Genomic DNA, 57,671 nt, shown 5'->3' on the forward strand with positions numbered 1-57,671 from the left:
TCATACCTTCGCTTACGCTAAGCACTCCTCTTAACCTTCCAGCACCGGGCAGGCGTCACCCCCTATACATCATCTTACGATTTAGCAGAGAGCTGTGTTTTTGATAAACAGTTGCTTGGGCCTATTCACTGCGGCTGTCATCGCTGACAGCACCCCTTCTCCCGAAGTTACGGGGTCATTTTGCCGAGTTCCTTAACGAGAGTTCTCTCGATCACCTGAGGCTACTCGCCTCGACTACCTGTGTCGGTTTGCGGTACGGGTAGTGTATACTTAAACGCTAGAAGCTTTTCTTGGCAGTGTGACATCACTAACTTCGCTACTTAATTCGCTCCCCATCACAGCTCAACGTTATAGATATAAGCATTTGACTCATATCACGCCTCACTGATTGGCCAGACTCTTCCAGTCGTCTGGTTTAGTTAGCCTTCTGCGTCCCTCCATCACTATATACACTAGTACAGGAATATCAACCTGTTGGCCATCGAATACACCTTTCGGTCTCTCCTTAGGTCCCGACTAACCCAGGGCGGACGAGCCTTCCCCTGGAAACCTTAGTCTTACGGTGGACAGGATTCTCACCTGTCTTTCGCTACTCATACCGGCATTCTCACTTCTATACGTTCCAGCACTCCTCACGGTATACCTTCTTCACATATAGAACGCTCTCCTACCATTACCTCTTAAGGTAATCCACAGCTTCGGTAAATTGTTTTAGCCCCGGTACATTTTCGGCGCAGGGTCACTCGACTAGTGAGCTATTACGCACTCTTTGAATGAATAGCTGCTTCTAAGCTAACATCCTAGTTGTCTGTGCAACCCCACATCCTTTTCCACTTAACAATTATTTTGGGACCTTAGCTGGTGGTCTGGGCTGTTTCCCTTTCGACTACGGATCTTAGCACTCGCAGTCTGACTGCCGATTATATCGTCTTGGCATTCGGAGTTTATCTGAGATTGGTAATCCGGGATGGACCCCTCACCCAAACAGTGCTCTACCTCCAAGAGACTTAACATCGACGCTAGCCCTAAAGCTATTTCGGAGAGAACCAGCTATCTCCAAGTTCGTTTGGAATTTCTCCGCTACCCACAAGTCATCCAAGCACTTTTCAACGTGCCCTGGTTCGGTCCTCCAGTGCGTTTTACCGCACCTTCAACCTGCTCATGGGTAGGTCACATGGTTTCGGGTCTACAACATGATACTATGTCGCCCTATTAAGACTCGGTTTCCCTACGGCTCCGTCTCTTCAACTTAACCTCGCATCATATCGTAACTCGCCGGTTCATTCTACAAAAGGCACGCTCTCACCCATTAACGGGCTCGAACTTGTTGTAGGCACACGGTTTCAGGTTCTATTTCACTCCCCTCCCGGGGTGCTTTTCACCTTTCCCTCACGGTACTGGTTCACTATCGGTCACTAGAGAGTATTTAGGGTTGGGAGATGGTCCTCCCAGATTCCGACGAGATTTCGCGTGTCTCGCCGTACTCAGGATACTGCTAGGGCTAATTTCAATTTTAAATACGAGGCTTTTACTCTCTTTGGCTTACCTTCCCAGGTAATTCTTCTATTAATTTTAGTCCCACGTCGCAGTCCTACAACCCCGAGGAGTAAACTCCTCGGTTTGCCCTCCTGCCGTTTCGCTCGCCGCTACTAAGGCAATCGCTTTTGCTTTCTCTTCCTGCAGCTACTTAGATGTTTCAGTTCACTGCGTCTTCCTTCTCATGACCTTAACAGTCATGGATGACATGCATTACATGCCGGGTTCCCCCATTCGGACATCTCTGGATCAGCGCTTACTTACAGCTCCCCAAAGCATTTCGTCGTTAGTCACGTCCTTCTTCGGCTTCTAGTGCCAAGGCATCCACCGTGCGCCCTTATTAACTTAACCTTATTTCCAGTCTTTCGACCTTCTTTATTTTTTTTAATATGTTCGCGTTTATCTTTTTTTCGGTTTATTTCTTGTTACTTTTTCTACAATCATTTTCATGATCGTGGAATTTGATATAGATATTCAATTTTCAATGGACTTCACGTATTTTAGAGACTTCCTTGTCTATGGAGCCTAGCGGGATCGAACCGCTGACCTCCTGCGTGCAAAGCAGGCGCTCTCCCAGCTGAGCTAAGGCCCCACAGTTAATATGTTAACGTTTCTTATCTTGTTACTCATACTATATTATGGATCTAAATTGTATTCGAACTAAAATCTTAGTGAAAATGATAAACTTCCTTGTGTCTTTTGACACTGCGTCTCTTTCCTATTTTCATACAGATTTCTTAACGTTCTCTTTACTTTTTTAAGACCTCTCAAAACTAAATAAGACTTCCAAACGTACTTCCTTATCCTTAGAAAGGAGGTGATCCAGCCGCACCTTCCGATACGGCTACCTTGTTACGACTTCACCCCAATCATCTATCCCACCTTAGGCGGCTGGCTCCTAAAAGGTTACCTCACCGACTTCGGGTGTTACAAACTCTCGTGGTGTGACGGGCGGTGTGTACAAGGCCCGGGAACGTATTCACCGCGGCGTGCTGATCCGCGATTACTAGCGATTCCGACTTCATGTAGGCGAGTTGCAGCCTACAATCCGAACTGAGATTGGCTTTAAGAGATTAGCTTGCCGTCACCGGCTTGCGACTCGTTGTACCAACCATTGTAGCACGTGTGTAGCCCAGGTCATAAGGGGCATGATGATTTGACGTCATCCCCACCTTCCTCCGGTTTATTACCGGCAGTCTCGCTAGAGTGCCCAACTTAATGATGGCAACTAACAATAGGGGTTGCGCTCGTTGCGGGACTTAACCCAACATCTCACGACACGAGCTGACGACAACCATGCACCACCTGTCTCCTCTGTCCCGAAGGAAAATCCTATCTCTAGGACGGTCAGAGGGATGTCAAGACCTGGTAAGGTTCTTCGCGTTGCTTCGAATTAAACCACATGCTCCACCGCTTGTGCGGGCCCCCGTCAATTCCTTTGAGTTTCAACCTTGCGGTCGTACTCCCCAGGCGGAGTGCTTAATGCGTTAGCTGCGGCACTAAGCCCCGGAAAGGGCCTAACACCTAGCACTCATCGTTTACGGCGTGGACTACCAGGGTATCTAATCCTGTTTGCTCCCCACGCTTTCGAGCCTCAGCGTCAGTTACAGACCAGAGAGCCGCTTTCGCCACCGGTGTTCCTCCATATATCTACGCATTTCACCGCTACACATGGAATTCCACTCTCCCCTTCTGCACTCAAGTTCTACAGTTTCCAAAGCATACAATGGTTGAGCCACTGCCTTTTACTTCAGACTTATAGAACCGCCTGCGCTCGCTTTACGCCCAATAAATCCGGACAACGCTCGAGACCTACGTATTACCGCGGCTGCTGGCACGTAGTTAGCCGTCCCTTTCTGGTTAGTTACCGTCACGTAATGGATTTTCCACTCCCATTACCGTTCTTCTCTAACAACAGAGCTTTACGATCCGAAAACCTTCTTCACTCACGCGGCGTTGCTCGGTCAGACTTCCGTCCATTGCCGAAGATTCCCTACTGCTGCCTCCCGTAGGAGTCTGGGCCGTGTCTCAGTCCCAGTGTGGCCGATCACCCTCTCAGGTCGGCTATGTATCGTCGCCTTGGTGAGCCGTTACCTCACCAACTAGCTAATACAACGCAGGTCCATCTCATAGTGAAGCTTTTGCTCCTTTTAAATTGAGTACATGTGTACTCTAGTGTCATGCGGTATTAGCTATCGTTTCCAATAGTTATCCCCCGCTATGAGGTAGGTTACCTACGCGTTACTCACCCGTTCGCAACTCTTTGGATTAGTGCAAGCACCAATCCTCAGCGTTCTACTTGCATGTATTAGGCACGCCGCCAGCGTTCGTCCTGAGCCAGGATCAAACTCTCATTAAAAGTTTGAGTTCTTTACTCATTGTTTCTGTCGCTGACAGATTTATTTCGTTGTTTCTTTATTGACAGGTAATATGCGTTAACATATCACCCTGCACGTTTGGTTTTTTGTCTTATTCAGTTCTCAAAGGTCTTTGTATCTCTTACGAGACAACTATTATATTCTATCAGCTATGACTTTTTGTGTCAACACTTTTTGTAAACTTTTTTTAAATTATTTTTTTCAAGTAATTTCTCAAAGTAAGTTCCGTCTGCCCTCCAAAACCGGAAGTTAGTGTGAAAAGGATTTTTATGGTGGAATTAAGTCTGAGACGTTTGGATTAGAAATGAGTTTATCCATCATGACAAAACACAAACACCTAACTCTCTCAGACCGTAATGACATCCAATCTGGTTTGGATAGAGGAGAAACCTTTAAAGCCATCGGGCTTAATCTACTGAAACACCCTACTACTATCGCAAAAGAAGTCAAACGAAATAAGCAACTAAGAGAATCAACCAAAGACTGCCTAGACTGTCCGCTACTAAGAAAAGCTCCCTATGTTTGTAATGGGTGTCCAAAGAGGAGGATCAACTGTGGTTACAAGAAGACCTTCTATCTTGCTAAGCAAGCTCAAAGGAACTACGAAAAACTTTTAGTTGAATCTAGAGAAGGAATCCCTTTGAACAAAGAGACCTTCTGGAAAATAGATAGAGTCCTTTCTAATGGGGGTCAAGAAGGGCCAACGTATCTATCATATCCTCAAAACCAACGATCTAGAAGTGAGTTCTTCAACCGTTTATCGACACATCAAGAAAGGCTACCTATCCATCACACCAATCGACCTACCTAGAGCTGTGAAGTTCAAAAAAAGGCGAAAGAGCACACTCCCTCCTATTCCAAAAGCGATTAAAGAAGGGCGACGGTACGAGGATTTTATAGAACACATGAACCAATCAGAGCTGAACTCCTGGCTTGAAATGGACACGGTTATTGGACGGATTGGTGGAAAGGTCCTTCTCACCTTCAATGTCGCCTTCTGTAACTTCATCTTTGCCAAACTGATGGATTCTAAGACAGCTATCGAAACTGCTAAACACATACAGGTCATTAAGAGGACACTCTATGATAACAAGAGAGACTTCTTCAAACTCTTTCCTGTTATCCTAACGGATAATGGTGGGGAATTCGCTAGAGTGGATGATATTGAGATAGATGTTTGTGGACAGTCTCAACTCTTCTTTTGTGACCCTAATCGGTCTGACCAGAAAGCAAGAATCGAGAAGAATCATACCCTCGTGAGAGACATACTGCCTAAGGGGACTTCCTTCGACAACTTGACTCAAGAGGACATTAATCTGGCACTATCTCATATCAACAGCGTTAAGAGACAGGCTCTAAATGGTAAAACGGCTTATGAGCTATTCTCTTTTACTTACGGAAAAGACATCGCAAGTATACTCGGTATTGAGGAAATTACTGCGGAAGACGTCTGCCAATCTCCCAAACTATTAAAAGACAAAATCTAATAAAAGACAAAATCTAACCTAATCAACTAACTGATACAACCTAAACGTCTCACACTAACTTCAACCATAGCGGAACTTAATCTGAAACGCTTTCAGATGAGGAGGTTTTCTTGTACCCTTTTTTTGCGATTTTTAACTCTGAAAACCTATGAAATCAAGTATTATAAAAACCAACGGAACTTAGTCTGAGACGGATTTTCGTTGGTTTTTATCAGACTAAATTCCATTTCTACTAGAGGTGGAACTTACTTTGAGAATTTAGCATTATTTTTTTCATAGCTATCAAAAATGAGATGCAACAATAACATATAGTCATCTGAACAAGACAAAATGGCTAAACTAAAGTAAGTATAGAATAGGAAGAACATGTTCAATAATCCTTCTAGCGCTAAATACTTCTATTCCTACACTCCTAGGTAGAAAATGAGCAAAAAAAGAAGGAAAATCCCTTCTTTTATAAGTCTCTTTTGTATTCTTCTACTTCAGTTTTATTTGCCCAAACAAAGTGCCCTGGTTTGATTTCAACCATTTCAGGTTCATCGACGGAATAATCGTGTTGATCAACACTGTAAACCACTAATTTCTTTTGTCTTTCCAAAATTGGATCTGGAATTGGGACCGCAGATAGGAGTGATTTGGTGTATGGATGGATTGGATTAATGAAAAGTTCTTCTGTTTCAGCAACCTCAACAATAACCCCTTTATGGATAACAGCAATCCGATCCGAGATGAAACGAACAACTGATAAATCATGAGCAATAAAAAGATAGGTCAAGTTCTTCTCTTTTTGCATTTTTTTAAGCAAATTTAAAACTTGAGCTCGTACAGAAACATCCAATGCAGAAATTGGCTCATCAGCAATAATAAATTCTGGATCCATGACCAAAGCCCGTGCAATTCCAATACGTTGACGTTGACCTCCAGAAAATTCATGGGGATAACGTGTCAAATGTTCTGCCAGTAATCCCACTTCTGTCATCATATTTTTAATCTTTTCTTGACGCTCTGCTTCATTTTTGAAGAGATTAAAGTTATAAAGACCTTCAGAAATAATATAGTCAACCGTAGCACGTTCATTCAAACTTGCTGCTGGATCTTGGAAAATCATTTGAATTTTTCGAATTAATTCATTAGCTTCTGATTTGCTTTTTTTACCATTAATAACCTTGCCATCATAGACAATTTCACCAGAACTAGTATCATTTAAGCCAATGATAGCACGTCCAATGGTGGTTTTTCCACTTCCTGATTCTCCAACAAGAGAGAACGTTTCTCCTTTATTAATAAAGAAGTTTGCATTTTTAACAGCAACAAATTTTTTCTTTCCTTCACCGAAGGAAATTTCTAAGTCTTTGACTTCAACTAATTTCTCAGACATTTCCTTCCTCCCGATAGATTTGTTTACTTGAAATTTTGTCATGAAGATTTCGAATGACTTCTGGCTTTTGCACTTTTGGTGCATCTGGATGAAGCAACCATGTCTTTGCCCAATGTGTCCCATTAATTTCAAACCTTGGAACATTCTCTTCAAAATCAATTGTCATTGCATACTGAGATCTTGGAGCAAATGCATCGCCAACAATCGGTTTATACAATGATGGTGGTGTTCCTGGAATGGAGAATAAGACACCTTTTTCATCGGCTAATTGTGGCAAACTTGAAAGCAAACTCCAAGTATATGGATGTCTTGGATCATAAAAGATATCTTCAACAGTTCCATACTCAACAATTTCACCAGCATACATAACTGCAACATTGGTTGCAATACTTGCTACTACGCCTAAATCATGGGTAATAAAAATAATGGTGAATTGATATTCTTTTTGGAGCGTTTTTAGCAGATCAATAATTTGCGCCTGAATAGTTACATCTAGAGCAGTTGTTGGCTCATCACAAATAAGGATGTCTGGGCGACAAGCTAGAGCAATTGCAATAACAATACGTTGGCGCATACCACCCGAATACTGAAATGGGTATTCATCAAAACGTTTTTCTGCTTCTGGAATCCCAACTTTATTCATGTAATCAATGGCCAATTTTTTAGCTTCTGATTTTGTTTTCTTTTGATGTTTGACAATAACTTCTGTAATTTGTCTTCCGATAGTTTGGATTGGATCCAAACTTGTCATTGGATCTTGGAATATGGTTGCAATTTTAGCACCACGGATTCCTTCCCAATCTTTGTGATTTTTTAATTCAGTTAATTCTTTACCGCGGTAATTAATTGAACCCTTGGCAACACGACCGTTAGATTCTAACATCCCCGTAAATGTTTTGGTCAACACTGATTTTCCACTACCAGATTCTCCAACAACCGCAAGGACTTCACCTTCATATAAATCAACGGAAATATCACGAATCGCTGTCAAAATACGGTCACGAACGTCAAATTCAACGACAACATTTTTAGCACTTAAAATAATTTCTTTGTTTTCCATGATTACTCCTATCTATGTGTTCTTGGGTCACTAGCATCTGCCAAATTTTGGCCCACAATATAGAGTGGAAGAGATACTAAGATAAGAGTGGTTAATGGAATCCAGAAAAGATAGGCATTTGTTGTTAAATTAGAGGAATAGTTTGAAATTAAACGACCTAAACTTGGCTCTGATAGCGGTAAGCCTAATCCAAAGAAGGATAGAAACGCTTCTGAAGAAATATAGGCTGGAAGTAACAAGGAAACCATTGACACAATAACTGAAACCAATTGTGGTAAAAGGTTTTTTGTTACAATTTTATGTGTTGGCGTTCCCAGTGTTTGACTAGCTAAATTATATTCCAAATCACGGTAACGTAACACTTGGACACGAACCGCGTAAGCAATACCAATCCATCCTGTAATACAAAAAGCAAAAATCAAGTTCCAGAAACCTGCACCAATGGAGTAAGTCAAAACAATGATAATCAGCATTTGTGGCAGATTGGAAATGACATTGTAAACTTCAATCATTACTTTATCAACAGCTTTAGAAACACCCCAAAGTCCTCCAATGATTACACCCAAAATCATGTTAATCATTGTTGCAATGACAGAAATTAAGATTGAGTTTCTAGCACCATACCAAACCCCATCAAAAAGCGACTGCCCGTTTTTATCTGTACCAAACCAATATTCCCCATTTGGAGAAATGTAGCGCTTGGTAAAATCATTGATATTGCTAACATCACCAAAATCATAGTTGGCAAACATTGGGTAAATAAAGCTCATTAAAATAATAGTAATCAAAATAAGCAACATTACTATAGTAGATTTCCGCGCAAAAAATTGTCTAAAAACAGATTTCCAGTAGGAGTAAGCAGGGGCATCAATAACTTCTGATGCATAAGAATCCAGTTCAACAAATTCGAACTTACTTTTGTCTATTGTCGCCATTACTTCCCTCCTTTACTTGATAATTTAATACGTGGGTCCAAAATAGTCATAAGCAAATCGCCAACCAACAATGCAATAATTGAAAGCACGGCAAAAATGAAGACTAATCCAACGACCATTGAGTTATTGGCTACTTTAATCGCATCAATAAGCATTTTCCCCATACCTGGGAAAGCAAATACTGTTTCTGTTAAGGTTGCACCAGCAATAGTTGAGACAATTGCTTGTGGGATACCATTAACAATTGGCACCATTGCTTGTTTGAACAAGTGGTGTTTTGAAATTTCAGCCTCTGTAAGTCCTTTAGCACGCGCAAAACGAACAAAATCACTACCTTGCAAGTCAACCAAATAACGACGGAACCACACAACCGTTCCAGGTGTCCCTAAAATACCTAGAATCAATGCCGGTAATACATAAGACCTTGGATCTCCTGCACCTAGCAATGGGAAGGTATCAGGCAATCCTACACTAGAACCTATAAAACGAACAATATAGACAAGTGCAATACTTGGTAAAGCTAACATAAACGTTGTTGTTGCTGTAGAAAAACGATCAAATAAACCATCTTTATAATAAGACATCAACATTCCAATTGGTAATCCAAATAAATATGACAGTAATACACCTGCTATACCAATCTTAAAGGAATTAGAAATCATTGATGGCTCCGCATGGTTATTGCGTGTTGCTGAGTAAGCATCGTCTTTACCAAAGTTTGCGCGGTCACGAGCATCCATTAATCTTGGAGATTTATAAGTTCTTGAGTAAATGTCAATTGGTGAGGATTTTGTTACACCTGTTGGGAATTTAACCTCTTTAGACAGGCTACGCCCTTGCCCTTGCGTGATGACCTGAATAACAGGAATATTAGCATAAGTTGGGTATGATGTTCCTAAATCAAATTTAACTATATTTTGATGAACAAATGGGAACTGGCCATTGAAATAAATCAGATATTTGTGCTTTGTTCCCGAACCTACTAAAGCAGGTCCTACAGCTGGATCCATTTCTGGACGTACGTAACGTTCTAAGTTTGGATTTTTAGAATCCTTAATCTTCCAAGGATGATCGATAACAACTAAGCGAGTAAAGAAATTCCAAACACGTTCATAAATTGGAATTTGACGCGTTGCGTAGAAACGCTTGCTTTCTTTAAACTGCTTCAACTGCCAACCACGTCCTAAGGATGCAATGTATTTTTTATAAATAGTTTCATTCTTTTTAGTTGGCTCAACAGTTACACTGCTATCTATTTTTTCAGCTTTGATTTCAAGTTCTTTACTATTATAGTAAGAAATATAACCCATACGCTCAAAAACTGAATTGCGATAATTATCTTTTTTATCTGGTGTGGTCACCATTTTGTTATAGTTCGGGTCTTGCCTGAAAATCAGATTAGATGGTACTAAGGTAAAAACAATAACATAAGTCAATGTCGTTACCAATAAAATTGATATCAAAGACCTAAACAGGCGTTCAACAATGTACTTTTTCATTCCATTCCTCATAAGTTCAAAAGAACTTTCTCACTTTACGAGAAAGTCCTTAATGAACTAGCTTTTATTTTTCAATATGCTTTTCAAGGGAATCCGCATATTTTTTATTTGATTTTTCTTTTTCTTTTTTCCATTTGTCTAAAGCTTTAGCATATTGTTTGGCAGTAACAGGTTTATCCTGTAATTTAATATATTTGTAATAAAGATTATTAGATTTATTTCCTGCCCAACCAAAGGCTCCACTAAATGGAACAAGTTTTGAAACCGTTGGAGTTCCACCTAGACTGATTGTTGGAATATAAACTGCTGAATCTGTAAGTGCTGCTTGCGCTTTTGCATAAGCTTCGTAACGTTTTGTTTGATCATCAGTGATTTTACCTGCATCAGTAACTAACTGTGTAAACTCATCTAAACCTGCCGCTGTAACAACATCTGAATTTTTCAATGGTTCAATACCAATAAACTTGGTTTGCGCATTTTCAAGATTTGGATTAAAGATGTCAAGATATGATGAGGGATCAGTAAAGTCCGGACTCCAACCAGATGCTGTTGACATGTCCCAATCCTGTTGAGCTGGTGTTTCAGCTAAATATGAAATGTTATTGTAAGTATCTGTTGGAACTTCAAGAATATCAATAACAACATTTTCTTTACCTAATGTTGCTTCAATAGATTGTTTCATTGATTGGGCTTGTTGCATCAAGACTGTTGCTGTTTGGTCTTGTGGGAAGTCGATGTGAATTGGGAATTGAACACCTTGAGCTTCCAATTCAGTTTTTGCTTTTGCTATTTGCGCTTTTGCTTTTTCTGGGTTATAAAGGCCATCTTGGGCATCTGCTAAATTAATGCCTTTCCATTGCTCCCCATAAGCCGATAAATCCTTTTCAACGGTCTTCCCAAAATCTTCACCATTAATTTGAACAAAAGTAGGCGGTATCAAAACATTTCTCAATGATTTGTTAGCAGCATCTTGCCCAGCAGATTGTGCTTGGTAAGACATTCTATCAAAACCAAAGGTTAAAGCTTGACGGAAATCTTTGTTTAGGATGGCTTTTTTAGTATCATCTTTTTGTTTATCGTCAGTTTTCTTTGTATGTTTGTAGGCTGTACGGTTTAAATTAAACGTTGCATAATAGGTCGTTGAATTTTGTTGACCATAAGTAATGCTTTCACCATATTTTTTCTTAGCAGTCTTGTAAGATGGCGTTGTTGGGAACAACCGTGCGACTGAATAAGCACCATCGTCAAAGTTTCTAAAGAGTGATTCTTGGTCTTGACCATCGTAGTAAGTTAATTGAACAGCGTCAACGTTAACATTTTTCTTGTCCCAATAATGATCATTTTTAACAAATTCAATTGATGATTTACTTGTTAGAGCAGTGATGATAAATGGTCCATTGTAAAGGATTGAACCTGCATCTGATGCTTTACCAAAGTTTTTACCTTGTGATTTCAAGAACTCTGCATTTACAGGTGCCAAAACGCCGTAGGTCAACTTAGAATTCCAATAAGATTCGGGTTGGTTTAAAGTGTATTGAATGGTATGCTTATCAACAGCCTTAACACCTACTTGTGAGAAGTCTTTGTTCTTACCACTGACATAGTCGGATAAGCCTTTGATTGAATCTTGGATGAGGTAAAGGGCGTCTGAGTTTTTATCTGCCGCATGTTTGATTCCAGCCACAAAGTCCTTTGCAGTAACATTTGCATATTCTTCGCCATCAGCTGTATACCATTTGACATCATCACGCAGTTTATAAGTATAAGTCAGACCATCTTTTGAAACTGTCCAATCTTTAGCAAGTGAAGGAATAACATTTCCAAAACGATCATACTCCATCAAGCCATCAATCCCTTGTTGGGTGATTTCAGTTGTTGATGAACGACCAGATACTAAGTAATCCAACGTATCTGGGTCACTTGTATAAACATAACTATAAGTAGATCCTTTGCTCGCTTTACTTGAGTTGTTTCCGCAAGCCGCTAAGGCAGAGACCGATAAAATAGTGACACCTGCCACCGCAAGCCATTTCCCTTTTTTCATAAGATTCCGCTCCTCAAATTTATTTAATAAACACCATACAAGAAGTGCTAATTAAAAGTATTATATCATAATTTTATTTTAAAAAGAATATGTAATCAGCAATTATCTGAATATTTTATATCTATTTTGAGTTTTTCTGACCCCATCTAAAAGAAAGCGTTTTATCAATTGATTTAATAACATTTTATGTCAATTTAATAAAATAACCTTCATCTAATGATAGCGTTTTACAAATCTTTTATTCATAGATTTAAACTGCTCTATCAACCCATAGTATGGTATAATTAGAAATAGAATTCTCAGAAAGTTAGGACTTATGAAAAAACTAATCATCTCACTTCTATTATGCTTCATTTGCCTCCCCCTAAAAACAGTTAGTGCTGAAGCATTAAAAATTAAGGCTGACAGTACTCTTGTTTACGACGTTACAAGTGGCAAAATTTTGTATGAATCACATGCCAAAGAAAAAGTCCCAGTCGCTTCACTCAGCAAAGCATTAACAGCATATTTAGTATACAAAGCTGTTGACAACAAAAAAATAAAATGGAACACCCCTGTCAAAATTTCCAACTATCCTTATGAATTGACAGCTAATTATGACATTAGCAATGTTCCCTTAGACGCTCGTGAATATACTGTTGAGGAATTACTAGAAGCCATGCTTGTGACTAACGCCAACAGCGCAGCTATTGCCCTAGCAGAAAAAATTTCCGGAACAGAACCCTTATTTGTTGATTTGATGAAAAAACAACTCAAAGAATGGGGCATTAATCAGAATACAGTGGTTAATGCAACTGGTTTACCAAATAGTATTCTAGGATCAAACCGCTACCCAAAATCTAAAGAAGATGCCGAAAATCTATTCAGTGCTTTAGATTTAGCCATTGTAAGCCGACATTTGTTGCAAGAATATCCTCAAGTCCTGAAACTGACCAATAAAGCCACTACTACTTTTTCTGGCACTTCTATTTATTCATATAATTACATGCTTAAAGGGATGCCTTTTGAAAGACCTGATATCAACGGACTTTTTGTTGGCTATTCAGAAAAAAACGGCGCTTCATTTATGGCTAGTAGCAAACAAAACAAGATGCATCTTGTTACAATTGTTTTAAATGCCAAATCAACTGATACTGATGAGTTCCCCCATTTTAAGGCAACCAATCAATTATTAAACCATATTTACAGTCACTTTGAGAAAAAAGCACTGATTAGCAAGGGCAGTAAGCTTTCTGGAAAAACACTTACCGTTGCTGATAGTCCACAAAAAGAAGTCTCCTTAACAGCTAAAGAAACACTCTATATTGTCCAGAAAAAAGGAGAAGACACTTCTGATTCTATCGAAGTAAGACCACTTCACAAGCAGGTCACAGCACCTGTTAAAGCAAAACAAACACTAGCTAAAGCAAGTTTTAAAGATAAGGCTATTATCGGAACAGGTTATTTAGGAGAAACACCATCTGTCGAATTGGTTTCAAAAGATGATATCAAAAAGAGTTTCTTCCTAAAAGTTTGGTGGAACCATTTCGTTAACTATGTTAATGAAGAATTATAAGACCCCTAGAAGGCTTCATAAGCCTTCTTTTTTTGACCATTTCTGCTATCCTTGTTACAATAATAATTATGAAAAAATGTCTTATTTCTTTCCTATTAGTATTAGTATTACTATTCATTCCACTACCTGTAACGGCAGATAATACTTTACATATTTCAAGTAATGCTGCCCTAGTTGTTGAATTTGATACTGGCAAAATCCTTTATGCACAAGATGCTGAAAAACGACTCCCTATCGCCTCATTAACAAAAATTCTTACGGTTTATTTAACACTTAAAGAAATCAAAGCAGGAAGATTACATTGGCAAGATCAAGTTCCTATTTCAGAGTATGCCAAAAAATTATCAGAAAATCCTGAGATTAGCAATCCTACCTTCACCAAAGACTCCTACTCTGTTCAGGAACTTATTGATTCCAGTTTAATCTTCAGTGCTAATAGCTCAGCCATTGCACTGGCTGAAAAAGTCGCTGGAAGTGAACCAAAATTTGTTGATAAAATGAAACAACAACTCATGGACTGGAATATTTCTGATTTTCACATTGTCAACGCCTCTGGTTTAAACAACACCATGCTTGGAGAATGTATCTATCCTGGATCTGCTAAAACTGATGAAAACGAAATGACCGCAAAGGACCTCGCCATTATTAGTCATCATCTCATCTCAGAATTCCCAGAAATTCTAAAGACAACTTCTCAAACCAAGATGACATTTGAAGAAGAGGATTTTACCAATTCAAACCTTTTACTTTCTAGACAAGAAATGGCATATCCTGGGGTAGACGGACTCAAAACCGGAACCACCGAAAATTCAGGTTATTCCTTTATTGCCACAGCTCTACAAGATAAGATGAGAGTTATTACTGTTATTTTAAATGCTAAGGGAGAAGATTCCAGCCGCTTTTCACAAACCAAAACGCTTTTAGATTACACTTATCAAACTTTTGAAAAAAAAAGAATTCCTAAAGGACATGTTTTTAAAGAAATGGTAACCATTAAAAGAGGAAAAAAGGAAAAAATAGCTGTCAAAACAGGGGAAGAAATGATCATTGTTAAAAAGAAAAACACAGCCAAACTAAGCTTCCAACAAGACATTAAAAATTCTGCAAGTCTTGCCCCAATTGACAAAAATCACTACATTGGAAAGATTCATTTTAAAGATTCCGATATAAAACAAACTGCTTACCCCGGGAAAAAAGAGGAGACAACTATTTATACAAACGCTTTTGTTAAAAAATCCAATCTTATCGATAAGCTTTTGAGATTTTTTAAACGTTAATCATATTTTTTAATAAACTTATTAAAAAAACACTTCATGAGGTTAAGTCAAGTTTTTAGAGTAACAAACGTAGAATTTTAATCTATTTATTTTAAGCACTTACCTTTTCAAATTGATTAGGTGTAAGATACCCTAAACTTTGATGGATTCGTTTTGAATTATAAAAGGCTTCGATGTACCAGAAAATACTCTGATAGGCTTCTTCAAAGTTCTTATATTTAAATTGATACACCCACTCTCTTTTTAAATGTCCATGCCAAGATTCAAGACTGGCATTATGATAAGGGTATCCCCTTCGACTGAAAGAGTGAGTCATCCCATAATACTTAAGCAACTCTTCATACTCTAGACTCGTATACTGGCTTCCTTGGTCAGAATGAAGAATAACAGCTTCTGGATAGTCTTGTGATTTAATGGCCTTATTTAAAGTTCTTTGCACTAATTCTACAGTCATTCGCTTGCCCAAATCCCAAGCAATGACTTTTTTAGTATAACGATCCATAATGGTTGAGAGATAAGCCCATCCTTGTTGAGTAGGAATATAAGTAATGTCGGTTGACCAAACCTTATTTTTCTTTGTAGGTTCAGTCTGTATGAGATTTTTTCGATTGATGTGATCACTTAGTGAGTATCCAGGCTTAAATTTCTTAATGACTACAGACTTGAGTTGAAGTTGCTTCATTAGCTTCTGTACCAGTTTTAACCCGACTTTTTCCCCTTGTTTAAATAGAAGATGATGAATTTTAGGAGCACCATAGATTCCTCGGTTAGCATTGAAGAGTTGAGAAATTTTGAGTGACAGGTATTGTCTCCTTAATTGAGTTTTAGATGGATGTCGGTTAATCCGTTCATAATAACTTGATTCAGGAACATCAAGGAGTTGACAGCTTAGTCTGACATTGAGTGCTAAAGTTTGTATGGTTTGAGCCATATCCGCAGCACTCACTTCTTTTTCTCGGCGAATATGGTCAATACTTTTTTTAAGATGTCTCGTTCTTCCTTAACTTTAGCCAGTTGTCTTTTTAATTCTAGAAAATCAGCTTTAGAGACGGAGCTTTCATTAGATTTAGAGTAGAGGTCTATCCATTTATAAATTGTTGCAGGGGCCACGTCGTATTCTTTAGACAGCTGGGTGACGGATTGACCAGAATGATAGAAGGCGATAAGGGTTTCTTTAAATTCTTTTGAGTAGCGTTTTTTCATGTTTTTGTCCTTTGTCTAAATTATACAATAGTGACTCTAAGATTTAAGGATAACATCATATAATATCTCAGAACACTTTGAAGAAGCAATTTAGTCTCATACATCTCATGAACATCCGTTATCATTTCTGGATATTTATCTTTTGAATCACCATGAGTATAATAATTACGTGTTTGAGTCAATCTTGTTATCAGTACTTCTCTATCACAGTTCGAAAAAATTTTAGTCCGATTAAGTTCATCTATTGAATCAAATAAATTTTTTAAACGTTCGGAAAGTCTTGGCTCTTTCTTCTTGAATTTCAATCTGTTTCTAAATTTTTCTCTAATATCTTCTAAAATATGTGTATTTATAAACTCAATCAAAGATTGTTTAGCATTTTTTTCAATATCAGATAGATATTGTGGAATTTTAAAATTCTTAAAATTTCTAGAATAAACTTCTAAATTCCTAATAGCATCAATTAATTGGTCTTCTAAATATAAATCACCATGAAGATTTTTTGAAAATTGTCTCACTATAAACTCAAGTGCCTCAGATTTATCAAACCAATGATTTAAAATAAGTTCAAAGTTATCTTCAAGTTTCCTCAAAGAAATATCTTGTCGAGAATGTCCCCATTTTTTAGACTTTCTAGCATGCTGAACAAAGTACTTCCCCTTTATAATCGGCAAACGCTTATCTTCTAACATTTTATAATCAACTAGAAATTCAATATTAGTAAACGATAACGGGATATTTGATAAAATCTCAATAAATTCTTTAAATTTACGTGAAGCTTGATAGAACTCATCGAAACATCTTATACTTGAATCAGTCGAACTAAGTTTGATAAGATAATCACTTGAAAATGAAGTAGTTGTAAACGAAGAATGTAGTGTTGCCATATCTTCAAAGTTCATCCCAAGTGATTTTATTAATACTTTTGTTGACTGATATTTATCTACAGCACTCTCAAAAATAGTTTGATTATCGCCATGCTTAATGGTTACTAATGATTTTTCGATCCATTCTTCAATATGTTCAAAACTAAATTTATAGTCTTTAATTTCTTGAGAGTCTAGTTTGTTAATTAAAGATTTAAAAGATTCTGGACTGCCATCAAAATCATCAATTGCATTATAAAATACATTATATATCTTAAAATTTTTTACGCGATATTTGGTAATAGGGAATCCAGGGTAAGTAGAGGTCTGATGTTATCCTTAAATCTTAGAGTCACTATTGTATAATTTAGACAAAGGACAAAAACATGAAAAAACGCTACTCAAAAGAATTTAAAGAAACCCTTATCGCCTTCTATCATTCTGGTCAATCCGTCACCCAGCTGTCTAAAGAATACGACGTGGCCCCTGCAACAATTTATAAATGGATAGACCTCTACTCTAAATCTAATGAAAGCTCCGTCTCTAAAGCTGATTTTCTAGAATTAAAAAGACAACTGGCTAAAGTTAAGGAAGAACGAGACATCTTAAAAAAAGTATTGACCATATTCGCCGAGAAAAAGAAGTGAGTGCTGCGGATATGGCTCAAACCATACAAACTTTAGCACTCAATGTCAGACTAAGCTGTCAACTCCTTGATGTTCCTGAATCAAGTTATTATGAACGGATTAACCGACATCCATCTAAAACTCAATTAAGGAGACAATACCTGTCACTCAAAATTTCTCAACTCTTCAATGCTAACCGAGGAATCTATGGTGCTCCTAAAATTCATCATCTTCTATTTAAACAAGGGGAAAAAGTCGGGTTAAAACTGGTACAGAAGCTAATGAAGCAACTTCAACTCAAGTCTGTAGTCATTAAGAAATTTAAGCCTGGATACTCACTAAGTGATCACATCAATCGAAAAAATCTCATACAGACTGAACCTACAAAGAAAAATAAGGTTTGGTCAACCGACATTACTTATATTCCTACTCAACAAGGATGGGCTTATCTCTCAACCATTATGGATCGTTATACTAAAAAAGTCATTGCTTGGGATTTGGGCAAGCGAATGACTGTAGAATTAGTGCAAAGAACTTTAAATAAGGCCATTAAATCACAAGACTATCCAGAAGCTGTTATTCTTCATTCTGACCAAGGAAGCCAGTATACGAGTCTAGAGTATGAAGAGTTGCTTAAGTATTATGGGATGACTCACTCTTTCAGTCGAAGGGGATACCCTTATCATAATGCCAGTCTTGAATCTTGGCATGGACATTTAAAAAGAGAGTGGGTGTATCAATTTAAATATAAGAACTTTGAAGAAGCCTATCAGAGTATTTTCTGGTACATCGAAGCCTTTTATAATTCAAAACGAATCCATCAAAGTTTAGGGTATCTTACACCTAATCAATTTGAAAAGGTAAGTGCTTAAAATAAATAGATTAAAATTCTACGTTTGTTACTCTAAAAACTTGACTTAACCTCAGTCACACTTGGTTCTCCGTAAGTATTTAAAATTAAGATATTACCGTTACTAGAATACCCATATATCTTTTCTAAGTGTTTTCCAAATCCAAATGAAATATCTTTCTCCTCTGGAAATTCACCAAATAATTCCAAAATTATTTCTCTGGGAGAGTAATGTAAAATACCACTTAAGTAATTATTTTCATTAACAATATCTTCGGGCAATTCCGAAAAATAACCCTTAATTTCAAACTCTTTATCCCAAGTATAATTTTTAAATGTCATATTATCCTTCCTAACTGTTAATCAGAGATCCTTCATATTCTTTTAAATCCTGAGTTTACGATGATAGTAGCATTATTTATATTAAATCAACTTCCAATTATCATTATCCGTGTTATCAATCATAATTTTTCTACGATTACTTAAGAATTCGTCGCTCACAAAATATTGTCCTAATCGTTCTACGAACCCACATTTCTGACAAGTATAAAGATAATCTCCTCTTATTTCATTCACTAAAACTGTATTGAATTCAAATTGATTGCCACACTCATCACAGGTCATACTAAGATGGTCACTGCTAAATATTAAATCAAAAATGTTCTCTAATCCTTTATTATCATCCCCTGATAATGCTAAGATTATCTTCAAATTTCTGATATATTGGTTAAACTCTGATGTTTCCTCATCTATATCTATATATTTTTCAAAAATAGCTATAACAACCTCTACCAAATATAGTAGAATATACGGGATTTTTTGATAGTACAAGTTCCAAAACTCATCCCAAATTTTATCATCTGCAAATATAAAATTAAGATTTTGCTTCTCAGTGGGATAATTTATATTTTTAGTCACCAAATGAATTGATTTATCAAATGCACTAGTCAAACTATTTTCAGCCTTTCGATTGTATATTACATCATACAACAATTCTGGATTAAGTAATTTTTGACTAAAATCAAGTGTGCTATTTTTAGATTGAACTAGTTCCTTCGCTTTTGAGAATAAGTCAATAACAAAATCTTTCTTTCCTTTTAAATCACTAACATCATATTCTCTAGGGCTTCCATACTGCACTTTTCCTAAAAAATCATGTGGTTGAACTAGTATCCAGCCTAAATAGAACAAATTATCCTGTAAAGGCTTCCTAGCAAGTGAAAAAGCAACAGTTACCTTTCCCCTTTCTATACAGCTCAGTGATTCAAAAAGATAATAATTTAAGTCTCGTAGAATTGAAAAGAATATATGAGGGATAAAGACTTTTTCAGAAATATCTATATCCTTTTGTCTCTCTAGCTCATCAAAAAGGTCAGTTTTCTCATCTATTTCATTAGTAAATCTAAAAGACAAACTTGATAATTGATATTTATCAGCCTTAACCAATATATCAACTAAAATGTCATACAAATAAAGCATCAATTGATGGCGTTTTCTATACTTGGCTGGCAATAACTCTGAGATATATGATTCGACCAATACCACTTCCTCAATTCTTTTCATCTATCAATATTATACTCCAAAACTCTTACACTTACCTAAAACAATCCTATTAATGCACTGTTTAAGTTTTTTAAAAAAATCAAGACTTATTCTACGATTTTTTAAGTCTTGCAATCGTCAGGAATATTGTTTTAAAGCCTTTCTTAATTTACTAAATCGATTCTAAAGCTATTAAAGTGATATCAATTAGGTAAAAAATAGACAACAGCAGTATCTTCTTGAAAATTTAAAAATCTCTTTACTTGTAATAAAGTAAGACAGCTTATTGTTTTAATTTTCTACCAATAATAACTGATATATCTTAGAGAGCAATCTTTTATTACTATTGGATAAAAACAATTCTAATGGATTTCCTTGCTTATTCATAAATATCTTTACTTATATCTGCATAATTAGTAAATACTTTTTCAACCCAAACAGTTAATATCGTAGAAAACATAATCTTTTTCTCTACACTTTTTAGATAATAAAATTTAAGTAGAAGATGCAAACTAAAACAAAACCTACACAATCATTTACCGTCTAAAATATTTTCTAACATTGGTTCGATGGAACTACGCTTTAGGTCTTCTATGAGTCTCTGTGCATAGAAACGATTTACTTCCCGAGCTACATAATATAAAATCCTTGCAGCGATTTCCTTACTCAAGTAATCAAATCGCTCATCTTTTAATACATCAAACGCAAGAGATGCAAAAATATCATTTGAAGAAAAAGAGGTTGCGACTTCTTTCATTGATGGAAAAGTTTTTTGCATCAAAAATTGAGCATTTTCTGGGCTTATTTTCATAAAATTTATGCAAGCTAATTTGTAATTCCTACCTATTTCAATAAGATCTTGACATAAATCCACATCTGAAATATTATTCAAATATACCGTTATTGTTTCATCATATTCTCTATTTTGAATGTTTTCAAATATTTTTTGTTTTGAATCCTTTTGATGAAAAAAGTTCAAATGATGACTTAGTTGTTCAAGCATCTCTTCCGCGTCTCTAAATCTTAATTCTGGTTGATAAGAGGTTGCTTTTTGAACAAAAGTTCGTAGAACATGTTTTTCATTAGTCGGATTTCCAGTTAAACAAAAATTAACCACCTTCCCTAACGAATAAACATCACTCATTTTAGTTGAATTTTTTAGACCAGATATCTGTTCTGGCGCACAATAATAAAACTGCCCATAGTTATTTGTGTTCACAGTCAAATGAGAATGATTGGCAGTAGAATCTTTAGCCAATCCAAAATCAGATATCTTTATAAGTCCATTACATAAGAAAATGTTAGTTGGACTTAAATCTCTATGAATAATATCCCGAGAGTGTACTTCTGACATTATCGTCAAAATTTGAAATAACAGATTAAATATCTGATACATCTCTAAATCATTAGTCCCAATATAATCATTTAAAGTAAAATCGGCTTTCTCCATCGTATAGCTAAACTCTGACTCATCGAACACATAAACTTTAATAATCCCATTAACTTGCGATAGAGACTGCATAATTTCAAACTCTCTTTTAAAGCGACTTTTTAGAGCAGAGTCCTGTTTATATTCATTTTTCAACTTTTTCACAATTCGTTGAGTATGTTTTTGTAAATAAATATCAGCAAATCCACCTTTAGTGAGAAATGACTCATCAGCCTTCACTATTTCTTCCCCTATATGGGTATAGGCATTTATTTTTTCTTTTAACTTCTCCGCTTGCTTATTCTTAATATCATTCTTTTCAGAACTATTATCTGGAAGGTCATCATAATAGGTTAGCAAATCCTTAACTAACTTGATAAGATCTTCATCCGTAGCTTCATCAATATAGGCTTCAAATGATTTTCCTTTTGATAAACCGTATTTTTCCTGAATTTTTACACCAATCGAATGATAAGTAAATTCATCAAAAGTGCGATTTGAAAAATCCAGAACATAACCACCCTCATTAAAAAAATTTTTTATTATAGTTTTATCATGAAATGTAATTTTTGCCATCATAACCCCTTATTCTAACTTATAAAATAATTCTCAAGTTGAGTATAAAATTATTGTACTTCGATTTCACTTACTATTATACCAAATCAAATCCTACTCTATTTACCATTTCTATTTATTTAGCAACATGATACAATACTGTTCAAATAAGGAAATTATATAAACCAATAAAAAAATCTACATAGCTATGTAAGAAATATTGAGGGAAAATATCAAAGAATTCAAAAAATCTTTCTACTATTTGTAAAAAGATTTTTTATTATCTATTAACCCTAAAAGACTTGAATCAGTTGTAATTTTGCTACTTCTTATTTATCTGACACTATTCTTCTGTAATATTTTTGGTATCTAATGTATCTAAACCTAGATTTACGGAACTATCCAACGATGTAGTAATGAAAAAGTATTTTGAATCAAACTGATATCCTGCATAGCTTTGTTTATACACATCACCCTGAACCTGTATACCCACCTTATAGTAAGTGTCCGCCAATTTATCAATTACTGGTGTATCACTGAAGGACTCTATATTTTCAATATTTAAATCAATAGAATCAAAAGGCTTTGGAAAGTATACAGTTTCACTTGCAACATTATTTCCTGACGAATCAGTTCCTACTGTTGCCTTAATCGAATAGTTACTGTACAACGCTTTAATATCACCATAGTCTAATTCTTTAACCTCTTTAAGAGGTAGTGTAAAATATCTTGTGTAAACACAAAAAAGGAATAAATCCTGTATAGTAGAGTTACGACACTTCACTAGAAAGAGATTTATTCCCATGACTCAGTTTACCACAGAATTACTTAACTTCCTAGCGCAAAAACAAGATATTGATGAATTCTTTCGATCCTCTTTAGAAATAGCTATGAATGATCTCTTGCAGGTTGAACTATCAGCTTTCCTTGGATATGAGCCATATAAAAAAGAAGGTTACAATACAGGTAATAGCCGTAATGGGACCTACTCTCGACAGTTTGAAACGAAGTATGGCTTAGTCAATTTAATCATTCCAAGAGATCGAAACGGCGAGTTTTCACCAGTTTTATTACCATCTTATGCTAGACGAGATGACCACTTGGAAGAGATGGTGATTAAACTCTATCAAACTGGCGTTACGACACGCGAAATCAGTGACATTATTGAGCGCATGTATGGTCACCACTACAGTCCAGCAACGGTGTCAAATATCACAAAAGTGACTCAAGAAAGTGTCACTGCCTTTCATGAGCGTTCCTTTCAAACTAACTACTCAGTCTTGTATCTAGACGGAACTTACTTACCCTTGCGACGAGGTACGGTCAGTAAAGAATGTATTCACATTGCACTTGGTATCACGCCTGAAGGGTATAAATCAGTTCTTGGCTATGAGATTGCCCCTAATGAAAATAATGTCTCTTGGTCAGATCTTCTTAAGAGGCTACAAAATCAAGGACTTAAGCAAGTTTCTCTAGTTGTTACAGACGGGCTTAACGGTGTGGATCAAATCATCCAACAAGCCTATCCAATGGCTAAACAGCAACGGTGTCTGGTTCACATTGGTCGCAATATCTCCAGTAAGGTCAAACGAGTAGATAGGGCACCTATTCTAAATCAGTTCAAGCAGATTTATCGTGCCACAAATTTACAGGAGGCTATTAAATTATTGGAACAATTTGTTTCTGAGTGGAAACCTCGTTACAAAAAGGTTATGACATCACTTGAAACAACTGAAAATCTCCTAACTTTCTATCAATTTCCACATCACATTTGGTCTAGTATTTACTCTACAAACTTGATTGAATCACTCAATAAAGAAATCAAGCGACAAAGCAAGAAGAGGGTGGTTTTTCCAAATGAAGAAGCCTTAGAACGATGCCTTGTAAGTATTTTCGAAGACTATAACATTAAGTTCGGAGCTCGTATTCATAAAGGATTCGGAGTATGTTTTGACACACTTGATAGCTTATTTGACTAATATTCAAAAACTCTACTCTTGTGTTTACACAAAATTATTGACAGTATCCTTTAAGACGTTGTTGTATAAGTGGGAGTCTCTTGTTAATAAATTCTATATTATCTTTATTAAAACCTGGAGTTTCCTTCTCTTCAGCTGTATACTTTATGAGATCTTTTTCATAACCTTCAATTGTTATGTTTAGAGTATTTATCACATCAGCGACCTCTTCCTCTACATACTTTTTATCACTTTTTTTCGCAAAAGCAAGTATTTCATCACCTGTTTTTTCTCTGAATTCAGACAAGTCTGCATCGTAAATATGAAAAATATCAACTTTTCCAGACTGAATAGCTACAATTCTCTTAACTTTATCATCTTTTGAAATCTCGCCATCTTCATTACTATCTAGCACATCAAACCAGATGCGCTCTTTGTTTTCATTAGCTAGTTGTACAAATCCAACTGTTTTTCCTTGACTAAGTCCGTTACTTGCCGGTTGATTCGAAGAACACCCTACTAAAGTTGTTGTAGCAAAAATTCCAGTAGCCAAAAACGGTAGCAATTTTTTTGTTTTCATAAAAACTCCTTGTTATTTAATTGAGATATTGAAATCAATCCATATTCCCTATTACAAACTATTTTACCACAAATTTAGTATACAAGCTAAATTTATTGCGATATTTGATTTCAGACAGGTTATTTTCTCATAAAAATACCTGTATGATTGATTTATCAATGAGGTATTACATGAAATCAAACCATTTACAAGAATATATAGGCCAAAGAATACGGACTTTGCGGAAAGATAAAGGATTAAGCCAACAAAATCTCAGCGAAAAAGCTGGAGTTGGTATTGATTATATTTCAAACCTTGAGACAAAAGGTTCTAATATAAAGATTGATACACTTGAGAAGATTGTTAGTGCTCTAAATATTACACCATCAGAACTCTTTGAAAGTCGCGTAAATCCCCAAAATCCAAAATTAGAACTTCTGGCTGAACAATTAGCACAACTTCCTATATCAAGCCAAGAGCAACTCCTAGAAGCCTTTCAGCTACTCATTAAAACTGTTAAAGAAAAACCAAACCGCTAAGATTCAATTCCTAGCGGTTGTTTTTATTCTTTAAATTATCTTTCTTTATAATATGCCGATTTATTGTAAGAAGTATAGCGTTCTTTAGCTTTATAATATTCAAAATCAAACTTTCTATTGTCATCTGCATCAACAATAGTTATAAAATCACTATCTTCTTGCCACTGAATAAGCTCAATGGGTGTAAAAAACTTTTCAAATAAGGCTTTAAGCATTACATCACGAATCTCTTCTTTTGAAATCGAACCTGCCCATGCCCTAAAAGCTGCCTCTTTTTGCATTTCCACCAATGTTTCTTCATTTATATCCTCGTAGGAAGTTGTTTCATTCAACTTCTTTTTGTATTCTTCAAATACTTTTAAATCGTATCCACTTTTTTTAACTAAGTAAGCCCTGCACTGTTCTTCTAATTTTTCAAGAATTTCATACTGAAAAACCTTCGTCCTATTACGTTCAAAAGTTTTATACTTCGCCTTATCCCACTCATTCATCTTTATCAATTCTCTTAAAAATTTTGCACGCAAAGTTTTATTAATATTTTCCGTTTCCGGAATTTTATACTTTTGTATCATGTCATCAACAAATTTAGGTAGTGATTTTACTTTTAATTCAGTCATTTTAATTTCTCCATCTTTTAAATGTGTTTCGTTATAATTCATTGTATATCGTAATTATTGAAATGTCAATCAACAATGTACGGTTTTTGTTTATCGTTATTATGATGAATGATATAATGAAATCATAAAGAACAAGATAAATACATCGAACAACTGAAAGTTGTTAAACAGTCGGTACATAGCAAACATTTTTGTTATCTCTTTAAGCAGCAATGCTTCATATTTTCTTATTTAAATGGAGGTGCCACATGGCATTTTTTAGAAAACATAAGGGCTACAGTGCTAGTCTAGCGGATCAATTACTTTCAGGCTTAACAATCAAGCTTGCTTCTAAATGTGTTAAAGCTCAATTTGACTATGAAACAGTCGGCAAAGATGAGAATGGAAATGATATTAAAAAACGTACAAACAATATTGTTGCTAATCAAATTTTTGTAGCTACAGGCTCAGACGAACCCTTCACAGTCAAATTTCTTCTCGAACACACACCTAATTTAAATTCGTTTGAAATTGGTGATATAGTCGAATTTGAGCATCTGGAGGCTTACGAAGGAAATTATAATAAAATCTATTTCCGAGCGACAGGCATTAAAAAAGGTAAGTAATTATGGCATTTTTGATTAACAGAAGCCAAAATCAGCAAAAAGTATCAGAGGCAAATGTCTCTGATACAGCTGAATTTGGTAAAGATAGATATGCATTAGCTCAGTACATCTTGCGTAACTTGAACAATGCTCTTGATATTAATAATGAATCTTCTTATCTCAACTCGTTTGAAATCAAAATATTAAGCAATGATTCAGGATTCTTATTTATTCCAAATCTTCCCGTGTCTTATTCGATTGATACAAAGCTTTATTTTGATTTATTTGCTATTTGTTCAGGGATATTGTATCCTTTCAAAACTTTACTTCCGCAGAATAATGCTTACTTTGTTTCTTATGATACCACGAATCCAAATTTGGGACGTGCTTTCTTCTTTCCGTGGATTGACGGAGTTCCAACTCGTCTGAAAATTGATAATCTAGGAACTTTTATCGAACAGGATATAGCAGAAAACCATATTCCAATAATGGCAAACGGTATCAATATTGATATGAATACAGTTGTTCATGTAGCAATTTCAGGCTCATCAGGTTCCGGAAAAACTCATTTTGTCCGCTATCTTATTTACTGCTTAAAATCGTTCACGAATCAGATTCTATGCGTTGACCCCAAATTATCAGATATTTATTTACTGGGAAAACAGCTCGGTTTGGAAGTCTTCGCACCAACTCAAGGCTCAAATTTAAATAGTTTCATTACAGAAGTGAATGAGTTATTAGGGCAGGTTATTCAGAAGATTTATCGACGGCAAGAGATGTTGTTGACAGAGCCTAACAAGCGTTTTGAGCGTATTTATATAGTTATTGATGAATTGTTAGCTTTGGTTCAGGGGAGTTCAAAACAAGCACGGGAAACGTTCTCACAACTACTTGGAACAATTGCTTTATTAGGGCGTCAAACTAACGTAAGTTTGATCCTATTAAGTCAGCGTTTTGATGCAACTGCATTCGGTGGAAATACGGCTGTTCGTGAACAAATCAATTTGTCTGTTATTTTAGGAGAAGTAAATGCGAATACATGTCAGTTTTTACTTCCAAATACAGATGTATCCAATATCGTCGTTCCATCAGGAATTGGTACGGGTGTCATCAAGTTTACAGACAGTCAGCATCGTACACATATCATGCCACTACTCACTCCAACTTATTTTTTAGAAAAGGAAACTAATTAAATGAAACATTATTTTAACAAATACAATATTATTAATTTTTCTGCATTTCTACTATTGACAACAATTCTAAGTGAGCGACTATCGTTCTACTTAGCAATACAAATGAATCTTTCAACTTTCGTTCCTTTGGTTATTCTCGTTTTGGTACTTCGATTCATTATGATTTTTTCAGGAGCTATACTTACTTTCACAATACTTTTAGATTTTGCGAATCGTAATGCAGATTTTGATTATTTCAGAAATAGTGTCAAATCTTATTATTCAACGTGGGAAATGAGACGCTATTGCACTCAAATAAATGTAGAACCATCTTTGGAAGAATCAACTCGGTATACAAACACAAAGCAAATCATCATAAAGAAAGCTAATCGGTCAATCTTCACATTAACTGTTATTTACTACGAGAATCACGCTATTGCAACATGGAGATTACCAACTAATAGTGAAAGTTTCCAAATAATAGAACAGTTGTTACCTCAACTAAAACGAGAGCTAAACCAGTTAGATGATTCGTACTTATTCAATGATTTTATTCGCTTGCCAAATTCTCGTACGTTTCAATCTACAGCAACAAGGCGAAAATAATGGTGCGGTATGCTGCTGCCAAAGGCGAGCAAGCAGACCAGCACAAAAAACGTGAAACTACCTATGTCTAATGGTTGTGTAAGGTCAGTATTACCCTTACACAACCTCTCAGACAAGACAAATAAATTAAGGAATATATATATGACAAAAGAATTCGATTCACAATTCAAAGCGAGTTCGTTCTGTTGTACGTTAAATAATATTGACAAGCTTTTCAATCTAAGTGATAAATCATTTGAAGATAAAGATAAGTATTCAGATGAAACAAGGAAATTTGTGAAAGATTTTCGTGCCAAACTTGAAACTAACAAAACGTACTCCGATGAAGAAATGGTGGAGCATCTCATCTATCTTTGGGTAGATGGCAAAGAAGAAACTCGTTCCGCAGCTGCAAACTACGAAATCGGAGATAGTGGGAATCATCACTCACATTTGATTTTAGAAGCAAAAAATCAAGCAAGATTTTCTGCAATAAAAAAACTCTACCCAGGAATCCATGTTGAACTTACTCGCGGTACTCGTGAAGAGGTCATTGCATACCTGAATAAATCAGGTAAACATAAAGAAAAGGCTCATACAACCGTTGTAGCAATGATTAATCATGGTGTTATTGAAGCAAATCAACAGGGCAAACGTAGCGATTTGGATACAATTCAAGAGCTTCTTGAAGCTGGATTGACCCCTGAATCAATCATGCGTCAGAACCTATCCTATCGTAAGTTTTCAAAAATGATTAAGGAGCATTACTATCAAATGCAAGTTGAAAATGCTCCTCTTGTGAAAGACATTAAAGTTTATTGGCATCTAGGTAGCTCAGGTACAGGGAAGAGTTTCACTCAAATTTTATTAAAGCAAGATCACGGAAAAGACAATGTTTATGTTCTATCAGACTATGGTACAGGTGGTTTAGATAATTACACAGGCGAACCCATTTTATTCATGGACGAATTTAAAGGTGATATTGATTATCAAGCATTCTTAAAGTTATTAGACGTATATCCAAACCAGGTTCATGCACGTTACAGCAACGTTTATGCTCTTTGGGATGCTGTTCATATCTCTAGCATCTTCACTCCAAATCAGTTATATGAAATGTTAGTCCCAGAGGAGAGGCGAAAAAATGACCCCATCAAACAATTATTCCGTCGTATTCATTTTATTGTATATCATTTCAAAACAATCGATGAACAATTCAAAACGTTGACAATGACGATGGAGGAATATCATAAATTGACAAATTTAAAAATTAATTTTGAGAAGTTGTGTAAGCAATATCATCAAAATGACAAGAATACTAATGAATACAACTACAAAGAAAAGGACTGCTAGTTCAACCGATCAAAGCAAAACTAGCAATCCTACACTCGAGAAATAGCAATTATTACTACTTCTTTGCTATTATCTCACATTTTATGAGCTAAAGAAAGTGAGAGATTAAAATGATTACTCTAATTGATAAAAACGATATTATGAAATTAACTGGTTACTCAAAAAGTCAAGCTGAGAAACTAATACGTGAAGCAAAAGCTAAACTTGTCTCAGAAGGCTTTAATTGGTACAGCAATAAGCGAGTTGGTCGTGTACCGTTACGAACTATCGAGGAAATTCTAGGTTTTGAGTTATCCAATAAACATGATATAATAGCTAACGTACAAGAAGATACTGCTTTTGAAAAAGGAGTTTCAAATGGCAGTAACTAGACAACAAAATAAAAAATGGAAGGTGGATATTAGTGACGGTTACGATGCCGTAACTGGTGAGCAAAAACGTCATAGAAAAACAGATTTTAAAACACGCAAAGAAGCCGAACGATATGAGGCAGACTATCGCATCAATAAGCTACATCAAGTTAGTCATAAAGAGAAAATCTCTGTTTCTTATCTTTACTCACTCGTTAAGGAAGAAGATGAACTTCGAGGCAATAAACGAGGAACAATTGATAGTCAGGAATCTTACTATCGAGTATACATGTCCAAATACTTCAAAAATGCAGATATGCGTGCTATTTCCGTTACAGATATCAAAGAATATAGAAATTGGCTCAAAAGCCAATCAAGTGTAAAGGGTGGTACGCTGACAAACTCTCATGTGAACCAACAAATGATTTTCGTTCACAAAATGTTTGATGTAGCTGTACTAAATCGACTACGTCAAGATAACCCGTGTAATGGATTGAGAAGGGTTCCTCAACAACATAAGGAAATGGCGTATTATACTCCTGACCAATTTAAGTCATTTGACTCATTATTTGAAGAAAGTGAATACTCTTTTCAACTTTTATACCGTGTCCTGATGTATACTGGTATGCGTATTGGAGAGGCACTAGCTTTAACATGGGAAAATGTCAATCTTGATGAAAAATACATCGATGTTCGATACTCTGCGTATTATCGTAATGGTAAAGTACATATAGGAACAGTAAAGACTACACAATCAAACCGTAGAATTTACCTCCACAATTCCTTTGTCGAAGAATTGAAGCAATGGAAAGAAAATCAGTATAAGTTGCTCAGAGAATTTACTGACAATCCAAATAGTCTACAAATTTTCCAAGCAACTCCCGAGGTGCTGACTGGTCCGAATGTTTCAAATTTTCGGGTAGTTCTAAAAAAGCGAATGCCAAAAAATTTAAAACTCATTCATAATCATGATTTCAGGCACTCACATGCGGCATTCTTAGTTTCTCAGGGCTTACGGAATGGAGAAGGTAAAGACTACATTTTCTTCACTTTAATGAAGCGCTTGGGGCACAGCTCCATCAGTACTACAATAAATGTTTACTCGCATTTATTCCCTACACAACAAAAAGAAATCGCCTCTGCCTTTGAAAATTTTTAACCATAAGGCAAAACAAGGCAACGACAATTTAAAAACAAGACTCAAACCCTTGATACGAAAGGAATCTTAAAACTATTATGATGAATATGCAAAACATGATGAAGCAAGCGCAAAAGCTTCAAAAGCAAATGGAACAAAAGCAGGCTGATTTAGCTTCGATGCAATTTACTGGTAAGTCTGCTCAAGATTTAGTAACAGCTACTTTCACTGGTGACAAGAAATTAGTTGCCATTGATTATAAAGAAGCTGTGGTTGATCCAGAAGATATTGAGACCTTATCTGATATGACTACTCAAGCCATTAACGATGCTTTGAGCCAAATTGATGACGCGACAAAGAAATCTCTTGGTGCATTTGCTGGCAAACTACCATTTTAAAAACGTCAAAAGGAATGAAGGCGCCTGTCTCCATTCTTTTTTGCTTTCTAATTGAATGACATTTTGAAAGAATAGCCAAAGCATTAGAAAATAGACTCATTCATTACATTTTTGACTCATTTACCTTTAATTTATGCTATTAAATCTATACTTTATTACTTGTTTTTATTTTTTAGGGTTTGTTATACTGAAGTCGAACTAGAGCAAACGCTTACATTTTGTCTTTTAACTCTCCAAATACAAGTTGTAGGTTATTGTTCAACGTATCAAATAAAAATGGAGAAGAGTCATGAACAAACGTTTATTGGTTAAACGCACTTTCGGTTGTGTCTGCGCAGCAGCTATTTTAGGTGTTGCCCCCCTCAGCCATCCAACAATCGTCGAGGCAAGAGAAGAATTGAAGATGCCAAACGGCCTTGAACAATCAATTGCTGACGTCGAAGCTAAAATTGATGCCTTAACATATCTTTCAAAGAATAGTAAAGATGAATTTAAGCATTCCATGTATGAAATCCCGTCAAATCGTGAACACAAACCAGTATCACCCAAACAGGCCTTGCAAAACGCTAAAAAAGCTGATGCTCAAGCAGAACGCCTTGCCAAAATGACCATTCCTAAAAAGGAAGAACTAAAAGCACTCGAAGGACCACTTTACGGTGGCTATTTCCGTACCTGGCAAGATAAAACTTCTGATCCTACTGAAACTAATAAGGTCAACTCCTTTGGGGAGTTGCCTAAAGAAGTTGACCTAGCATTTGTTTTTCACGACTACACTAAAGACTATAGCCTTTTCTGGGAGGAATTAGCGACAAAACAAGTTCCGAAACTCAACAAGCAAGGAACACGTGTGATTCGTACCATTCCATGGCGTTTCTTAAGTGGTGCTGACCATAGTGATATCTCTGCTGATAAGGAGAAATTCCCTAACACTGAAGCTGGAAACAAAGCACTGGCTAAAGCTATCGTTGATGAATATGTTTACAAATACAACCTTGATGGCTTAGACATCGATATCGAACGTGATAGTGTTCCTAAAGTTAATGACAAAGAAGATCCCGAAGCACTGGCTCGCACCGTTGAAGTCTTTAAAGAAATCGGCAAATTAATTGGTGCAAATGGCGCTGACAAGAGCCGCCTCTTAATCATGGACACAACCTATACTGCTGAAGAAAACCCATTGATTAAAGAAACAGCACAATACCTAAACTTACTCTTGGTTCAAGTCTATGGCTTCTCTGGAGAAAATGGAAATTATTTACATCACAAGAACATATTAGACGAAACAAGTAGCATGGAAGGCAGATGGCAAGGCTATAGCAAATACATTCGTCCAGAACAATACATGGTCGGCTTTTCATTCTATGAAGAAAAGGATTTCAATAATCGTTGGAAAGATATTAATGAAGAAGATCCTTCCGATCCACATATTGGTGAGAAAATCCAAGGAACGCGTGCTGAACGGTATGCTAAGTGGCAACCTAAAACAGGTGGGCTAAAAGGTGGTCTCTTCTCTTATGCCATTGACCGCGATGGGGTTGCACAACCAAAACAAAAAACTGAGCACCCAGAACTAGACAAGATCGTTAAATCTGAATACAAAGTATCTAAAGCTTTGAAAAAACTCATGATGACAGATGACCAATACCAACCAATTGATCAATCTGATTTTCCTGATAAGGCACTCCGTGAAAGCATTATTAAACAGGTCGGGACAAGACGTGGCGACTTAGAACGTTTCAAGGGTACTCTAAGACTTGACAATCCTGAGATTAAAGATTTGACAGGTCTTAACAAACTTAAAAGAGTCGCTAAACTAGAACTCATCAACCTTCCAAAAATCACTAAAATTGATAAGGACGATCTCCCACAAAACCTTAAACCTTTAACTGACAATCAAAAATCTAACCTCGAAATAAAAGGCACTTACGATGATTCAAAACTATATAAGGATATTCCAGCCTTTGATTTGGTCATTTCTGGTCTAAGTGGTCTTGAATCATTGGATATTTCAGGCCATCAGCGTGATACACTTAGTGGTATTGATGCTTCCACACTTCCTTCTTTAAAAGCAATCAATATTTCTGATAATCACTTTGATTTGGCACAAGGAACTGAAAATCGTCACATTCTTGATACTATCTTAGCTACACTTGCTAAAAATGGTGCCTCAACAGCTAGCTTTGATAAACAAAAACCAAAAGGCCTATACCCTGAAAGCTATAGTACTGCCCCACTTCACCTCCAAGTTGGCCAAGGTAAAATCAATGTCATTGATGACCTTATCTTTGGAACTCGCACCAATCAAAATACCTTAATTAATACTGAAAATGACTTTGAGGCCTATAAAGAGCAAACCATTCAGGGTAAACCTTTTATTGCCCCTGATTATCTCTATGACAACTTTAAAGTTAGTTATAAGGAATACTCTGCTTCAATCGTTGACTCAACACTTGCTGAAACAACTGATAAAACCATTGATACCGCTAAAGCTGAAACTTATCAGGTCACTGTCTCAAACAAGGATGGAAAAACTGTTCACTCAGTTAAAGTTATCGTTGGTGACGAAAAACCCATGATGGTTAACTTAGCACAAGATGCAAAAATCATTGGTACTGACAACATGACTCAAAGTGCAAAAGTTTTTGATGGGCAAAAAGACCAATTTCTTTTAAGTTGGAATAAAGACTCCTCTGTCATTTTTGAATTAAAAACCCCTGGTACAGCCAAACACTGGCGCTTCTTTGATGATGGCAAGAATGACTCTGTAACCCTATCTGTCTTCAAAGGGGATGCATCTAACTTTGAAACTGAAAAAGACAAAGCCGAAAATTGGGTTGAAATCACAAAAGACAGCCGCAAAAATGACGACAAAGTATTCAGTAGTCCATTAGAAGTTGACAATGCCAAATATTTGAAAGTGACAATAAAAAAAGAAGCTAAGTATATCTACTTCAACGAACTTCAAATCCTTGGTTATCCAGGTGTAGTTGCTAAAAAAACTGCTGATGACCTCAGACCAACAGAGGCAGACAAGAGCGATGACAAATCCGACAAAAATGACACAGAAGCCAAGTAAGGTGTTTCTGTTTAATTTCTAGTAGCTGTAAGTCATACAAAAAAATCCACTCCTTAAAGGGAAGTGGATTTTTTGACGGCTTTCTTTAAGCGTCTTTTGCAATTTCTAAACAGAAGTGCTTTTCTTTGCAGTGTGGGCAAAGTAGCCGACGCGTTTTTGGAGTATGTTTTGCCAGACTAAAGTCCTTATAGGTTGGCTCAAAAGTCTGGTGGCAGTTTGGGCAAAGGTAAACTACTTTATTTTTGTAGTAAACGACCATGGCATTAACTGCAAACAAGAATACCCCTACTGCTAGCCAAAGCAGTAACATATTGTCAAAATGCGTCGCTATTAAGATAGATAGACAAAACAAGCCCGTTAAACTAAGAATGATTAAAATCATTTGTCTTTGTAGACTCTTCCATTTTTTCTGAGTTTTCATAACCCGTGACATGTCTGATAAATACCCAAGGCTTTGCTGGTTGTCTTTTTGTAGGCCTTTCAAAAGCATAAGTGCACGGTCTCGTTTCATTTTTTTATCTGATATTTCAGCCGTCATTTGCTCAATCTGTTGCACCAAAAGCAGCTCTAGAATCTGCTCATTGTGATCTTCGGTTAAAATAGCCTTGATTGCTGCAAGCGAAAAATCCATATCTCTTAAAAAAGTGACCAATCTCAATTTTTCAAGATCCTCTTTCGTGTACTGCCGCCTGCCACCCTCACTAAAATCACTAGGTTTAACAAGTTCTCGCTTATCATAATACTGAACCGCTCTAACTGTTATTCCAAGGTCTTTAGCAACTTCACCTGTTGAATAGGAATCAGACATCTCTATTCACCTCCTTCATTAAGATAGAGGAAGCCCACCATAAGTATGACTTGACTTCCCTCGAGTTTTTGTGCAGAACTATCTCTTACACCACTTCACTCTATCACATGACCTAAGGTCACAAGCAAGGAAAAAAAGCCATTACTCAAAAAAATTTCCCAAAGCTGCAAAAGGATTATCTCCAGTTACCTTTTCTTGCTGATTCAGCAACTGTTTATTGTCATCCAACTCTAAAAATGCCTCATAAACACGCGCGGTCATCCTCGCATCCTCAAGACTATCATGCCCTTTTCCTGAAATGCCCAAAAATGCCGCCACTGACGTCAACTTCAAATTAGCAATCCCATTCAAATCACTACTACGCCGTTCAAAGACCTCATCATACAAATCAATCCTATATTGATTAACTAAATCCAAGCCATTTTCAGCCAGAATAGGCAGGTCGGATTTTTGGGAATTGTAACCGACTAATGGTGTTTCTGCAACAAAGTCACGAAAATCCTTGATAACCTTGTCAACCTTTGGAGCTGACGCTAGCTTATCAGCGGTAATGCCAGTCAAGCCATTGATAAAACTTTGCAAAGGAACAGCCGTGTAAACGTAAGTGTCAAAGTGAGCTATTTCCTTATGGTCTTCATATTTAACAGCAGACAATTGAATTAAGTGACTCTTATCCTTGACAGTATTGAATTCCAAATCAAAAGCAATATAGGTTTGTAGATTTTCCATTTTTTCTCCTAGATAAAAAGACCCATTAGGGCCTTTAACAGTATTATTTTCTAAATAGTTTAGCAAAAAAACTTTTTTTACTGGTTGAAACAGCTTGAACTTCCTCAACCTGACTGCGAGCTTCTTCAAGTTCTAGTTTGAGGCTTTCTTTATCAGCCATTGCTTTTGCAGTTAATTGTTGCTGCTGATCCAACTGTTTGTCTTTTTCAGCAATTTGAACATCCTTAACCCGCATCTGCTCATCCTTAGCAGCCAATTGGTCATCTTTAGCTTTTAGTTGGTTGTAAAGGCGTGTGATTTCAGTATTTTTTTCATCCACCAAAATTTCAAGCAATTCGCGCTGCTTCGTCTCTTCACTGATTGGCTCATCATCAAAAATCGTTTTTTTATAAATTTCTTCCAATTTGATTAGGCCACTGCGTCTCACCACAGTAACACCCTTATCATTTTTATCAAGATCTTCTTCTGGAAGTGCTTTGACACGATTATTGACAGCCTGACGGCTGACTCCTAGGATTTCAGCTAGCTCACTAACTGTCTTTTCTATTGTCATAATGTCCTCTTTATTACTATTACTGAATATTCTTATTAAAAATAGTAACATATTAGCATTGGTCTGTCAATTTAGTTACGTTTACAGTATGATGTCAGTTTTACTTTTAAGAAAGCTATTTCTAGGGATTTAAATCTGTCAACTAAGCTTGACAGATACCAACAAAAGAACACGATAAAAGGTTGCCTCAACAGAGACAACCATGGATACCACATAACTGACAGAGTCAGTCTTTTGAATGCATAATTTCTTACAATTCTATGTTGGCATTGTATATCTACAGCATCATTAATTCACTAGTTCTTGTTGAGAGAGTGAGCAAATCAATGAGTACCTTAGAATGTATAGATAATTATACATTAGCCCTATATTATCACATAAATTCCTAAGTATTGCAAACAAAAAAAGCACATCCAGTGTGCAGATATGCCTTTTTCTAAGAATAGATACTCATCGCTCTACTCTCTCAACACAATCATTATAGCAAGTTTATTTTTAGAAAACAACACATTTCATTCTATTTTACAGATAAATTAATGTATGCTTTGACACCTTTTGCCCTTTAGTAGCATTATGTTATCAAGTTAGTCTAACTGTCAAATGTAAGAGCATTATGCTAAAATAAGATTATGAAAACATTTGATACGATTATTATTGGTGGAGGTCCTGCCGGCATGATGGCAGCCATCGCCAGCAGCTACTACGGCTACAAAACCTTACTCATTGAAAAAAACAGACGACTTGGCAAAAAACTTGCAGGCACAGGAGGTGGACGGTGTAATGTCACCAATAATGGAACACTTGAAGATCTTTTAGAGGGCATTCCGGGTAATGGACGTTTTCTTTATAGTGTTTTTTCCCAGTTTGATAACCATGACATTATCAACTTCTTTAAAGAAAATGGTGTCTCCCTTAAAGAAGAAGACCACGGCCGTATGTTTCCAACAACGGATAAGTCGAAAACCATTATTGACGCACTAGATAAAAAAATTAAAGAACTTGGAGGACAAGTTCTGACAGGCACAGAAGTGGTTTCCGTCAAAAAACAAGATGACCTTTTCCTTGTCAAATCATCAGATCAGGACTTCTCTGCTGCAAAACTCATCGTCACAACAGGAGGAAAATCTTACCCCTCTACTGGATCAACAGGCTTTGGACATGAGATTGCCCGTCACTTCAAACTAGAAGTCACCCCCCTCGAAGCAGCTGAAAGTCCACTCTTAACAGACTTCCCACATAAGGCCCTTCAGGGGATTTCCCTAGATGATGTCACCTTATCCTACGACAAGCACCAAATCACTCATGATCTGCTCTTCACCCATTTTGGTCTTTCAGGACCTGCCGCTCTTCGCCTTTCCTCATTTGTCTCAGGCGGCGAAATAGCAGAGCTTGACTTCTTGCCAACACTATCTCTAGAAGAAATTACTGATTACCTGGACACCAACAGAGACAAGTCTGTCAAAAATGCGCTCAAAGGATTAATCCCAGAACGGGTGGCAGAATTCATGGCCCAAGGATTGCCCGAAAAAATCAAACAACTGTCAGGAAAAGAAGTTGAAGACCTTCTCAAAAACTTAAAGCAATTGCCTATACCCATCACAGGAAAAATGTCTCTAGCCAAATCCTTTGTCACCAAAGGTGGGGTTGATCTCAATGAAATCAATCCGAAAACCTTAGAAAGTAAAAAAATCCCTGGCTTACACTTTGCAGGTGAAGTCCTAGATATCAACGCTCACACAGGTGGATTTAACATCACATCTGCCCTTTGCTCTGGTTGGGTAGCAGGAAGCCCACATTATTAATCACTCAAGAGGCTATAAAGTCTCTTTTTTTTGACAAGTCCTTAAGTATTTTTCTTGCATTTCTTTTTATTTCGTGTATAATAGTCTTGTATTTACTTTACTGGTTAATCACCGGTAAAGTAAATTTGGAGTCCTGATAAAACTCCAAGATTATTAATATTATAAGGAGAAAGCAATGGCAAAGAAATCAAAAATTGCTAAATACCAAAAGCAGCTCCAACTGATTGAACAGTACGCTGACCTACGTCGCGAACTGAAAGCCAGTGGTGATTATGAAGCACTTCGCAAATTGCCTCGTGATTCAAATCCAAATCGCTTGAAAAACCGCGATAAAATTGATGGCCGTCCTCACGCTTACATGCGTAAGTTTGGTCTAAGCCGTATCAATTTCCGTAATCTTGCTCACAAGGGTCAGATTCCTGGCATCACAAAAGCTAGCTGGTAAGCTTTCAACACCTTAAGGAACAGTTATTTTGCAGGTAAGTGTTTCACTATTAGTAATCATAGAAGCCAATTATTTATCATTTTAAAACACAGTATGCCAAGATACTGTGTTTTTTGATTTTTAAAGAAAGCTAAAAGATAAGGCAGCATTTTTGGTGCCTTATCTGTTTTTATAAAATAATAGTTTAGACGTGTCTTTATTGATTTTCATCAAAATAGCTAAAGGCTAAACTTGGTTTGGCATTTAAAGCCATACTTGTAAAGTTTCCTTTTTGGTATTCAACAGCAGCAGCTAATGCAATCATTCCAGCGTTATCACCACAAAGTCTCAAAGGAGGAATAATCACTGGCATTTCCCTTATTTCTTGCGCTAGGCGATTACGTAAGCCTTGATTTGCAGCAACACCACCTGCAACCACTAACATTTTAGAGGGATATTTAGCCAGAGCTTTTTTGGTTTTAACCATAAGAATGTCCAGAACAGCTTGCTGAAAGGAAGCACAGAGATCTTCTAAAACCAAATCTTCTCCTTTTTGCTGAGCATTATGGTGTAAATTGATAAAAGCTGACTTAAGACCAGAAAATGAAAATTCTAAATGGTCCTCTTTAATCATAGCCCTTGGGAAATTGTAAGTGTCTTTACCTTTATGAGCCAATTGGTCAATCTCACGACCTGCTGGATAGGTTAACCCCATGACACGACCAACCTTATCATAGGCCTCACCTACAGCATCATCACGTGTTTCTCCAACAATATGATAGCTTCCTGCTTCTGGAACATAAACAAGTTCTGTATGGCCACCTGAAACAAGAAGTGCCATGAGGGGGTATTGCAAGTCTTCAACTTCTTGAGCCGCCATAAGATGCCCTGCCATATGATTGACTGGTATCAAAGGTAAATTATGAGCCCAAGCAAAAGCTTTAGCAGCAGCAATCCCAACAAGTAAAGCACCAACTAGACCTGGTCCGTAGGTTACAGCGACAGCATCTAAATCACCTGCAGTAATTCCTGCTTCAGTCAAAGCGTCTTCAAAACAAAGCGTCATCACCTCAACATGATGGCGACTTGCTACCTCAGGAACCACACCACCAAAGCGTTTGTGGCTCTCCACTTGGCTAGCAATAATATTGCTTAATAAAATGGTATCATTTTTTAAGACTGCAACACTGGTTTCGTCACAGGAACTTTCTACTGCTAAAATATATCTATCTGTCATTTTTCCCTTCCCTTTTCATAATCAGCGCTGCTTCTCTTGGATTTTGGTAGTAATCTTTGCGTTTTCCAACCTGCTTAAAGGCAAATTTTCGGTATAAAGCTTGCGCAGCCAAATTGGATTCACGGACCTCTAGAAAGATTGGCAAGTCATCATCCTCAAGGAATTGTATTAATTGCGAAGCGTAGCCTTTACCTTGATAAGCTCTTAAAACAGCAATATTGGTGATTTCAAGTTCCCCTAGCAAATCTTGAGTGGCTAAAAAACCAACCGCACGGCCATGATCATAAACAAAATAATAATCTGTTTGCAAAGAAATGATATCTGATTGAATTTGCTCTTTGGTCCATGGTGATTCCAGATGGGTATCTTTTAGTATCTGGTAAACAGCCTGGACCTGTTCGTCTAGTGATAGCATGTTACACTCTCTTGATATAGTCACTTGAATTTGCTTCTTGATTGTTTTTCAGCCAATTTTCTTCAGCTTCAACTTTTTTCAGATAATTGGGTTCAAAGGCATGAACATCTTCTGCTTGTAGATGCACTGCAAGTTTGCCTAAGCCATAGGCTGATGGTAGACTTGCTTGAAACTTGGCATTTGGAAGTAGCGCTTTGATGTCTTCTTGAAAAGCATCAACTTCACCAAGAAAAACGACATTTTCTGTCTGTGACAGTTTTGCACAAAGTTCTGTAATTGCAATATGCTCTTCGTCTCTGACAGCTTGTCCCTCTTGATAAAAACCAGCATAGACATTTTTGCGTCTGGCATCCATAATAGGTACTAAATAGGCTGATTGGTCTTTATAACTGACTGCTAAAGACTGTAAACTTGATAGGCCAACCAAGTCAATACTAAGACTGTAAGCTAGCATTTTAGCTGTTGCTACTGCTACACGTAAACCTGTATAGGATCCAGGACCTTTAGCCACAACGATGCGATCCAAATCACTTGCTTTTAAATCTAAAGAAGCAACTAAAAAATCAATAGCCGGCATCAAGCTAATGCTATGATTTTTCTTGATATTTAATGTGACCTCGCCTAATAGCTGATCATCTTCTAAAATTGCTAATGATAAGGTTTTGTTTGATGTGTCAAATGCAAGTATCTTCATTTTTAGCCTTTTCTCTATGTAAATTTCTATTCCCAATTATATCATAAATTAGAAGAGATGAACAAAAGGGCTTCTTGAAAAGAGACCTTGAAAAGGAGTAAGAATTTCAAGCAATGCTTTTACTAAAAGCTGAGTTTATGGTATAATTCTAGTAATTGCAAAGAATCAGGATTAAATCTACTACACAATAACCAATAGAAAAAACAGTCAAAGGCATCTTAGATACTTTGGTGGCTTTCTTATTGTTTGGATAAATGATTCAAAAGGAAAGGAATTAATAACCCCATGATTTATAAAGTTTTCTATCAAGAAACCAAAGAACGTAACCCACGTCGTGAAAACACACTTTCAATGTATGTTAACATTGACGCAACATCAGAACTTGAAGGCCGTATTAAAGCCCGTAAACTTGTTGAAGAAAAAACAAGCTACAATATTGAATTTATTGAATTGCTTTCAGACAAACACCTAGAATACGAAAAAGAAACTGGTGTTTTTGAATTAACGGAGTTCTAACATGTCAAATATCGATTTAAAACCTAACGAAGTCGGCGTCTTTGCCATTGGTGGTCTAGGGGAAATCGGGAAAAACACTTACGGAATTGAATACCAAGATGAAATCATCATTGTTGATGCTGGTATTAAATTCCCTGAGGATGATCTTTTAGGTATTGACTATGTTATCCCTGATTATTCTTACATCGTTGATAACATTGACCGTGTTAAAGCTCTTGTTATTACGCATGGTCATGAAGACCACATCGGTGGTATCCCATTCTTGCTTAAACAGGCTAATGTCCCAATTTACGCCGGGCCATTGGCGTCAGCCCTTATTCGTGGAAAATTAGAAGAACACGGTTTACTGCGTGATTCTAAAATGTACGAGATTCACCACAATACAGAGTTAACCTTTAAAAACTTAAGCGTGACTTTCTTCCGTACAACCCACTCTATTCCAGAACCGCTTGGTATTGTCATTCATACCCCTCAAGGGAAAATTGTCTGTACCGGTGACTTTAAGTTTGACTTCACACCTGTCGGAGAGCCAGCTGATATTCATCGCATGGCTGCACTTGGGGAAGATGAGGTTCTTTGCCTCTTATCTGACTCAACAAATGCTGAAGTTCCAACCTTTACTAATTCTGAACAAGAAGTTGGTAAATCAATCCTTAAAATCATCGAAGGCATTCACGGACGCATTATCTTTGCATCTTTTGCTTCAAATATTTTCCGTTTGCAACAAGCTGCTGAAGCTGCCGTTAAAACAGGTCGTAAGATTGCTGTCTTTGGTCGCTCAATGGAAAAAGCTATTGTCAACGGGATTGAACTTGGCTATATCAAGGTTCCAAAAGGCACTATTATTGAGCCAAATGAAATCAAAAATTACCATGCTAACGAAGTGTTAATCATGTGTACTGGTAGCCAAGGGGAGTCTATGGCTGCACTAGCAAGGATTGCAAATGGTACGCACCGTCAGGTTACTCTACAGCCTGGTGATACCGTTATATTCTCGTCTAGTCCAATCCCTGGTAATACAACAAGTGTTAACAAACTTATCAATACCATTCAAGAAGCTGGTGTTGATGTTATTCACGGCAAGGTTAATAATATCCACACATCTGGTCATGGTGGTCAACAGGAGCAAAAATTGATGCTTCGTTTGATGAAACCAAAATTCTTCATGCCTGTTCATGGTGAATACCGGATGCAAAAAGTTCATGCTGGCTTAGCTGAGGATACTGGAATCCCTGAAGAAAATATTTTCATCCTTGAAAATGGTGATGTCCTTGCTTTAACAAGTGATTCTGCGCGACGTGCGGGGCACTTCAACGCACAAGATATTTATGTTGATGGTAATGGTATTGGTGATATTGGAACAGCAGTTTTGAGAGATCGTCGTGACCTTTCAGAAGATGGTGTTGTTCTTGCAGTTGCTACTGTTGACTTTGACACACAAATGATTCTTGCAGGTCCAGACATTTTAAGTCGTGGTTTTATCTATATGCGTGAGTCTGGTGATTTGATTCGTGAAAGCCAACGCGTTTTATTTAATGCTATTCGTATCGCTCTTAAAAACAAAGATGCTAGCATCCAATCTATTAACGGCTCTATCGTTAACGCCTTACGCCCATTCTTATACGAAAAAACAGAACGTGAACCAATTATTATTCCAATGGTTCTCACACCTGATAAAGATTAATTTTTCGGACTGAGTTTACGACTCAAGTCCTTTTTTTGGCAAGAAAAATCTCCTAAATCAGTTTTAACACTAACTTAGGAGATTTTTTTTATTTTTTAAGATTTAGCCTGTATTGAGCAGCTTCTTCTTCAGTTGAAAGAACAAAGTGATTTGGTGTAATTTCACGCATCTCTCTTTCTTGTCCATCTAATTCTATACTTGAGTCATAGATTTCAGCAACACGTTGACGTTCCTTATCAGGATCTGGTTCTGGAATTGCTGATAAGAGACTTCTTGTGTAAGGATGGATTGGATTATTGTAAACGTCATCGGAACTACCAATTTCCAACATTTTTCCCCAGTGCATAACACCGATACGATCTGAAATGTATTTAACCATCGACAAATCATGGGCAATGAAAAGGTAAGTCAGTCCTTTTTCAGCTTGCAATCTTTGCATCAAATTCACAACTTGGGCTTGAATAGATACATCTAAAGCTGAGATTGGCTCATCTGCAATGATAAATTTAGGTTTAACAGCCAAGGCCCGTGCAATCCCAATACGCTGACGTTGTCCACCAGAGAACTCATGTGGGTAACGTGTCACATGGTCTTTGTTTAAACCAACAAGGTCAAGTAATTCTTGAACTTTAGCCTCACGGCTTTCTTTATCTTTAGCTAAACCATGAATGTCGAGACCTTCAGCAACAATGTCTCTAATTTTCATACGACCATTAAGACTGGCTTGTGGGTCTTGGAAAATCATTTGTGCATCTTTGCGGAAATCTCGTAAATCACGTCCTTTTAATTGAGATACCTCTTTATCATTAAAGATGATTTCACCATCAGTAATATCATAAAGTTTTAAAATGGCACGACCAACAGTGGTTTTCCCTGAACCAGATTCACCAACAAGTCCAAAAACTTCGCCTTCATAAATATCAAAGCTGACATTATTAATAGCTTTTACTTCATTTTTTTTGCCTTTGTTAAAGGACAAAGAGACATTTTTTAGCTCAACTAATTTTTTACGTTCGGCAGTCATTAAGCTTGTCCCCCTTCTTTTTTCTTCCATTTCGCCCAGCGTTTAAGAATTGGTGCAGGTGGCGTCACCTCTGGCGCACGCTCATCTAATAACCAAGTAGCTGCATAGTGCGTTTCACTTACTTTAAACATCGGAGGCTCTTGTTCGTGGTCAATATCAAGTGCAAACTCATTACGAGCAGCAAAAGCATCACCTTTAGGAGGGTTCAAAAGATCAGGTGGCGTTCCTGGAATAGATTCCAAACTGCCTGCTTCTGTATCAGTGGTTGGCATTGAATTCAACAAACCCCAAGTGTAAGGGTGTTGTGGATTGTAGAAGACTTCATCTACAGTACCATACTCAACAATCTTACCAGCATACATAACAGCAACACGGTCAGCCATACCAGCAACCACACCTAAATCATGGGTGATGAAGATGATAGATGATGAGATTTGCGATTGCAATTCTTTCATCAATTTCAAGATTTGGTTCTGTATTGTCACATCCAGTGCTGTGGTTGGTTCATCTGCAATTAGAATTTCCGGATTAGCAGCTAAGGCAATGGCAATAACAGCCCGTTGCCTCATACCACCCGACCATTGATGTGGGTAATCATTGATATGTTCTTCTGCATTAGGAATACCAACTTGATGCATCAATTCTAAAGCACGAGACAAAGCTTCTTGTTTTGAAATTTTTTCATGAATTAAGATGGCTTCAGCAATTTGCATTCCAATCTTCATTGTTGGGTCAAGACTGGTCATTGGGTCTTGGAAAATCATGGCAATTTCTTTACCACGAACCTTAACCCAGTCTTCTTCTTTTAAATCATTAAGTTTTTTACCTTTGAAATCAATGTCACCACTGATTCTAGCATTTGAAGCATTTAGCCCCATTAGGGTACGTGTGGTTACAGACTTACCTGAACCAGATTCCCCAACAATAGCAAGAGTCTCCCCTTTTTTAAGCTCAAAATTAATGTCACGAATGGCTTTAACATCTCCAGCATAGGTTTTAAAATCAACATGGAGGTTTTTAACATTTAAAATTGTTTCAGTTGTCATTCTAATAACCTCCTAGTCGTTACTTGTTTTTGGATCAAAGGCATCACGTAACCCGTCACCTAATAAAATAAAGGCAAGGGAAATAAATACCAAAGCAAGAGCTGGTAGCAATACTTGATAAGGATAGTATTGTAAATTTTCTTGAGCATCTGTGATTAATGACCCAAGAGAGGCTGTCGGTGGTTTAACTCCTAAATTAATAGCAGAAAGAACAGCTTCATACATAATTGCACTTGGTACTGTCATCATGATTTGAACAATGATAATCCCTGAAATATTAGGCAATACATGTTTAAAGGCAATCTTGAAATTACTCTCTCCAAGAGCACGTGAAGCTAAGACAAAGTCACGCTCACGGTAAGACAAGGTTAAATTCCGAACCTGACGGGCCATAGATGTCCAGCCAACAATAGCAATTGAGAAGATGATTGATAAGACACCATTTCCAAGTAATAAACCTAGCATTGTCACAATAACCAAGTTAGGAATGGACGAAATCACTTCAATGACACGTTGCATAAAGGTATCAACTTTTCCACCCGTAAAACCTGAAATCAAGCCATAGGTAACCCCGATAATTAAGTCAATTGTTGTGGCAACAATGGCAATTAATAAGGAAATACGAATACCAACCGTAATCCGTTTGCCAAGACTACGTCCTAGATTGTCTGTTCCAAGTAAGAATTTTTTCTCCTCTGGAACCCCTTGATCAGCGTAAGCATCGTTTGGCTCAGTATTGCCAGCATATGTAATGCTACCATTCCAAACAGGAAGGCTTGCACTAATTTTTGGTGGTAAATTACGGTAAACACTAACTTCTTTACTATTAAAGCTATTAGCATCATTTTTTGAGACAAAGAAATTTGACCCTACTGAAAAGAGCAACAGAATGACAAGGAATCCCATGGCTACTACAGCTAGTTTATTTTTCTTTAATCGTCGCCACGCATCTTCTAGGAAAGACAATGCAGGCTTTTCAATTTTTTCTTGTGAATCGGAATTGCCCGCTCCAACAAGTTTAAATGTTTTTCTTTCTTCTAGCATGATACTCTCCTATCCTAGACGCACTCGTGGGTCTGCAATACTAATAATGATATCTGTAATCAAAATTGCAACCATAAGCATCAAGGCATACACAATTGTTGTTCCCATGATAACTGGGTAATCTTTAGTTGGAATAGAGGTAACAAATTGTTGACCAATTCCTGGAATTGAGAAAATTTGCTCCATCAATGCAGAACCAGTTAAAATGTTAGCGGCTAATGGCCCTACCAAGGTCAATACTGGAATCATCGAGTTACGGTAAGCATGTTTACGGGTAACAAGTCTTTTGGTCAAGCCTTTTGCTCTAGCTAATTGAATATAATCTGAATTCAAGGTCTCAATCATTTCACTACGAAAGAATCGAGTAACCTGTGCAAATACTGGAATCGCAAGGCCTAAAGTTGGCAAAATCGATTGGCTAAATGTTCCCCAACCTGAAAGCGGAAGAAGGGCCCATTTGAAACCAAAGTAATCTAATAATAACAATCCAATAATGAAAGAAGGCACTGAGATTCCCATTGTTGACACAACACTGAGAAAAGCATCCAGTTTATTATTTTTATTACGTGCTGAAACAGCCCCAACAAATAGACCTGAGCTAATCCCAACAACTAGCGCTTGAATCCCTAAATGCACTGAGACGCCTAAACGTTGAGAAATCAAACGCGAAACCGGCTGGTTAATGGATTGATAGCTTGTTCCAAAATCACCACGAAGAATGTCAAATAAATATTTGAAGTATTGCTGCCACAAGGGCTTATCAAGACCGTATTGCTTGTTCATCATAGCAATCATTTCATCTGTTAATCTAGGACTGTTATATGGAGTTCCTGGCATTACTTGCATCAGGAAGAATGATAGGGTCACAACGACCCAAAGTGTCACTACTAAAATAGCCACACGTTTTAATAAGTACTTAGTCATATTTTTCCTCTAACAAAAGCAAGAACTGGTGAAACACCAATTCTTGCACTATTACATTTTTATGGTTCTAAAGTTTACTTTTTATAAGCGTATGTAAAGTCAACATTTAAACCAGTTGAGTTACGGATAAGCCCTTTAATGCTTGGGTTTTGCAAGCCTTCAGTTGAACGGAAGTAGATAGGGTTGTAGTTAGCATTGTCATAAAGTGATTTTTCACCAGCTTTATAATCATCTGCTGCTGCATCAACATCTAATGCGTCTGTTGTTAAAGCTTTTTCATATGCTTTATCAAACTCAGGGTTTGAGAATTTACCATAGTTGTATGGTGAATCTGATTTAAAGAGTCCGTAGAATGTTGATCCTTCTGGATAGTCACCGCCCCAAAGAACAAGTGCTACTTCAAAGTTTTGGTTTTTAGTGTCTTCCAAACGTTGTTTGAAGGTTACAAATTTTTCTTCAACGGTTAGACCTGGAAGAGCTTTTTCCCATGTTTCTTTGATGTAGTCAACAGCCGCTTTTGCTGCAGGTGAATCTGCATCTGCAGTTACAGTAACCTTGAGAGAATCTTTACCAAGTTCAGCTAAGCCTTCTTTGAAGACTTTAGCAGCTTCTTTTTCATCAAATTTGTAGCCTGGAGCAACATGTTCAGTTAAGTCTTTACCATTTTCTAATTTAGCAAGACCTGTTGGTGCAATAGCTGTTGCTGGTTTAGAACCAGTATCTACCGCTGCAGAAACAATGCCTTTACGATCCGTTGCTAGGTTAAGAGCTTGGCGAACTTTTTGATTTGCGACAGCCTCAACTCTTCCTGTTTGGTTATAAACAATATATGCTGTTGTTGCTTCTGGAACTGCTACGATATCTTTATTTTTCTTATTAGCATTGTAGATAGCTGATGTCCCTGAAATGTTAGCATAGTCCAGTTTGCCTTGTTTATACATTTGTACTGCTGTATCTGGTTTTTTAACAGTTTGAATTTTAACTGTTTTTGTCTTAACGTTTTTGGCATCCCAGTAATTTTTGTTTTTGATTAATTTATAAGTACCACTTGTACCATTCCAGTCTTTAACAGTGTATGGTCCAGAGTAAAGTTGTTTTTCTGATGATGTTCCGTAATCTTTACCTGCTTCTTTAACAAAAGCTTCTTTTTGTGGAACAAAGTTTGCAAATGATAACAAACTCTTGAATTGTGGAGCTGGGTTAGTTAGTGTGAAAATCACTTTATTGCCATCAGCTTTAACACCTAAAGAATTTAAGTCTTTGTTTGCACCTGAGTTGATTTCAGCAGCATTTTTAAGATGTGACTCTGTTGCAAGGTATGCATATTCAGATGCTGTTGCAGGATCAACCATACGTTTCCATGTGTAAACAAAATCTTCAGCCGTTAATTTACTGCCATCTGACCATTTCAAACCATCACGTAAAGTAGCTGTATAAGTTAATCCATCTTCTGAAACGTCAATTTTTTTAGCCAAGTCTGGTTGAAGTTTCCCTTTAGCATCAACACGAAGAAGATTACTTCCTGAGTTACCAATTGCTAAAGAAGAATAGGTATCTGTATTTTTAGAAACATCTAAAGTAATAATTTCAGTTGGTGTATACCAGTTAATTTCATCTTTATTATCTAATTTTGCCGCCTTGTTACCACAAGCCATTAATAACATTGCTGAAGCAAGTGTTACTGTCCCCAATCCAACACGTTTTAATGTCGTTTTTTTTGATTCAATCATGTTTCGCCCTCCTAGTTAACCATTTAGGTATAAGTTGATAAGTTAAATTATACCATAATTCCAAATAAATGGAATATATTTATCTGAAAATTTTGATATTAAATTTTTATAAATAATTTGCTATAAAAATTCCTAGATAGCCTTTATCAAAACCCTTTTATATCTGATTTTCTATCTTAAAAATGAATATTTATAGTTATTTTATAAAAAAGCACCAAGCTGACTCGGTGCTTTTTCTCATTTTAATAGCTGTATAGGTAATTATCAATTTCCCATTGAGAAATAAAGGTTGCATATGACGCCCATTCAATGCGTTTTGCTTCCAAGAAATTAGTATAAATGTGTTCTCCCAAAGCATCTTTAACCACATCATCGGTTTGAAGAGCTTTCAAAGCATTATGTAAGGTTGATGGTAAGTCAAGAATACCTGCTGCTTCACGTTCTTCAACAGTCATTGTGTAGATATTTGCTTCAACTGGAATTGGTGCATCAATTTTATTTTCAATCCCGTCAAGTCCTGACTCTAATAAAACTGCAAGCGCCAAGTAAGGATTAGCTGTTGGATCCACTGAACGTAACTCCAAACGTGTTCCTTGTCCGCGTGAAGCGGGTACTCGAATAAGTGGTGAGCGGTTACGGCCTGCCCAGGCAACATAAACTGGCGCTTCATAGCCAGGCACTAAACGTTTGTAAGAATTTACAGTTGGATTCATGATGGCTGTGAAATTGTAAGCATGTTTCATCAAACCACCAAGGAAATAGTAGGCGTCATCTGATAATTGCATGCCACGAGGATCGTTTTCATCATAAAAGGCATTCTTACCGTCTTTATCAAAAAGAGATAAGTTACAATGCATCCCTGAACCATTGATCCCAAATTTAGGCTTAGCCATAAAGGTTGCATACAAGCCATGCTCACGTGCAATGGTTTTAACAACAAGTTTAAAGATTTGGATATTATCACAAGCTTTAAGAGCATCATCGTACTTAAAGTCAATTTCATGCTGACCAACAGCAACCTCATGGTGACTCGCTTCAACTTCAAAGCCCATTTTAGTCAAGACGTTAACAATTTCACGTCTGGTATTATCAGCCAAGTCAGTTGGTGCCAAATCAAAATAACCACCATTGTCATTCACTTCTAAAGTTGGGTTTCCATTAGCATCCATTTTAAAGAGGAAAAACTCTGGTTCTGGGCCAAGGTTGAATGATTTATAACCTGAAGCATCCATGTGTTTAAGGGCTTTTTTAAGGTTACCGCGAGGATCACCTGCAAATGGTTCTCCTTCTGCTGTGTAAATGTCACAGATTAAACCTGCAACAGCACCGTTTTCATCTCCCCAAGGAAAGACAATCCAAGTGTCCAAATCTGGGTAGAGGTACATATCTGATTCATTAATACGTACAAAACCTTCAATAGATGACCCATCAAACATAGCTTTGTTTGATAACACTTTGTCTAACTGCTCATCGGTAGCAGGTATTTCAACGTTTTTCATGATTCCCATGATATCTGTGAACATCAAACGAAGAAAGGTAACGTTCTTCTCTTTTACTTCGCGTCTGATGTCAGCTGCTGTGATTGCCATAAAATTGATCTCCTTATATCTTCAATACGGTATGGTCATTTAAATACGAAAGTTTCCCATAGGTTGCGACGGGGTGGAAAAGCCACCTTGGTTACGGAGTTCATCACGAAGAATTCGACGAACCTCAGCATCAGACAAAGCCTTTTTCTTGTTTAGTTTATCTTGGCGATGCGCATATTCATGTTTGATTGCAGCAATATTTAAGCCATCATTGATAAAATCTTTAATTTCCAAAAGGCGGTCCATATCGTTAAGTGAAAACAAACGACGATTTCCATCTGTTCGCTCAGGTTTAATCAACCCTTGATCTTCATAATAACGTATTTGACGTGCCGTCAAATCTGTTAACGTCATTACAGAGCCGATTGGAAAGACTGCCATGGAGCGTCTGAGTTCTTTTTCTTTCATTGATAACTCCTTTCACACAACCATTATATGCATAAAAACCTAGCTTGTCAAGGGTCATGTTAGAAAACCTAACATAAGTTAATGATTTTTTCGATTAGCCCAGTGTTTTTTCAAAAAATCAACATCAGTATTAACCAATATAGCAATAAAGACCCCACAGAAAGTCTCAAATACTCGAGTAATAACATACATAAAGGTTTCTCCAAGCGGATTAGCCAGCGTAATAACAAGAAGAGCAGCTACTGCTCCAATAATACCCGATTTATTGTTAAAAGCAACGTTAAACATAATGGTCAACATGGTTAAGATAGGAACAAAAATCAAGGTGACCCAATATTGGTTATGAAAGAAGCCTTGTAAAATGTAGAAAATAATGGCAAAAAAACCACCGATGCCATTGCCTAAAATTCTCGAAGTCCCAAAGGACACTGTCTTGCCAAAGTCTTCTCGTAGACTAAATACCGCCGTTAGAGCCCCAATCTGGATGCCTTCAAAGCCAAATAATTTAAAAAAGAGAAGAACCAAAAAGACCGCTAAACCAGTTTTTACCGTCCGCATTCCTAAGGTGAGTTTTCGGGGATCAAAGTGATATTTCATAAGCATCATTCTTTCTATTTGTTATTACATAGTGTAACATCTTAAGAAATATTTGTCATTTCTTATTGTTAATCCATGAAATCAACTCAATCATTTAAGGAGTTGTTAATAGAATGATGACCCCCCCTCTTCTTAGCTACCAAGCTATTTCCCTTATGTCCATTTTTAGCTATCAAAAAAGACGCTTTATCAGCGCCTTTTTAACTTTTATTGCCAGTGACTTTCCAAATTCAGTTTATTCATGGAAAATCTAATACCTAGACTAGAATAGAGGTGATCAATACCAACTCTATTCATCGAAAAGGATGACTTATTTTTCTGTCAATGATGCAAGTCCTGGAAGAATTTTTCCTTCTAAGAGTTCCATTGAGGCACCACCACCTGTAGAAATCCATGAGAATTTGTCTGCACGGCCTAGGTTGATTGCCGCAGCTGCTGAATCACCACCACCGATGATTGATTTAACCCCTGGTTGTTTCACAATTGAGTCCATAACGCCAATTGTTCCAGCTTGGAAATCAGGGTTTTCAAAGACACCCATTGGTCCATTCCATACAACTGTTTTAGCACCTTCAAGGGCTTTATCAAATTCAGTAATCGATTTAGGTCCGATATCCAATCCAAGGAATCCTTCAGATACAGCTTCACCTTCAGTATCACGTACTTCAGTATAACCCGCAAAAGCATTTGCTTCTTTTGAGTCAACTGGTAAGATTAATTTTCCATTTGATTTTTCAAGAAGTTCTTTAGCTACATCAAGTTTGTCTTCTTCAACAAGAGAGTTACCAATTTCGATACCTTGTGCTTTGTAGAATGTGTAAGTCATTCCACCACCGATAAGAACTTTATCAGCTTTTTCAAGAAGATTTTCGATAACACCGATTTTATCTGAAACTTTTGAGCCACCCAAGATTGCGATAAATGGACGTTCTGGTGTTTCAACAGCTTCTTTGATGTAAGCAATTTCGTTTTCAAGTAAGAATCCAGCAACTGCTTTTTCAACATTTGCAGAAATACCAACGTTTGATGCGTGAGCGCGGTGAGCAGTACCAAATGCATCATTTACAAAGATACCATCTCCAAGTGATGCCCAATATTGGCCTAATTCAGCATCATTTTTTGATTCTTTTTTACCGTCAACATCTTCAAAACGTGTATTTTCAACAAGTAATACTTGTCCATCTTCAAGTGCATTGATGGCTGTTTCAAGTTCAGCCCCACGAGTTGCTCCTGGGAAGACAACTTCTTGACCTAATTTTTCAGATAGATTTTTTGCAACTGGTGCAAGAGATTTACCTTCTTTATCAGCTTCTTCTTTAACACGACCTAAGTGTGAGAAAAGAATAGCACGACCACCGTTTTCAACGATATGTTTAATTGTTGGAAGTGCTGCTGAAATACGGTTATCATTAGTGATAACACCATCTTTCAAAGGAACATTGAAGTCGACACGAACAAGGACTTTTTTACCTTTTACATCGATGTCTTTAACAGTCATTTTAGCCATTTAAATAGACTCCTTAATCTTTTTTATAAAAACTATTATACCATATTTCTTTCAAGAAACCTAAGATATGTAAGTGATAAATTAAACATTTCACAAAATTTTCAAGATTTTCAATCTCTATTCATATGGCCAAACAAATCAAACTTAAGCTGATTCTTTTAAAGATTTAACTTTATTTGAAACCTTTCAAGGCTTTTTCACGTAATGTCATTTGCCCTTTAGCATCTGGATGCTCACCTTTGTAAACTGCACTTTCCCATGAACCATACATAGGGTTAGGGAAAATAATAAATTTACTACCAAACTCTTGATGAAGCTCATCTAAAAGTTTACTTCTATCTTCTGATGATGTTTTAGAGAATTCTGCAAAATCCACCAGATTATCACCAAATAACATGATCAGATTTGATGAGTCTTTGACTTTTTGGCGACGGCTTTCTTTTGATGTCATTCCTTTTTCCAAGAACATCAAGTGATCTTTGCCTTGCACTGGGAGTCCTTCATTTTTCAAGTTTTCCATAGTGGCATCAACTTGGCTATCTGCACGGTCAGAAATATAGTAAATTTGAACACCGTTTTGGTCTGCATATTGCAAGAAGTCTTTGGCGCCGGCTACTGGTTTAGCAGCCTTCTTTTGAACCCAAACATCCCAAGAGTCAGGAGAGAAGCCAGTACCATCTTTAACATTTTGAACTTGGTAAGGACTGTTATCTAAAACTGTCTCATCAATATCCAAAACAATTGAGTAGGGTTTTTCACTTGGTTGTGTTAAATACCCCTTCAGTTTTTCAGTTGCAAGTTGATAACCTTGCATATACAAAGCCTTAGCCTCATCTGAGTTTTGATACCATAAAACCGACATGGTATTTTCTTTTGAACGAAGCTGATCATTACTTAAACTAACAAGTTCCTCTTTAGGGGCACTTTTAGTTGCTTTAGCTTCTTTTGATTCTGTTTTCGCACATCCTGTAACAAGTATGAGGGAAATAGCAACTGTACTAAGGGTCATAAATTTACGTGATTTCATAGCAATCTCCTTTTTTTAGTAAGGAAAGTTTAACGCTTTCATTTGCACTTGTCAACCAAGCTTAAAAGCAGTCAATAAGCCTTTAAGCCGCTATTTCTCATGAAAGAACCTTTTCATGATATTCATTTTTCGTTTTTTTCATCATAAAGCTCATTTTATTCTCATTATTAGTCTTTTTTGTGATCAAAATAAACTGAACGTTCGGAAAAAATTTTTTCAAAAAATATAAGTATTTTAAGCCAAACAAAAAAAGAGAGACAAGCTCTCTTTTTGCGTTAGCTAAACTTATTTAGCAATTTTTGCGAAGTACTCAAGAGTACGAACAAGTTGAGCAGTGTAAGACATTTCATTGTCATACCATGAAACAACTTTAACCAATTGATTTCCATCAACAGTTTGTACTTTAGTTTGAGTAGCATCAAATAATGAACCGTAAGAAATACCTACGATATCTGATGATACGATAGCATCTTCAGTGTAACCGTATGAATCGTTAGCTGCTGCTTTCATAGCTGCATTGATTTCTTCTACTGAAGTATCTTTTTCAAGAACTGCTACTAATTCAGTTACTGATCCAGTTGGAACAGGAACACGTTGTGCAGCACCGTCAAGTTTACCATTTAATTCTGGGATAACAAGACCGATTGCTTTAGCAGCACCAGTTGAGTTAGGAACGATGTTTGCTGCAGCTGCACGAGCACGACGAAGATCACCACCACGGTGTGGTCCGTCAAGAACCATTTGGTCACCAGTGTAACCATGGATAGTAGTCATTAAACCTTGTTTTACACCAAAGTTATCTTGTAATGCTTTAGCCATTGGAGCTAAACAGTTTGTAGTACATGAAGCACCTGAGATAACTGTTTCAGTTCCATCAAGAATATCATGGTTAGTGTTGTAAACAACTGTTTTAACGTCATTTCCACCAGGAGCTGTGATAACAACTTTTTTCGCACCGTTAGCGTGAATGTGTTGTTCAGCAGCTGCTTTAGAAGCGAAGAAACCTGTTGCTTCAAGAACGATGTCTACACCATCAGTAGCCCAGTCAATGTTTGCTGGTTCGCGTTCTGCAGAAACTTTAACAAAGCTTCCGTTAACTTCGAATCCACCATCTTTAACTTCAACTGTACCGTCAAAACGACCTTGAGTTGTATCATATTTCAACAAGTGTGCAAGCATGTTAGGATCTGTAAGGTCATTGATACGAGTTACTTCAACACCTTCAACATTTTGAATACGACGGAATGCAAGACGACCGATACGTCCGAAACCGTTAATACCAACTTTAACTACCATTAGTGATTTCCTCCTTATGAAAATCAAAAGAATTATTATTAAAGGGATTTCTCCCACCTATTGTGAAAAGATTAACTTACTAAAGTATAGTAATCTCTCAACAGTTTCTATTATATAACTAATTCACAAAAAAAGCAACTGAAATAGCCATTTCAAGAAAAGTGAAAACGTTTATATATCAAGCTATTCAGCCAGTTTTGTAAGTGTTTACAAGCGCTATTTTCTTTGTAACTACAGCAATGTCACAATACAAAAAAGATTGGAATTTTCATTCCAATCTTAATTTTTAGTGATTATTCACCTTGATTTTTTTTGATGATTTCTTCTTGAACTGACTTAGGAACATCTTCATAGTGGTCAAATACCATCATAAATGTACCACGTCCTTGTGTTGCAGAACGAAGAATTGTTGCATAACCAAACATTTCAGCAAGTGGAACAAAGGCACGAACAACTTGTACATTTCCACGAGCTTCCATACCATCAACACGTCCACGACGTGCAGTAACATGTCCCATTACATCTCCTAAGTTATCTTCAGGAGCTGTAATTGTAACAAGCATCATTGGCTCAAGGATAGCAGGTTGTGCAGATTTAGAAGCTTCTTTAAGTGCTAATGAAGCAGCAATCTTGAAGGCAGTCTCAGATGAGTCAACATCATGGTATGATCCATCGTAAAGTTTAGCTTTAACGTCAACGATTGGGTAACCAGCAAGAACACCATTTGCCATAGACTCAACAAGTCCTTTTTCTACAGCTGGGATAAATTCACGCGGAACTACACCACCAACGATAGCATTTTCGAACTCAAATCCTTTACCTTCTTCATTTGGAGTAAATTCAATCCAAACGTCACCAAATTGACCTTTACCACCAGATTGGCGTTTGAAGAATCCACGTGCTTGAGTTGAAGCGCGGAATGTTTCACGGTAAGATACTTGAGGAGCACCTACGTTAGCTTCAACTTTGAACTCACGACGCATACGGTCAACAAGGACATCCAAGTGAAGCTCACCCATACCAGCGATGATAGTTTCACCAGTTTCAACGTTTGTTTCAACGCGGAAAGTTGGATCTTCTTCAGCAAGTTTTTGAAGGGCGATACCCATTTTATCTTGGTCAGCTTTTGTTTTTGGCTCAACCATCAATTGGATAACTGGTTCTGGAACGTTGATTGATTCCAAAATAACTTTTGATTTTTCATCAGTTAATGAATCACCAGTTGTTGTATTTTTTAAACCAACAGCAGCAGCAATATCACCAGCGTAAACTGTTTCAATTTCTTTACGAGTGTTCGCATGCATTTGAAGGATACGTCCAATACGCTCACGTTTGTCTTTTGAAGTATTCATAACATATGAACCACTTTGAAGAACACCTGAGTAGACACGGAAGAATGTCAAACGACCTACGAATGGGTCAGTCATGATCTTGAAGGCAAGCGCTGCAAATGGTTCTTCATCTGAAGCTGGACGAGTTTCTTCTGCATCTGTATCTGGGTTAATACCTTTGATAGCTGGGATGTCAAGTGGGCTTGGCAAGTAATCAATAACTGCGTCAAGCATCAATTGAACACCTTTGTTTTTGAAGGCTGAACCACACATAACAGGGAAGAATTCAACGTTGATTGTTGCTTTACGGATACCAGCTTTGAGTTCTTCATTAGTGATTTCTTCACCTTCAAGGTATTTCATCATTAATTCTTCATCAGTTTCTGCAACTGCTTCAACTAATTTTTCACGGTATTCTTGAGCTTGCTCTAAGTATTCTGCAGGAATATCTTCTTCGCGGATGTCTGTACCAAGGTCATTAGTATAGATTTCAGCTTTCATTTTAATCAAGTCAATGATACCTGAGAAGTCATCTTCTGAACCAATTGGTAATTGAATTGGATGTGCGTTAGCTTGAAGACGGTCATGAAGTGTGCTTACTGAGTAAAGGAAGTCAGCACCGATTTTGTCCATTTTGTTGGCAAAAACGATACGAGGAACACCATACTCAGTCGCTTGACGCCAAACTGTTTCTGTTTGAGGTTCAACACCTGATTGTGAGTCAAGAACTGTTACAGCTC

At 36.9% G+C, this 57,671-nt stretch carries 45 protein-coding genes, 1 tRNA gene, 2 rRNA genes and 3 pseudogenes (2 of these 51 running past the window's edge); 17 read left to right on the forward strand and 34 right to left on the reverse strand.

Annotated elements, in window-relative coordinates:
• The 3 genes from Q9317_RS09135 to Q9317_RS09145 form a co-directional block, all read right to left on the reverse strand.
• Positions 1–1,887 (reverse strand): 23S ribosomal RNA (locus tag Q9317_RS09135); it reaches 1,016 nt to the left of the window's first position.
• Between the two features lie 168 nt (positions 1,888–2,055).
• Positions 2,056–2,128, reverse strand: a tRNA-Ala gene (locus tag Q9317_RS09140).
• A gap of 218 nt (positions 2,129–2,346) precedes the next feature.
• A 16S ribosomal RNA gene (locus tag Q9317_RS09145) occupies positions 2,347–3,895 on the reverse strand.
• Together the 16S and 23S rRNA genes with 1 tRNA gene alongside form the textbook arrangement of a ribosomal RNA operon.
• 338 nt (positions 3,896–4,233) lie before the next feature.
• Between Q9317_RS09145 and Q9317_RS09150 the strand changes: the two are divergent.
• Positions 4,234–5,401, forward strand: a pseudogene (locus Q9317_RS09150) (IS30-like element ISSag9 family transposase).
• A gap of 454 nt (positions 5,402–5,855) precedes the next feature.
• On the opposite strand, the gene Q9317_RS09155 reads toward Q9317_RS09150, so the two are convergent.
• The 5 genes from Q9317_RS09155 to Q9317_RS09175 form a co-directional block, all read right to left on the reverse strand.
• Positions 5,856–6,779, reverse strand: coding sequence for an ATP-binding cassette domain-containing protein (locus Q9317_RS09155; protein ID WP_003100865.1), 924 nt, complete (start codon positions 6,777–6,779; stop codon positions 5,856–5,858).
• Positions 6,772–7,839 (reverse strand): ABC transporter ATP-binding protein, encoded by a 1,068-nt coding sequence (locus Q9317_RS09160; protein ID WP_003100864.1) that lies wholly within the window; start codon positions 7,837–7,839, stop codon positions 6,772–6,774. The genes Q9317_RS09155 and Q9317_RS09160 overlap by 8 nt, the downstream gene beginning before the upstream one ends.
• An 8-nt stretch (positions 7,840–7,847) precedes the next feature.
• Positions 7,848–8,774: an oligopeptide ABC transporter permease OppC gene (gene oppC, locus Q9317_RS09165; protein ID WP_003100863.1), complete on the reverse strand. Its 927-nt coding sequence runs from the start codon at positions 8,772–8,774 to the stop codon at positions 7,848–7,850.
• Positions 8,774–10,273 carry an ABC transporter permease gene (locus Q9317_RS09170; RefSeq protein WP_003100862.1) on the reverse strand — a complete coding sequence of 500 codons (1,500 nt, stop codon included), beginning with the start codon at positions 10,271–10,273 and terminating at the stop codon, positions 8,774–8,776. The genes oppC and Q9317_RS09170 overlap by 1 nt, the downstream gene beginning before the upstream one ends.
• A 64-nt stretch (positions 10,274–10,337) precedes the next feature.
• Positions 10,338–12,317: a peptide ABC transporter substrate-binding protein gene (locus Q9317_RS09175; protein WP_003100861.1), complete on the reverse strand. Its 1,980-nt coding sequence runs from the start codon at positions 12,315–12,317 to the stop codon at positions 10,338–10,340.
• A 316-nt stretch (positions 12,318–12,633) separates the two neighbouring features.
• Here Q9317_RS09175 and pbp3 (Q9317_RS09180) point away from each other — a divergent pair, with 316 nt between their 5' ends.
• Positions 12,634–13,872, forward strand: coding sequence for a D-alanyl-D-alanine carboxypeptidase PBP3 (gene pbp3, locus Q9317_RS09180; protein WP_003100860.1), 1,239 nt, complete (start codon positions 12,634–12,636; stop codon positions 13,870–13,872).
• A gap of 68 nt (positions 13,873–13,940) precedes the next feature.
• Positions 13,941–15,149, forward strand: coding sequence for a D-alanyl-D-alanine carboxypeptidase PBP3 (gene pbp3, locus Q9317_RS09185; RefSeq protein ID WP_017794608.1), 1,209 nt, complete (start codon positions 13,941–13,943; stop codon positions 15,147–15,149).
• A gap of 91 nt (positions 15,150–15,240) precedes the next feature.
• Here pbp3 (Q9317_RS09185) and Q9317_RS09190 read toward each other — a convergent pair.
• A protein-coding gene (locus tag Q9317_RS09190; protein WP_089180045.1) for an IS3-like element IS981 family transposase occupies positions 15,241–16,352 on the reverse strand; the annotation gives its coding sequence in 2 pieces (ribosomal slippage) (positions 15,241–16,136 and positions 16,136–16,352; 1,113 coding nt in all).
• 20 nt (positions 16,353–16,372) lie between these two features.
• Positions 16,373–17,542: pseudogene (locus Q9317_RS09195) on the reverse strand (HEPN domain-containing protein); the annotation flags it as partial.
• Positions 17,543–17,604: 62 nt separating this feature from the next.
• On the opposite strand from Q9317_RS09195, the gene Q9317_RS09200 reads away from it, so the two are divergent.
• A protein-coding gene (locus Q9317_RS09200; protein ID WP_089180045.1) for an IS3-like element IS981 family transposase occupies positions 17,605–18,716 on the forward strand; the annotation gives its coding sequence in 2 pieces (ribosomal slippage) (positions 17,605–17,821 and positions 17,821–18,716; 1,113 coding nt in all).
• Between the two features lie 56 nt (positions 18,717–18,772).
• On the opposite strand, the pseudogene Q9317_RS09205 reads toward Q9317_RS09200, so the two are convergent.
• From Q9317_RS09205 to Q9317_RS09220, 4 genes and pseudogenes are all read right to left on the reverse strand, one after another.
• Positions 18,773–19,036 (reverse strand): annotated as a pseudogene (locus tag Q9317_RS09205) (HEPN domain-containing protein); the annotation flags it as partial.
• An 81-nt stretch (positions 19,037–19,117) separates the two neighbouring features.
• Positions 19,118–20,233 (reverse strand): hypothetical protein, encoded by a 1,116-nt coding sequence (locus Q9317_RS09210; protein ID WP_031239302.1) that lies wholly within the window; start codon positions 20,231–20,233, stop codon positions 19,118–19,120.
• 535 nt (positions 20,234–20,768) lie between these two features.
• On the reverse strand, positions 20,769–22,241 hold the full coding sequence (locus tag Q9317_RS09215) for a serine/threonine-protein kinase (RefSeq protein WP_016356169.1): 1,473 nt from the start codon (positions 22,239–22,241) through the stop codon (positions 20,769–20,771).
• A gap of 322 nt (positions 22,242–22,563) precedes the next feature.
• Positions 22,564–23,025 (reverse strand): hypothetical protein, encoded by a 462-nt coding sequence (locus Q9317_RS09220; RefSeq protein WP_259458751.1) that lies wholly within the window; start codon positions 23,023–23,025, stop codon positions 22,564–22,566.
• Here Q9317_RS09220 and Q9317_RS09225 point away from each other — a divergent pair.
• On the forward strand, positions 23,024–24,199 hold the full coding sequence (locus Q9317_RS09225) for an IS256 family transposase (RefSeq protein WP_003099060.1): 1,176 nt from the start codon (positions 23,024–23,026) through the stop codon (positions 24,197–24,199). The two genes, Q9317_RS09220 and Q9317_RS09225, sit on opposite strands and share 2 nt — an antisense overlap.
• A 34-nt stretch (positions 24,200–24,233) precedes the next feature.
• Here Q9317_RS09225 and Q9317_RS09230 read toward each other — a convergent pair whose 3' ends face one another.
• Positions 24,234–24,758 carry a hypothetical protein gene (locus Q9317_RS09230; RefSeq protein ID WP_259458693.1) on the reverse strand — a complete coding sequence of 175 codons (525 nt, stop codon included), beginning with the start codon at positions 24,756–24,758 and terminating at the stop codon, positions 24,234–24,236.
• Between the two features lie 170 nt (positions 24,759–24,928).
• On the opposite strand from Q9317_RS09230, the gene Q9317_RS09235 reads away from it, so the two are divergent.
• Positions 24,929–25,276: a helix-turn-helix domain-containing protein gene (locus Q9317_RS09235; protein WP_003102158.1), complete on the forward strand. Its 348-nt coding sequence runs from the start codon at positions 24,929–24,931 to the stop codon at positions 25,274–25,276.
• Between the two features lie 35 nt (positions 25,277–25,311).
• Here Q9317_RS09235 and Q9317_RS09240 read toward each other — a convergent pair whose 3' ends face one another.
• Entirely contained in the window at positions 25,312–25,893 is a 582-nt protein-coding gene (locus Q9317_RS09240; RefSeq protein ID WP_003102160.1) for a hypothetical protein, read from the reverse strand.
• Positions 25,894–26,141: 248 nt separating this feature from the next.
• Here Q9317_RS09240 and Q9317_RS09245 point away from each other — a divergent pair, with 248 nt between their 5' ends.
• The 7 genes from Q9317_RS09245 (at position 26,142) to Q9317_RS09275 (ending at position 34,546) form a co-directional block, all read left to right on the forward strand.
• Entirely contained in the window at positions 26,142–26,498 is a 357-nt protein-coding gene (locus tag Q9317_RS09245) for a hypothetical protein (RefSeq protein WP_003102162.1), read from the forward strand.
• A gap of 2 nt (positions 26,499–26,500) precedes the next feature.
• Complete coding sequence (locus Q9317_RS09250) at positions 26,501–27,670, forward strand: ATP-binding protein (RefSeq protein ID WP_003102163.1); 1,170 nt, start codon at positions 26,501–26,503, stop codon at positions 27,668–27,670.
• 726 nt (positions 27,671–28,396) lie between these two features.
• The gene (locus Q9317_RS09255) at positions 28,397–29,584 is read left to right on the forward strand and encodes a P-loop NTPase family protein (protein WP_003102166.1); all 1,188 of its coding nucleotides are present in this window, start codon (positions 28,397–28,399) and stop codon (positions 29,582–29,584) included.
• 110 nt (positions 29,585–29,694) lie between these two features.
• A complete protein-coding gene (locus Q9317_RS09260; protein ID WP_003102169.1) occupies positions 29,695–29,955 on the forward strand; it encodes a DUF3173 family protein in 261 nt (86 codons plus the stop codon).
• Positions 29,942–31,093, forward strand: coding sequence for a site-specific integrase (locus Q9317_RS09265; RefSeq protein ID WP_003102172.1), 1,152 nt, complete (start codon positions 29,942–29,944; stop codon positions 31,091–31,093). Before Q9317_RS09260 ends, Q9317_RS09265 begins: the two co-directional genes overlap by 14 nt.
• A 77-nt stretch (positions 31,094–31,170) precedes the next feature.
• Positions 31,171–31,470 carry a YbaB/EbfC family nucleoid-associated protein gene (locus Q9317_RS09270; protein WP_003102173.1) on the forward strand — a complete coding sequence of 100 codons (300 nt, stop codon included), beginning with the start codon at positions 31,171–31,173 and terminating at the stop codon, positions 31,468–31,470.
• Positions 31,471–31,759: 289 nt separating this feature from the next.
• Positions 31,760–34,546 carry an endo-beta-N-acetylglucosaminidase gene (locus Q9317_RS09275; protein ID WP_003102174.1) on the forward strand — a complete coding sequence of 929 codons (2,787 nt, stop codon included), beginning with the start codon at positions 31,760–31,762 and terminating at the stop codon, positions 34,544–34,546.
• Between the two features lie 85 nt (positions 34,547–34,631).
• Here Q9317_RS09275 and Q9317_RS09280 read toward each other — a convergent pair whose 3' ends face one another.
• The 3 genes from Q9317_RS09280 to Q9317_RS09290 all read right to left on the reverse strand — a co-directional run bounded on the left by Q9317_RS09280 (position 34,632) and on the right by Q9317_RS09290 (position 36,636).
• Positions 34,632–35,354, reverse strand: coding sequence for a MerR family transcriptional regulator (locus tag Q9317_RS09280; RefSeq protein WP_003102175.1), 723 nt, complete (start codon positions 35,352–35,354; stop codon positions 34,632–34,634).
• A 141-nt stretch (positions 35,355–35,495) separates the two neighbouring features.
• The gene (locus Q9317_RS09285) at positions 35,496–36,083 is read right to left on the reverse strand and encodes a 3'-5' exonuclease (RefSeq protein ID WP_016356171.1); all 588 of its coding nucleotides are present in this window, start codon (positions 36,081–36,083) and stop codon (positions 35,496–35,498) included.
• A gap of 43 nt (positions 36,084–36,126) precedes the next feature.
• Positions 36,127–36,636, reverse strand: coding sequence for a DUF536 domain-containing protein (locus Q9317_RS09290; protein ID WP_003102177.1), 510 nt, complete (start codon positions 36,634–36,636; stop codon positions 36,127–36,129).
• Positions 36,637–37,265: 629 nt separating this feature from the next.
• On the opposite strand from Q9317_RS09290, the gene aao reads away from it, so the two are divergent.
• Both aao and rpsN read left to right on the forward strand, forming a co-directional pair.
• The gene (gene aao, locus Q9317_RS09295; protein ID WP_003102178.1) at positions 37,266–38,438 is read left to right on the forward strand and encodes an aminoacetone oxidase; all 1,173 of its coding nucleotides are present in this window, start codon (positions 37,266–37,268) and stop codon (positions 38,436–38,438) included.
• A gap of 175 nt (positions 38,439–38,613) precedes the next feature.
• Positions 38,614–38,883, forward strand: coding sequence for a 30S ribosomal protein S14 (gene rpsN, locus Q9317_RS09300; protein WP_003102179.1), 270 nt, complete (start codon positions 38,614–38,616; stop codon positions 38,881–38,883).
• Between the two features lie 196 nt (positions 38,884–39,079).
• Here the strand turns inward: rpsN and tsaD are convergent, their stop codons facing one another.
• From tsaD to tsaB, 3 genes are read right to left on the reverse strand one after another with little or no spacing between them, the layout of a single operon-like run.
• The gene (gene tsaD, locus Q9317_RS09305) at positions 39,080–40,099 is read right to left on the reverse strand and encodes a tRNA (adenosine(37)-N6)-threonylcarbamoyltransferase complex transferase subunit TsaD (RefSeq protein WP_003102180.1); all 1,020 of its coding nucleotides are present in this window, start codon (positions 40,097–40,099) and stop codon (positions 39,080–39,082) included.
• The gene (rimI, locus tag Q9317_RS09310; protein WP_003102181.1) at positions 40,089–40,514 is read right to left on the reverse strand and encodes a ribosomal protein S18-alanine N-acetyltransferase; all 426 of its coding nucleotides are present in this window, start codon (positions 40,512–40,514) and stop codon (positions 40,089–40,091) included. The genes tsaD and rimI overlap by 11 nt, the downstream gene beginning before the upstream one ends.
• A gap of 1 nt (position 40,515) precedes the next feature.
• On the reverse strand, positions 40,516–41,208 hold the full coding sequence (gene tsaB / locus Q9317_RS09315; protein WP_003102183.1) for a tRNA (adenosine(37)-N6)-threonylcarbamoyltransferase complex dimerization subunit type 1 TsaB: 693 nt from the start codon (positions 41,206–41,208) through the stop codon (positions 40,516–40,518).
• A gap of 285 nt (positions 41,209–41,493) precedes the next feature.
• Here tsaB and Q9317_RS09320 point away from each other — a divergent pair, with 285 nt between their 5' ends.
• Together Q9317_RS09320 and rnjA are read left to right on the forward strand one after the other, a co-directional pair.
• On the forward strand, positions 41,494–41,724 hold the full coding sequence (locus Q9317_RS09320; protein WP_003102185.1) for a DNA-dependent RNA polymerase subunit epsilon: 231 nt from the start codon (positions 41,494–41,496) through the stop codon (positions 41,722–41,724).
• A 1-nt stretch (position 41,725) separates the two neighbouring features.
• The gene (gene rnjA / locus Q9317_RS09325; protein WP_121791546.1) at positions 41,726–43,408 is read left to right on the forward strand and encodes a ribonuclease J1; all 1,683 of its coding nucleotides are present in this window, start codon (positions 41,726–41,728) and stop codon (positions 43,406–43,408) included.
• A gap of 88 nt (positions 43,409–43,496) precedes the next feature.
• Here the strand turns inward: rnjA and Q9317_RS09330 are convergent, their stop codons facing one another.
• The 12 genes from Q9317_RS09330 to fusA form a co-directional block, all read right to left on the reverse strand.
• Positions 43,497–44,432, reverse strand: coding sequence for an ABC transporter ATP-binding protein (locus Q9317_RS09330; protein ID WP_003102190.1), 936 nt, complete (start codon positions 44,430–44,432; stop codon positions 43,497–43,499).
• Complete coding sequence (locus Q9317_RS09335; protein WP_003102192.1) at positions 44,432–45,478, reverse strand: ABC transporter ATP-binding protein; 1,047 nt, start codon at positions 45,476–45,478, stop codon at positions 44,432–44,434. The genes Q9317_RS09330 and Q9317_RS09335 overlap by 1 nt, the downstream gene beginning before the upstream one ends.
• Before the next feature lie 12 nt (positions 45,479–45,490).
• Complete coding sequence (locus Q9317_RS09340; protein ID WP_003102195.1) at positions 45,491–46,522, reverse strand: ABC transporter permease; 1,032 nt, start codon at positions 46,520–46,522, stop codon at positions 45,491–45,493.
• 9 nt (positions 46,523–46,531) lie between these two features.
• A complete protein-coding gene (locus Q9317_RS09345; RefSeq protein ID WP_003102198.1) occupies positions 46,532–47,446 on the reverse strand; it encodes an ABC transporter permease in 915 nt (304 codons plus the stop codon).
• A 74-nt stretch (positions 47,447–47,520) separates the two neighbouring features.
• Positions 47,521–49,176, reverse strand: coding sequence for a peptide ABC transporter substrate-binding protein (locus Q9317_RS09350; RefSeq protein ID WP_003102201.1), 1,656 nt, complete (start codon positions 49,174–49,176; stop codon positions 47,521–47,523).
• A 242-nt stretch (positions 49,177–49,418) separates the two neighbouring features.
• Positions 49,419–50,765, reverse strand: coding sequence for a type I glutamate--ammonia ligase (glnA, locus tag Q9317_RS09355; protein WP_003102203.1), 1,347 nt, complete (start codon positions 50,763–50,765; stop codon positions 49,419–49,421).
• Positions 50,766–50,804: 39 nt separating this feature from the next.
• Positions 50,805–51,173: a MerR family transcriptional regulator gene (locus Q9317_RS09360; RefSeq protein WP_003102205.1), complete on the reverse strand. Its 369-nt coding sequence runs from the start codon at positions 51,171–51,173 to the stop codon at positions 50,805–50,807.
• A 78-nt stretch (positions 51,174–51,251) separates the two neighbouring features.
• Positions 51,252–51,770, reverse strand: a complete 519-nt coding sequence (locus Q9317_RS09365) for an FUSC family protein (protein WP_003102207.1) — start codon at positions 51,768–51,770, stop codon at positions 51,252–51,254.
• A 310-nt stretch (positions 51,771–52,080) separates the two neighbouring features.
• Complete coding sequence (locus Q9317_RS09370) at positions 52,081–53,277, reverse strand: phosphoglycerate kinase (protein ID WP_003102212.1); 1,197 nt, start codon at positions 53,275–53,277, stop codon at positions 52,081–52,083.
• Positions 53,278–53,449: 172 nt separating this feature from the next.
• Positions 53,450–54,304, reverse strand: a complete 855-nt coding sequence (locus Q9317_RS09375) for a 5'-nucleotidase, lipoprotein e(P4) family (protein ID WP_003102214.1) — start codon at positions 54,302–54,304, stop codon at positions 53,450–53,452.
• Between the two features lie 285 nt (positions 54,305–54,589).
• The gene (gene gap / locus Q9317_RS09380) at positions 54,590–55,600 is read right to left on the reverse strand and encodes a type I glyceraldehyde-3-phosphate dehydrogenase (RefSeq protein ID WP_003102216.1); all 1,011 of its coding nucleotides are present in this window, start codon (positions 55,598–55,600) and stop codon (positions 54,590–54,592) included.
• A gap of 293 nt (positions 55,601–55,893) precedes the next feature.
• Positions 55,894–57,671: the 3' portion of an elongation factor G gene (gene fusA / locus Q9317_RS09385; RefSeq protein ID WP_003102218.1), read on the reverse strand. 301 nt of this gene lie beyond the right edge of the window; the window shows 1,778 of its 2,079 coding nt (coding positions 302–2,079); the start codon falls outside the window, past its right edge; the stop codon is at positions 55,894–55,896.

It is taken from the genome of Streptococcus iniae, assembly GCF_030732225.1.
Taxonomy (GTDB): Bacteria; Bacillota; Bacilli; order Lactobacillales; family Streptococcaceae; genus Streptococcus; species Streptococcus iniae.

Excerpts from the sequence above, each read along its gene's own strand:
- Q9317_RS09155 (WP_003100865.1), bottom strand. The coding sequence starts at position 6,779 with ATGTCTGAGAAATTAGTTGAAGTCAAAGACTTAGAAATTTCCTTCGGT.
- Q9317_RS09160 (WP_003100864.1), bottom strand. The coding sequence starts at position 7,839 with ATGGAAAACAAAGAAATTATTTTAAGTGCTAAAAATGTTGTCGTTGAA.
- oppC (WP_003100863.1), bottom strand. The coding sequence starts at position 8,774 with ATGGCGACAATAGACAAAAGTAAGTTCGAATTTGTTGAACTGGATTCT.
- Q9317_RS09170 (WP_003100862.1), bottom strand. The coding sequence starts at position 10,273 with ATGAAAAAGTACATTGTTGAACGCCTGTTTAGGTCTTTGATATCAATT.
- Q9317_RS09175 (WP_003100861.1), bottom strand. The coding sequence starts at position 12,317 with ATGAAAAAAGGGAAATGGCTTGCGGTGGCAGGTGTCACTATTTTATCG.
- pbp3 (WP_003100860.1), top strand. The coding sequence starts at position 12,634 with ATGAAAAAACTAATCATCTCACTTCTATTATGCTTCATTTGCCTCCCC.
- pbp3 (WP_017794608.1), top strand. The coding sequence starts at position 13,941 with ATGAAAAAATGTCTTATTTCTTTCCTATTAGTATTAGTATTACTATTC.
- Q9317_RS09215 (WP_016356169.1), bottom strand. The coding sequence starts at position 22,241 with ATGGCAAAAATTACATTTCATGATAAAACTATAATAAAAAATTTTTTT.
- Q9317_RS09225 (WP_003099060.1), top strand. The coding sequence starts at position 23,024 with ATGACTCAGTTTACCACAGAATTACTTAACTTCCTAGCGCAAAAACAA.
- Q9317_RS09220 (WP_259458751.1), bottom strand. The coding sequence starts at position 23,025 with ATGGGAATAAATCTCTTTCTAGTGAAGTGTCGTAACTCTACTATACAG.
- Q9317_RS09230 (WP_259458693.1), bottom strand. The coding sequence starts at position 24,758 with ATGAAAACAAAAAAATTGCTACCGTTTTTGGCTACTGGAATTTTTGCT.
- Q9317_RS09235 (WP_003102158.1), top strand. The coding sequence starts at position 24,929 with ATGAAATCAAACCATTTACAAGAATATATAGGCCAAAGAATACGGACT.
- Q9317_RS09240 (WP_003102160.1), bottom strand. The coding sequence starts at position 25,893 with ATGACTGAATTAAAAGTAAAATCACTACCTAAATTTGTTGATGACATG.
- Q9317_RS09245 (WP_003102162.1), top strand. The coding sequence starts at position 26,142 with ATGGCATTTTTTAGAAAACATAAGGGCTACAGTGCTAGTCTAGCGGAT.
- Q9317_RS09250 (WP_003102163.1), top strand. The coding sequence starts at position 26,501 with ATGGCATTTTTGATTAACAGAAGCCAAAATCAGCAAAAAGTATCAGAG.
- Q9317_RS09255 (WP_003102166.1), top strand. The coding sequence starts at position 28,397 with ATGACAAAAGAATTCGATTCACAATTCAAAGCGAGTTCGTTCTGTTGT.
- Q9317_RS09260 (WP_003102169.1), top strand. The coding sequence starts at position 29,695 with ATGATTACTCTAATTGATAAAAACGATATTATGAAATTAACTGGTTAC.
- Q9317_RS09265 (WP_003102172.1), top strand. The coding sequence starts at position 29,942 with ATGGCAGTAACTAGACAACAAAATAAAAAATGGAAGGTGGATATTAGT.
- Q9317_RS09270 (WP_003102173.1), top strand. The coding sequence starts at position 31,171 with ATGATGAATATGCAAAACATGATGAAGCAAGCGCAAAAGCTTCAAAAG.
- Q9317_RS09275 (WP_003102174.1), top strand. The coding sequence starts at position 31,760 with ATGAACAAACGTTTATTGGTTAAACGCACTTTCGGTTGTGTCTGCGCA.
- Q9317_RS09280 (WP_003102175.1), bottom strand. The coding sequence starts at position 35,354 with ATGTCTGATTCCTATTCAACAGGTGAAGTTGCTAAAGACCTTGGAATA.
- Q9317_RS09285 (WP_016356171.1), bottom strand. The coding sequence starts at position 36,083 with ATGGAAAATCTACAAACCTATATTGCTTTTGATTTGGAATTCAATACT.
- Q9317_RS09290 (WP_003102177.1), bottom strand. The coding sequence starts at position 36,636 with ATGACAATAGAAAAGACAGTTAGTGAGCTAGCTGAAATCCTAGGAGTC.
- aao (WP_003102178.1), top strand. The coding sequence starts at position 37,266 with ATGAAAACATTTGATACGATTATTATTGGTGGAGGTCCTGCCGGCATG.
- rpsN (WP_003102179.1), top strand. The coding sequence starts at position 38,614 with ATGGCAAAGAAATCAAAAATTGCTAAATACCAAAAGCAGCTCCAACTG.
- tsaD (WP_003102180.1), bottom strand. The coding sequence starts at position 40,099 with ATGACAGATAGATATATTTTAGCAGTAGAAAGTTCCTGTGACGAAACC.
- rimI (WP_003102181.1), bottom strand. The coding sequence starts at position 40,514 with ATGCTATCACTAGACGAACAGGTCCAGGCTGTTTACCAGATACTAAAA.
- tsaB (WP_003102183.1), bottom strand. The coding sequence starts at position 41,208 with ATGAAGATACTTGCATTTGACACATCAAACAAAACCTTATCATTAGCA.
- Q9317_RS09320 (WP_003102185.1), top strand. The coding sequence starts at position 41,494 with ATGATTTATAAAGTTTTCTATCAAGAAACCAAAGAACGTAACCCACGT.
- rnjA (WP_121791546.1), top strand. The coding sequence starts at position 41,726 with ATGTCAAATATCGATTTAAAACCTAACGAAGTCGGCGTCTTTGCCATT.
- Q9317_RS09330 (WP_003102190.1), bottom strand. The coding sequence starts at position 44,432 with ATGACTGCCGAACGTAAAAAATTAGTTGAGCTAAAAAATGTCTCTTTG.
- Q9317_RS09335 (WP_003102192.1), bottom strand. The coding sequence starts at position 45,478 with ATGACAACTGAAACAATTTTAAATGTTAAAAACCTCCATGTTGATTTT.
- Q9317_RS09340 (WP_003102195.1), bottom strand. The coding sequence starts at position 46,522 with ATGCTAGAAGAAAGAAAAACATTTAAACTTGTTGGAGCGGGCAATTCC.
- Q9317_RS09345 (WP_003102198.1), bottom strand. The coding sequence starts at position 47,446 with ATGACTAAGTACTTATTAAAACGTGTGGCTATTTTAGTAGTGACACTT.
- Q9317_RS09350 (WP_003102201.1), bottom strand. The coding sequence starts at position 49,176 with ATGATTGAATCAAAAAAAACGACATTAAAACGTGTTGGATTGGGGACA.
- glnA (WP_003102203.1), bottom strand. The coding sequence starts at position 50,765 with ATGGCAATCACAGCAGCTGACATCAGACGCGAAGTAAAAGAGAAGAAC.
- Q9317_RS09360 (WP_003102205.1), bottom strand. The coding sequence starts at position 51,173 with ATGAAAGAAAAAGAACTCAGACGCTCCATGGCAGTCTTTCCAATCGGC.
- Q9317_RS09365 (WP_003102207.1), bottom strand. The coding sequence starts at position 51,770 with ATGAAATATCACTTTGATCCCCGAAAACTCACCTTAGGAATGCGGACG.
- Q9317_RS09370 (WP_003102212.1), bottom strand. The coding sequence starts at position 53,277 with ATGGCTAAAATGACTGTTAAAGACATCGATGTAAAAGGTAAAAAAGTC.
- Q9317_RS09375 (WP_003102214.1), bottom strand. The coding sequence starts at position 54,304 with ATGAAATCACGTAAATTTATGACCCTTAGTACAGTTGCTATTTCCCTC.
- gap (WP_003102216.1), bottom strand. The coding sequence starts at position 55,600 with ATGGTAGTTAAAGTTGGTATTAACGGTTTCGGACGTATCGGTCGTCTT.